The organism is Pseudomonas sp. 58(2021) (assembly GCF_017491585.1).
GTDB lineage: Bacteria > Pseudomonadota > Gammaproteobacteria > Pseudomonadales > Pseudomonadaceae > Aquipseudomonas > Aquipseudomonas fluorescens_BT.
Window position 1 is genome coordinate 1 of record NZ_JAFGYZ010000028.1, and the last position, 55,869, is coordinate 55,869.

Sequence of the window (55,869 nt, forward strand, 5' to 3'; positions counted from 1 at the left end):
GTGTGTCAGTGAAACATCTATTACTGACACACCGCATTCGCGAGCAAGCCCGCTCCCACATTTGGATTTGAGTGAGGCTGAGACCTCACTCAGTTCCGGAACGGTTTACACCGCAACTGCACGCGGCTCGGTGCGGCGCAATGCACGCACTTTCTGCAACGTATCGGCGCAGGTCTTCGCCGCTTCCTGACCCTTGTGCACGAAGTGCTCGAAGAAGAACTTCTGGTGTTCTTCGCCGGCATGGAAGTGGTGCGGGGTCAGGGACACCGAGAACACCGGCACTTCGGTTTCCAGCTGAACCTGCATCAGGCCGCTGACCACCGACTGGGCGACGAATTCGTGACGGTAGATCCCGCCATCCACCACCAGGGCGGCCGCGACGATACCGGCATAACGGCCGGTCTTGGCCAGCAGCTTGGCGTGCAGAGGCATTTCGAAGGCGCCGCCGACTTCGAAGAAGTCGATGTCCGATTCCTGATAGCCCTGAGCGATCATTTCAGCGAGGAAGCCTTTACGGCTCTGGTCGACGATTTCCTTGTGCCAGCAGGCCTGAATGAACGCGACGCGCTCGCCGTGGCTGTGTTTGCTTTTGCTGTCGATAGCGGTGGGTTGCATGTTCTGACTCCTGTTTGTGTGAAAAACAGGGCGTTATGAATCGAAAGGGATTCAAGGGTACGCACGCTCGCGCAAACACGGCGGACGGCCCTTTGGCGTCAATCCCGTTCTCTCTTCATCCGGACTGTGACCGTCGGCCCCGGAATCACACCGGGTCTGCTGACCTTGCCGCCGCTCACGGCTTTTGCCGTGCCCGTCACCAAGCGCTCGCGGGCTATGCGCATTGCGCGCAATTACCGCCGGTGGGGAATTGCACCCCGCCCTGAGAACGTTTCGCCGCCCTTTATCGGGCGGCGCAGCGTTTTTAACACAGATTGCCGGGCTGTGCATTGCGCCTTTGTGATGATTGCCATCGGATTTTTCGAAGCACGAAAACGACTTTTCCTTGCCCGAGGGTTGATTAATCTGCGCCATGCCCGCAGTAATTCGTCTTCGTAAAGGGATTTCCCCTGCTGACCAGAGGCCAGGTTCATGAGCGTTATCGATCTTCGCAGCGACACCGTCACTCAACCGACTCCCGCCATGCTCGACGCAATGACCCGCGCCGACACCGGCGATGATGTGTATGGCGAAGATCCGACGGTCAATCGTCTGGAGGCCGAACTGGCAAAACGGCTGGGTTTTGCTGCCGCGCTGTTCGTCCCCACCGGCACCATGAGCAACCTGCTGGGCTTGATGGCGCACTGCGAACGCGGTGACGAATACATCGTCGGTCAACAGGCGCACACCTATAAGTACGAGGGCGGTGGCGCAGCGGTGCTCGGTTCGATTCAGCCGCAGCCGCTGGAAGTGCAGGCCGATGGCTCGCTGGACCTGGATCAGGTGGCAGCCGCGATCAAGCCTGACGATTTCCACTTCGCCCGCACCCGCCTGCTGGCGCTGGAAAACACCATGCAAGGCAAAGTGCTGCCGCTGGACTATCTGGCCCGGGCCCGCCGGTTCACTCAGGACAATGGCCTGCAGCTGCATCTGGACGGTGCGCGGCTGTACAACGCGGCGGTCAAGCTCGGGGTCGATGCCCGGGAAATCACCCAATATTTCGATTCGGTCTCGGTGTGCCTGTCCAAAGGTCTCGGCGCGCCGGTCGGCTCGGTGCTGTGCGGTTCGTCGGCGTTGATTGCAAAGGCCCGGCGCCTGCGCAAAATGGTCGGTGGCGGCATGCGTCAGGCCGGATTGCTGGCGGCGGCGGGGCTGTATGCGCTGGATCACAACGTCGAGCGTCTGGCGGATGACCATGCCAACGCGCAGTTTCTTGCCGAAGGCCTGCGCGAGGCCGGTTTCAGTGTCGAGCCGGTGCAGACCAACATGGTTTACGTGCAGATGGGCGACCGTGCCGAGGCAATCAAGGCATTTGCCGCCGAACGCGGGATCAAGTTGAGCGCTGCCGCCCGGTTGCGGATGGTCACGCACATGGACGTCAATCGCTCGCAAATCGAGCAAGTGGTCGCGACATTCGTCGAGTTTTCGCGCAAGTGACAGCGTTAGCGGCCCAATTGACTGTTTCTATCGTATAAACACGCTGTACCCCGCGCGCAGGGCCGATATAATGCGGCCCTTTGCCGTCGTTTCGTCTGTTGACGTTTCGTACAGGCCTTTGGCCGCAGCCTCCGTGGAAGAACCTAATGAAAAGCGCAGAAATCCGTGAAGCCTTCCTTCGCTTCTTCGAAGAGCAAGGCCACACCCGTGTAGCCTCCAGCTCTTTGATTCCGGGCAACGACCCAACCCTGCTGTTCACCAACGCGGGGATGAACCAGTTCAAGGACTGCTTCCTGGGCCAGGAAAAGCGCGCCTACACCCGCGCCGTCTCCAGCCAGAAATGCGTGCGCGCCGGCGGCAAGCACAACGACCTGGAAAACGTCGGTTATACCGCCCGTCACCACACCTTCTTCGAAATGCTGGGCAACTTCAGCTTCGGTGATTACTTCAAGCGTGATGCCATCACCTACGCCTGGAACTTCCTGACCTCCGAGAAGTGGCTGAACCTGCCAAAGGAAAAACTGTGGGTCACCGTCTACGCCAGCGATGACGAGGCCTACGACATCTGGACCAAGGAAGTCGGTGTGCCGGCCGAGCGCATGGTGCGCATCGGCGACAACAAGGGCGCGCCTTACGCGTCCGACAACTTCTGGACCATGGGCGATACCGGTCCGTGCGGTCCTTGCACCGAGATCTTCTACGATCACGGCGCTGATATCTGGGGTGGCCCACCGGGCTCGCCGGAAGAAGACGGCGACCGTTACATCGAAATCTGGAACAACGTGTTCATGCAGTTCAACCGCACCGCCGATGGCGTGTTGCATCCGCTGCCAGCCCCGTCGGTGGACACCGGCATGGGTCTTGAGCGGATCAGTGCCGTGCTGCAGCACGTTCACTCGAACTATGAAATCGATCTGTTCCAGAGCCTGCTGGCCGCTTCGGCCAAGGCCATCGGTTGCAGCAACGACAATCAGGCGTCCCTGAAAGTCGTGGCTGACCACATTCGTTCCTGCGGCTTCCTGATTGCCGACGGCGTGCTGCCGTCCAACGAAGGCCGCGGTTATGTGCTGCGCCGGATCATTCGCCGCGCTTGCCGTCACGGCAACAAGCTGGGCGCCAAGGGTAGCTTCTTCTACCAGATCGTTGCCGCGCTCGTGGCCGAGATGGGCGAAGCCTTCCCTGAGCTGAAATCCCAGCAGGCGCACATCGAGCGCGTACTGAAAGCCGAAGAAGAGCAATTCGCAAAGACCCTGGAGCAGGGCCTGAAAATCCTTGAGCAGGATCTGGCCGAGCTCAAGGGCGACGTAGTCCCGGGCGACGTGGTGTTCAAACTCTACGACACCTACGGTTTCCCGATGGACCTGACCGCGGACATCGCTCGCGAGCGCAGCCTGACCATCGACGAAGCCGGGTTCGAGCGTGAGATGGAAGCCCAGCGCGTCCGTGCACGTTCCGCCAGCTCGTTCGGTCTGGACTACAACAGCCTGGTCAAGGTAGACGTCGACACCGAGTTCACCGGTTATCACGCCACCAGCGGTTCGGCGAAAGTCGTTGCTCTCTATAAAGATGGCCAGTCCGTGGACGTCTTGAGTGAAGGGCAGGAAGGCGTTGTGGTTCTGAACCAGACCCCGTTCTACGCCGAATCCGGCGGCCAGGTCGGCGATTGCGGTTACCTGCAGGCCGGCAACAGCCGTTTCGACGTGCGCGACACCACCAAGACCGGCGGCGCGTTCCTGCACCACGGTGTATTGGCGTCGGGCAGCCTGATCGTTGGCGCGCCAGTAGAAACTCACGTCGAAGCCGACGTGCGTCACGCCACTTCGCTGAACCACTCGGCCACTCACTTGCTGCACGCTGCATTGCGCAAAGTGCTGGGCGATCACGTTCAACAGAAAGGCTCGCTGGTCGACAGTCAGCGCCTGCGTTTCGACTTCAGCCACTTTGAAGCGATCAAGCCTGAGCAGATCAAGGCGCTGGAAGACATCGTCAACGCCGAGATCCGCAAGAACTCCGCGGTTGAAACCGAAGAAACCGACATCGAAACCGCCAAACAGAAAGGCGCGATGGCGCTGTTCGGCGAGAAGTACGGTGACAACGTGCGCGTGTTGAGCATGGGCGGTGATTTCTCCGTCGAGCTGTGCGGCGGTATCCACGCCAACCGTACCGGCGACATCGGCCTGCTGAAAATCATCAGCGAAGGCGGTGTGGCATCGGGCGTGCGTCGTATCGAAGCAGTCACCGGCGCTGCGGCGCTGGCTTACTTGAACGCTGCTGAAGAACAACTCAAGGAAGCGGCCAGCCTGGTCAAGGGCAGCCGCGACAACCTGATCGACAAGCTGTCGGCTGTGCTGGAGCGCAATCGTGCGCTTGAAAAGCAGCTCGAGCAGTTGCAGGCCAAGGCTGCCGCCGCTGCGGGCGACGATCTGTCGGCTTCGGCTGTGGACGTCAAGGGCGTGAAGGTGCTGGCCGTGCGTCTGGATGGTCAGGACGGCAAGGCGCTGCTGGCGCTGGTCGATCAGCTGAAAAACAAACTCGGCCGCGCAGTGATCCTGCTCGGCAGTGTCCATGAGGAAAAGGTCGTACTGGTTGCAGGCGTGACCAAGGACCTGACTGGCCAACTCAAAGCCGGTGATTTGATGAAGCAGGCTGCTGCGGCAGTGGGCGGGAAGGGCGGTGGTCGTCCGGACATGGCGCAGGGCGGCGGTGTCGACGCCGGCGCACTGGATGGCGCACTGGCGCTGACCGTTCCATTCGTCGAGCAGGGTTTATAAGACGGCCCGTCGGGTCCGCAGTCTAGTGGCGGGCCCGGCGGCTGTTCGAGTGATTATTGGGCGCCCTTCATGGGCAGAGGCGGCTTTGAAATGGCTTTGATCGTACAGAAATTTGGAGGCACCTCGGTCGGCACTGTCGAGAGAATCGAGCAGGTCGCCGACAAGGTTAAGAAATTCCGCGATGCCGGCGATGACCTGGTGGTTGTGCTGTCTGCAATGAGCGGCGAGACCAACCGTCTGATCGATCTGGCCAAGCAAATCAGTGGTGACGATCAACCGGTTCCGCGCGAGCTGGACGTGATCGTTTCCACCGGTGAGCAGGTGACGATCGCCCTGTTGGCCATGGCGCTGATCAAGCGCGGTGTGCCGGCGGTGTCGTACACCGGCAATCAGGTGCGGATCCTGACGGACAGTGCGCACAATAAAGCGCGTATCTTGCAGATTGATGACCAGAAGATTCGTGGTGACCTGAAAGCCGGTCGCGTGGTTGTGGTCGCCGGTTTCCAGGGCGTCGACGAGCACGGCAACATCACGACCCTGGGGCGTGGCGGTTCCGACACTACTGGCGTAGCGCTGGCCGCTGCGTTGAAGGCTGACGAATGCCAGATCTACACCGACGTCGATGGTGTCTACACCACTGACCCGCGTGTGGTGTCGGTCGCTCAGCGTCTGGACAAGATCACCTTCGAAGAGATGCTGGAAATGGCCAGTCTCGGCTCCAAGGTGCTGCAGATCCGCGCCGTGGAGTTCGCCGGCAAGTACAACGTTCCGCTGCGCGTACTGCACAGCTTCAAGGAGGGTCCGGGCACCCTCATTACTATTGATGAAGAGGAAACCATGGAACAGCCGATCATTTCCGGCATCGCTTTCAACCGCGATGAAGCCAAGCTGACCATCCGTGGCGTGCCAGACACCCCGGGCGTGGCGTTCAAGATTCTCGGCCCGATCAGTGCCGCGAACATCGAAGTCGACATGATCGTGCAGAACGTCGCGCACGATAACACCACCGACTTCACCTTCACCGTGCACCGCAACGACTACCAGTCCGCGCAGACCGTGCTGGAAAACACCGCTCGCGAGATCGGTGCCCGTGAAGTGGTCGGCGACACCAAGATCGCCAAAGTCTCGATCGTCGGCGTCGGCATGCGCTCTCACGCAGGCGTGGCCAGCCGTATGTTCGAATCCCTGGCGAAAGAAAGCATCAACATCCAGATGATCTCGACTTCGGAAATCAAGGTTTCCGTAGTGATCGAGGAGAAATACCTGGAACTGGCCGTGCGCGCCCTGCACACGGCTTTCGAACTGGATGCTCCGGCCCGTCAGGGCGAGTAATCCTGGTCAGTGAAGGGCGCGGTCTGACCGCGCCCTTTATTTTTTGAATGGCGCGAGCCCCTGAACTGTTCTTTTGCTCGCGCTGGTCAATACTCAGGCATGTAGGGCTACGATCGCTCCGGTTGTAGGTCGAGTGCCTTTTTTTTGCAGACTGTTGTCCCTGAAATGATTCGCGTGAGGAGAAAGGTATGCTGATTCTGACTCGTCGGTGCGCAGAAAGCCTGATTATCGGTGATGGCGAAATCACCGTGACCGTGCTCGGCGTCAAAGGAAATCAAGTGCGTATCGGCGTCAACGCCCCGAAAGAGGTGGCCGTGCACCGTGAGGAAATTTACCTGCGTATAAAGAAAGAGAAGGACGAAGAACCAAGCCATTAATTTTTATCGATTTTTATGTTTGCAAACGGGGAAGAAGGTGGTTAATATACGCCCCGTGTTGCGGAGAGCTGGCCGAGTGGCCGAAGGCGCTCCCCTGCTAAGGGAGTACACCTCACAAGGGTGTCGGGGGTTCGAATCCCCCGTTCTCCGCCATTATTTGCTTAGTACGTTGTAATCTGGCTTTTTCTGTAAGTTGTTGAAATTAATAGAAAAAGTGGTTGGAATAGAGATTAGACGGGCTATAATGCGGCGCAACAAATGCACTCGTAGCTCAGCTGGATAGAGTACTCGGCTACGAACCGAGCGGTCACAGGTTCGAATCCTGTCGAGTGCACCATTTAAGAGTTGGTTACAGCAATGTAAATGACTCGGCTTCAACCAGGTGTGATCTGGTCTAACAAACACAAATGCACTCGTAGCTCAGCTGGATAGAGTACTCGGCTACGAACCGAGCGGTCACAGGTTCGAATCCTGTCGAGTGCACCATTTAAGAGTTAGTTGCAGCAATGCAAATAACTTGGTTTCAGTCAGTTGTGGTCTGGCCTAAAAACACAAAATGCACTCGTAGCTCAGCTGGATAGAGTACTCGGCTACGAACCGAGCGGTCACAGGTTCGAATCCTGTCGAGTGCACCATATACCAAAAAGCCCGCGTTTAACGCGGGCTTTTTGCTGTCCGGGATTTGGCTTTTCCCGTCACACATCCTTTCTCATCAAAATCGACTTGAGCACTGCGGCCTCGCTTGAGGTCGTAACGATAGCTCGTTACCGAATTGCGAATGCTGATCTTGTCGGGTTTGCCCAAGGCGCTTTCAACATCCTGTTGGCTCATGCCGGCGATGATTCGTTGATTGATGATTGCTTCGCGTTTCTGTCGCGCGTCGATCAGGTCTCCGCATTTGTCCTGGGTGCGCCCGACGACGGCCATTTCTCGTTTTCTGATATTCATACCGGATATTTCTTCGTGTCGGGCTTCGGGTATCAGTGTCACGGTCGAGCCAGGCGAGTAGGGGCGAACTTCCTGCAGTGAAAGGTGCTCATCGTTCGCACAACTCAATGTCGTGAACGTGACGCGACCATCAGAAGCTTCGCAGCGATGAAGTGTCGTTGCGTTCCCGATGGCGGGCAGGCAGAGCAGGGTGGTCAGCATGAATCGAGATGTTTTCGATGGCATTCGGCGTCCTCCTTGACGATCCTTATCAAGCGTAGCCGGCAGTTTTTTCATCGCCGGTGTGTTTTCTTTTCAGGATGAGTCGTCGCAGTGTGGAGAATCAGGACAGCGCTCAGGTTTGTCTCGCAAGCGCTTGTTTCAGGCTGGATTTTTTAACGTTTAAAACCGTCAGGCGGTGTATCATTGCGCCCGTCAGCCCCGCCGGGGCTTATGGAAAACCTCCATGGACTTACCCAGTAGTTACTCAGTACCCCGTTTCACCAATCATGAATTGACTGATTGATCCTTCCGGCGTGCCCCGCTGCTGGGAGTGGAGTTCGCCTATGTCCGAAATCGAAGTAAAGAAAACACAGGAAAGCCTGCAGGATCGCCTGGCTCAGGTCGTTGAGCTGCTGCAGCGCCAGCGGGTCGTCGAAGACCTGACTCACCGCCAGGAAGGCCCGCATCATGACCGGGTCGAGAACCTGGTTCACCGGCAAAATCTCGTCGAGCTGCAGCGCAAGCTCGATGATCTGCACTCCGCCGACGTCGCCTATATTCTTGAAGCCCTGCCGCTGGACGACCGTCTGACGCTCTGGCAACTGGTCAAGGCTGATCGCGACGGCGACATTCTTCTTGAAGTATCCGATTCCGTCCGTGAAACGCTGATCGCGGACATGGATGACCACGAGCTCCTGGCTGCGGCCAAGGACATGGATGCCGACGAACTTGCTGACCTGGCCTCCGAGCTGCCGCGAGACGTCGTCCATGAGCTGATGGAGACTCTGGATCAGCAGCAACGCGAGCGTGTGCGTTCGGCTCTCTCCTACGACGAGGAGCAGGTCGGTGCGCTGATGGACTTCGAGATGGTGACCATTCGTGAGGACGTCAGTCTTGAAGTGGTTCTGCGTTACCTGCGTCGCCTGAAAGAGCTGCCGGGCCACACCGACAAACTGTTCGTGGTCGATTACGACGGTGTGCTCAAGGGTGTACTGCCGATCAAGCGTTTACTGGTCAACGATCCGGAGAAACAGGTTTCCGAGGTGATGGCCAGCGATCCGGTGAGTTTCCACCCGGATGAAGACGCCTACGACGCCGCGCAGGCGTTCGAGCGTTACGACTTGATCTCGGCCCCGGTGGTCGACAAGAACGGCAAGCTGATCGGCCGTCTGACCATCGACGAAATGGTCGACCTGATTCGTGAGGAGAGCGAAAGCGAAGTCCTCAACATGGCGGGTCTGCGTGAAGAGGAAGACATCTTCGCCTCTGTCTGGAAGTCCCTGCGCAACCGTTGGGCGTGGCTGGCGATCAACCTGATCACGGCATTCGTCGCATCCCGGGTGATCGGCCTGTTCGAGGGCTCGATCGAGAAGCTGGTGGCTCTGGCGGCGCTAATGCCGATCGTGGCAGGCATCGGCGGCAACTCCGGCAACCAGACGATCACCATGATCGTTCGCGCCATGGCGCTCGATCAGGTCAGCACCGGTAATACTTCGCGCCTGATGCGCAAAGAGCTGGCTGTGGCGTTGATCAACGGCCTGGTCTGGGGCGGAGTGATTGGTGTGGTGGCTTACATGCTCTATGGCAGCTGGTCACTGGGGGTAGTGATGACTGCCGCCATGACGTTGAACCTGCTGCTGGCAGCGTTGATGGGTGTGTTGATCCCGATGACCCTGGCCAAGATGGGCCGCGATCCGGCGATGGGCGCCAGTGTGATGATCACGGCCATGACCGACAGTGGTGGCTTCTTCATCTTCCTGGGGCTGGCGACGATTTTCCTGCTCTGATTGCCTGTATCGAAACAGCCCGCCAATTGGCGGGCTTTTTTTCGTCCCTGAAAAACTCAAATTGCGGGCAAAAAAAAGCCAGCATTCATGCTGGCTTGAGATGTTCGGCTTGACTCAGGATGCGTCTGCGGCCATTTCGGCGTCGTGGGCGATCAGAGACACCAGCGCGTTCTGCTGGCGATGGGAGAGTTGGCGGAAGCGTTGCAGCAACTCGCGTTCGTGCAGCGAAAGCTCCGGGCTGTCGAGGCGCATGCTCAGCTCTTCGCCCAGTGCGCCTTCCTGAATAAGACTCTGCTCAAGGCGCGCAATGATCTCGGAGTTCATGCTGCGATGATGATTGCGAGCCACCTCGGCAATGCGTTCACGCATTCCGTCTGGCAGACGTACGACGAACTTGTCAGCCGTACGGCTGGAATAAATTGCCTGTTTCAATGGGCGCATATATTTAACCGGTTAGTTCAGGGGAGCGGTTCTCGGGATTGGCCGCAGGATGAGTTGTAGGACATGCATCCGGGCCAAATGGTTCAACCTGAATTGTTAAGAGGCTCGCATCATGCCTCAAAATTGCCAGATCATTGGCGTCAATTCTGTGACAAATATTGATCCGGGTAAAGGCGTAATGCCAGCACCAATTATCAGAAATGCGGACTGGTTTGAAAAGAATGCATCGGCCCGTATCGCTGACCGCGTCCTGAAGTGCACGAACTGATGTCTGAAGACTTCGGACCGTGCATGCTATGCGGCTAAAATCCTTGTTCCTTACCTTGTACAGGATAGTGGCAAATGGCCGATTTACTAGGGGCAAATGCCCGTCGGAGGGCGTTTTCAGGATGGATGGCAGGCTGATTTATCTCATGGGGCCTTCCGGCTCCGGCAAGGACAGTCTGATTGAGGCTGCACGCGTGCCACTGCATGCGTTGAGCTGCGAAGTGATACGTCGGGTGATCACGCGTTCGGCTGAATCGGTGGGGGAAGATGCGATCGGTGTGGCGCCGCAAGAGTTCGGACGGCGGCAGCGTGCGGGTGAGTTTTCTCTGGCATGGGAGGCCAATGGTCTCGCCTACGGGATCCCGGTGGAAATGGACCAATGGTTGAAAGCCGGGAAGCATGTGCTGGTGAACGGCTCGCGTGCGAACCTTCGACAAGCGCTGGAAAGCTACCCCACACTGGTGCCAGTGTTGTTGACGGTTCGGGATGATGTCCTGCGCGAGCGCCTGCTTCGGCGCGGTCGGGAGACCCTTGAACAGATCGATGCACGGCTCGCCCGCAATGCGCTGTTCAAGGAAAGGCGTTCAATCGACAGGCCTGTGCACCTGATCGACAACTCGGGCGACCTGGCGGATGCCGTCGGTCATTTGCTGGAACTGGTCAGGCTCAGCGCAGTACCGGATCAAACTTGATTTTGCGCCCGGCAACCAGGGCCAGTACAAACAGGACAGCGAAAACGCCGCAGCCAATCAGGGGTAAAGAGATTTCTGTCTCTTCGAATAGCGAGAAATGCAGAACACCGCTCAAGAAAGCGAGGATCAACAACCCCAGGGCGGATTTGGACATGCGGTACTCCGGAAAATGATTCAAAACACCAGGCGTTCAGGCATCTGTGTCGTCGGTGCCTGATCTGGCTCGCTGACGTCTTGCGCGGCAAAACCATGCTGGTCGCTCAACACCGCCCATTGCGGCGCCTTCTGCACCTGCAGGTAATGGGGCATACGCTGAGCCACGTCCTCGTTGTGCTGGGGGATGAAATGAAAACCCACCAGAACCGTTAGGGCAACTGCGTTTGCGAGCAAGAGGAAGCGGTTCATGAGGCAATGCTCCATTTGTTCTTTTGCAAGAACCTGAAGCAGCCGTCGTGCCAATAGTCTAACCGCTGTTAAGTCCTTTAAAAACAAGCATTTGGAAGGGTTTCCAGAGAGGCGTTGGTTGCATTTTGCAATGATGGCCTTTTTGCGGTGATGCAAATTGCACGACAAAACGTCCCACGGCTTTGCGAGGCGCCTGCCTACACTTAAAAAGCCCTGTGGACGACATGACAAATCAGGGCCCGGCCGTTAACATGCACGCCGTCTGTCGCACCGGCAGTCCTGTGTCCCAGTAGCTCAATTGGATAGAGCATCCCCCTCCTAAGGGGAAGGTTGGCAGTTCGAACCTGCCCTGGGACACCATCTATTAAAAAGCCCCGCACAGAGTGATCTGGCGGGGCTTTTTGCTGCGTGGGAAAAAGACCTAAAACGTCTCGGCGCCACCCTCCGCTTTGCCAATCGATGTGCTGACCTGGGTGATATGACGACGCCCATTGACGGTATATCCGCGCTCCTGGCTCTCAGCTTCTGGCTTGCGCATCGTCAGTTTTGCGAAGAGCCCATTCTTTTCATCGTAGCTACCGAACCAGTTGATCAGTCTTGCGACATAACAATCATCACCAATGATCACGGGGAAGTCGGCGACAGGTTCGATCGCGTAGTAGCTCGCGCCGTAGCCGTAGTACTCCTCAGTGTCCTTGGCGGATTGGGGGATGGGGCAGAGCGGTTTTTTCTGCTGTCCCGTTGTCCCCGCATTTGCGTCCAAACCGGTCACAGCGTTGGCGAGCACCTTCTGCAGGGACGGTTCCAGTTCGTAGGCTTTATCGCTGTCCTCGATGTACTGAGTGTGTGGAACGGTCAGTTGGTAGTCATAGTGCACGCTGATCGTCGGCACCTGCCTGTTGATCTGCAGGGGATTGAGCAGGTAGACCTGATCTTCACCGTAGCTGCCGTTTTGATAGGCGAAATACATTCTTCCGCGAGTCCCGATCAGGTACACGGATTGATTGGCACCGCGGTCATTGGTATAGAAAAGGACGCTGTCGTTACTGGCCTGAGGGGCGATCTCGGCAGTTCTCCTGATAAATCTGCCGTCGGCCCGACGCCAGGTTTGCGTGTAATGAAACATCCCGGTGCCGCCGGCGTAGGTTTCCACGATGAGATCGCGCTGACCGTCGCCATCCAGATCCATCAGGGTGTACGAGGTTTGGCCGGACTCGGCGGCTCCCTTGATGTCGGATGCTTGCAGTGCTTTCCACTCGTCTTGCGTGACATCTTTGGGGATGGTTGTAGGGAGGAGCGGTTGCTCATCTTCATCCTGCTCGGCTGAAAACGAGCTGCCGACGTAGCCAAGCGTCAGAGAATTCAACGCCCGCTCCAGCGCAAACTCCGGATTCTCCTTGCTCATCTCCCGAACCCGCAGCTGCAGATCCTCCATGACCTGTTTATCGATCTCGTCCGGTTTGTAGGCCAGCGCGTCGATCCACTGTGCGTGCACGACCTGCAAACGATCCTGATAACGCTGGCTCAGACAACTCACGTCCTCGCCACATCGATCACGCTCCTTCAACCACTGACGCTGGGTCTTTTTCACTTCGGTTTGCGCCGGTGCAGCCTTCATCAACTTCCGGTAAGCCGCCCCCATCTGCGCATCGAGCTCATACAGCGGCTTCTGCGCGCAAATCGCCTTCTCCACAACACTCACAGCCTTTGTGCAGTCCATTCCGCTCGCCTGTGCCTGCTGGAAAAACAGCAGTGCGCAGGCCGACACGATGTAGCGTCCTTTGATGTACACGATGAAAACCTTGAAGTAGGAGGGTGGGAGCAGGCGCGCAGGGTAATCGCTGTACAACGAATCTTGAACCCCCGCTTCAAGAGAACCATTGATCCGGCCGATAACCCGTTCGGTGCCTTCAGAGTCGCACGAAATTGCTTGATAGCATTTGGCCGCCAGCTATCATCTGCGCGCCTGAAATGTGCCCTCGGTCCATTCTCTTCAATTGCCTGGAAATCCTCGATGCTGTCGTATCACCAAAAGAGTTTTCTGATCGTCGATGATTTCTCGGATTTCCGCAGTTCCGTTCGCTCGATGTTGCGCGAGTTGGGCGTCAAGGACGTGGACACCGCCGACACCGGTGAGCAGGCGCTGAAAATGTGTGCGCAGAAGTCCTACGATTTCATCCTTCAGGATTTTCACCTCGGTGACGGCAAGAAAAACGGCCAGCAGGTGCTGGAAGACCTGATGATGGAGAAGCTGATCAGTCACGAAGCGGTGTTCGTGATGGTCACTGCCGAAACCAGTCAGGCGATGGTGCTCAGTGCTCTTGAGCACGAGCCGGACGCATATCTGACCAAGCCGTTCAACCGGATCGGTCTGGCCCAGCGCCTGGAGCGTCTGGAGCAGCGCAAGACCCTGCTCAAGCCGATTCTGCAAGCCCTTGACCGTGGCAAGCCGGTGGAGGTGCTTAACGCCTGTATCGCCCTGTGCAAGCAGGACATCCGCTATTCGCCGCTGTGCCTGCGTTACCGCGCCGATGCCCTGCGCGACATGAATCAGAACGAAGCGCTGGAACGGCTGTATGACAGCATCATCGCTGACCGGCCGTTGCCGTGGGCTTTTGCCGGGCTGGGCAAGTTGTTGTTCAAGCGTGGTCAGGTGGCCCAGGCCAAAGGCGTGTATGAAAAAGCCCTGAAAGTATTCCCGATGATGCCGGCGCTGTACGACGGCATGGCCGATGTGTTGGTGGCCGAGGGTGATACCAAGGGAGCGCAGAAGGTGCTGGAAGAAGCGATTCGCCTGTCGCCGCTGGCGGTGCGCCGGCAGGCGCTGCTCGGCAAGCTGGCAATGACCAACGAAGATTTTGACACGGCCTCGAAGGCTTACCGTCAGGCGGTGGCGCAGGGTGCGCAGTCGCGATTCAAGGATCCGGAAAGTAACCTGGGTCTGGCCCACGCTCTGATCAGCAAGGGCAGCGAGAAGGGCCTCGATACTCGCACGCGGCTGGAGATCAACACCACCCTCAGTGCCGTGGCCAAGGAAAACCCGAGCGATCCGGGTCTGCAGATTCGCGCGCGTCTGATGAAGGCCACCAGTCTGCTGCTCAACGACGCCGAGACCGCCGAGAAGCTCACTGAGCAAGCACTGATGCGCCTCGACGGCATGGAGCAGTTCATGAGTCCCGAGGCCGCGTTGCTCGTTGCCAAGCAATTGCAGATGCTCGGCCAGGCCGAAGCGGGCACGTCGATGCTCAAGAGTTGCGCGGAAATCTACGGCGATGACCCGACGGTGATGAAAGACATCGCCAAGCTCACCGACGACCCGACTATTCTCAGTTCCAGCAACGCTGCCGCCGACCTCAACCGTCAGGGCGTGCGCGTGTACAAGACCGGCAACCTGGTGGAGGCCCGCGAGGTGTTCCGCAAGGCGCTGAAGATGCAACCGAAGAACATCAGCATCGCGCTGAACATGGCGCAGTCGCTGCTGCATGGCACCGATACCAGTGTGCCGTCGGCGGAGCTGGAAGAATGTCGGGCCTGCCTGAAAATGGTCGGCCTGATGCCCGACACCGACGCGCGTTATCCGCGTTATCAGAAGCTGAAAAGCAAGGCGTTTGGCGAATGAATGAAGACGATCAGGCACTGGATTTTTCTACGGTGATTGCCTCCACCGTGCACGATATGAAGAACTCCCTGGCCATGCTGATGCAGGCCCACAGCCGATGGCTGGCGCATCTGCCCGAGGACCAGCGCAAGGTGCCGGAGCAGGGCGTGATCGACTTCGAGTTCGCACACCTCAACGGCATGCTGGTGCAGTTGCTCGGGCTGTACAAGCTTGGGGTCAACCAGATGCCGTTGCAGCCGGCGTATCACGAGCTGGACGATTTCATCGAGGCGCAACTGGCGGCTCATCAAGAGGTTTTCGCCAGTCGCGGCATCATCGCCACTTACGAAGTCGATCCGCTGAGCCCTCTGGGTTTCTTCGACCGTGAGCTGATCGCCTCGGTGCTGGGCAACTGCATCAACAACGCGATCCGCCATGCCCGTGAATCGCTGTTGATCACGGTCAGCGACGAGGCCGGGCAACTGGTGTTGAGCATCAACGATGATGGCGATGGTTACCCGGTCGAGATGCTCGAGCGCCAGGCCGATTATGTGCAGGGCATCAATCACAGCAGTGGCAGTACCGGGCTGGGTCTGTACTTCGCCGGACGCATTGCCGCGCTGCACCAGCGCAACGGTGTCGGTGGTCGAACCGAGCTTCGCAATGGCGGGCCGTTGGGCGGTGGCGTGTTCAGTATTTACTTGCCCTGAAGCACAGATTCGCCGTACTGACGTCTTTTTGTTGGCCGCTGCTTGAAATTCCGAACAGGCGAAGCCTATTTTGTCCGGGTCGCCGTTCGCGGCTCGCACAATAACAAGGATTGCGTCATGACAACCGATGGCCAGCGTTCACTCGCGCAGCGATTGACGGGCATTGATGAGATTGAATGTGTCACGCCGGATTTGAACGGCGTACCACGAGGCAAGGTAATGACCGCCGAGGGCTTCCTCGAAGGGCGGCGTTTGCAGATGGCCCGGGGGGTGCTGCTGCAATGCATCATGGGCGGTTATCCCGCTGCGCGGTTCTACGGCAGTGATGACGGCGACCTGGCGCTGGTGGCCGATCCGGCGCAGATCCATCCCCTGCCGTGGAGTCAGGAGCCGCGCGCTCTGGCCATCTGTGATGCCGACGAGCTGAGCGGCGAGAGCTCCAACCTGTCGACCCGTGGCCAGCTCAAGAAAGTCATCGCCCGTTATGCGGCCCGTGGCCTGGCTCCGGTGGTGGCGACCGAGCTTGAGTTCTTCGTGTTCGCACCGAACACCGATCCGAACCAGCCGTTCCAGCCGCCAGTCGGTCTCGACGGTCGTCGCGAGGACGGTCACTCGGCTTTCAGCGTCAGCTCCAACAACGGTCTGCGACCGTTCTTCAGTGAAGTCTACAAATGCATGGCGGCCCTCGGCCTGCCTCGCGATACCTTCATGCACGAAATGGGCGTCAGCCAGTTCGAGATCAACTTGCTGCACGGTGATCCGCTGTTGCTGGCCGACCAGACCTTCCTGTTCAAGCACCTGCTCAAGGAAGTTGCGCTCAAGCACGGCCTGACCGTGGTCTGCATGGCCAAGCCGCTGGCGCACACGCCGGGCAGTTCGATGCACATTCACCAGAGCATCGTCGAGATTGGCAGTGGCAAGAATGTGTTCAGCGACGCCGACGGTCAGCCGACCGCGATGTTCCGCCATTTCATCGGCGGGCAGCAGGCGGGCATGGCTGACTTCACGGCGCTGTTTGCACCGAACGTGAATTCCTACCAGCGCCTGTGCCATCCATTCGCCTCGCCGAACAACGCTTGCTGGTCTCACGACAACCGTGCGGCGGGTCTGCGGATACCGGCCAGTTCGCCGGTCGCCCGTCGGGTCGAGAACCGTTTGCCGGGTGCCGATGCCAACCCTTATCTGGCGATTGCCGCGAGTCTGGCGGCCGGTCTGCACGGTATCGAGCATGAGCTGGAACCGAGCGCGCCGATTCAGGGTGAATTCGAAGTGCCGGACAATCTTTCGCTGCCGTGCACCCTGCACGCGGCGCTCGAGCGTTTGAAGCGCAGCCAGTTGGCCCGGGAACTGTTCGGCAACGAGTTCATCGAAGGCTACATCGCTTCGAAGACCATGGAGCTGACCAGTTTCTTTGATGAGATCACTCCCTGGGAACGGCGCGTTCTGGCAGCCCAGGCCTGACGAAATGTCGTCATCGGGCTATCGTTCGATAGCCCGACACTCACCGCAAGGAGCCGCTCGGAACGCCGATGCGCCAAATCTGGAAATCCTTTCGAGCGCTGTATTTCGCCTCGCTGATGATGTTGATCGGCTCGGGCCTTCTTTCTACTTATCTGGCCTTGCGCCTGGCAGCCGACCATGTCGACGGACTGTGGGTCGGTGCGCTGATGGCGGCCAACTATTTCGGTCTGGTGCTGGGTGGCAAGATCGGTCACCGCCTGATCGCCCGGGTCGGACATATTCGTGCGTACTCCGCGTGTGCGGGGATCGTCGGCGCGGCGGTGCTCGGTCATGGTCTGGTGGACTGGCTGCCGGCCTGGCTGGTGCTGCGGACGATCGTCGGCCTCGGCATGATGTGCCAGTACATGGTGATCGAGAGCTGGCTGAACGAGCAGGCCGACGCGAACCAGCGCGGGGTGGTGTTCAGCGGCTACATGATTGCTTCGTATCTGGGGCTGGTGCTTGGTCAGCTGATTCTGGTCATGCACCCGGGGCTGGGTCTGGAACTGCTGATGCTGGTCGCCCTGTGTTTTGCCCTGTGTCTGGTGCCGGTGGCACTGACCCGGCGGATTCACCCGGCGCCGTTGCACCCGGCACCGATGGAGCCGCGCTTCTTCATCAAGCGTGTGCCGCAGTCATTGAGTACGGTGCTCGGTGCCGGTCTGATCATCGGCTCGTTCTACGGTCTGGCACCGCTGTATGCGTCGCAGCAGGGGCTATCGACCGAGCAGGTCGGTCTGTTCATGGGCACGTGCATTTTTGCCGGGTTGTTGGTGCAGTGGCCACTGGGCTGGCTCTCTGATCGTTATGACCGGGCCTTGCTGATTCGCTGCTTTGCCGGGTTTCTGGCGGTGGCTGCTCTGCCGTTGGCGATCATGCCGCAGGTGCCACTGGAGATCTTGTTCGTCGTCGGCTTCCTGTGCTCGCTGGTGCAGTTCTGCCTGTACCCGCTGGCCGTGGCGTTTTCCAACGACCATGTCGAAGGGGATCGACGCGTGTCGCTGACGGCGATGCTGCTGGTGACCTACGGGGTTGGCGCCAGTATCGGGCCGTTGCTCGCCGGGGTGCTGATGAAAATGTTCGGTAGTCAGAGCCTGTATGCGTTCTTCACCTTTTTCGCGCTGGTGCTGGTATGGCGCATCCGGCCGAAAGCCGTGACCAATCTGCATCAGGTCGACGACGCACCGCTGCATCATGTGGCGATGCCGGACAGTATGTCCAGTTCGCCGCTGGTGGCGGCGCTCGATCCACGGGTCGACGAGCAAGTGGTGCAGGAGCAGATGCAGACTACGGTTGCGCCGGAGCCAGCACCTGAGCCCGTCACCGAGCCTCAATCGCCTGTGGCGCCCGAGACCGGCAACGACAGCCCGGCCCCGGACATCAGTGGTGCCAGGCCTTGATGCTGAAAAAACATCGGGCATAAAAAAACGGGCAGTCGCTGCAAGCGACTGCCCGTTTTTTTATGGCGCGTACGAATCAGAGATCGTCTTTGTCGAAGCGCCGTGCTTCACGTTGTAACTGATAGACGAAACGCTCGACGTTGCGCGCTGCCGGGCCGCTGATGTTGTGAAAGCGCAGGCCGGCGAAGGTGATGTTGAGTTTTTCTTCGAAGTGCAGGTAACGCAGCTCGACCGAGGTCGGTTGGTTGCCGAACAGCGGCGCGGCGATCAGGCGATCGTAGACCTGGCCCAGTTGCAGGCGGTCGGTGATGTCGCCTTCGAAGCGCAGCTTGCAGCCGGTGGCAGAGATATCCAGCAGTTTGCCGCCGATTGGTGCCTTGAGCTTTTCGCCACCCAGTTCGACGCTAACCAGATCGGTCAGCTTCAGGGCTGCGCGGAAGGCATTGCGGCGCTGGTGATAAACCACTTCGGTGGGCAGGTCGCCGGTGTAGAAGCGATCGCCACTGGATTCTTCGATGTTCAGCGTGCCGTTGCATTCCCAGGCAATGCGCACGCCGTCATGAAAGCCTTCGACCTTGAACGGCTCGCCGGCGAGCAGGAAGCGCTCGCCATCGCGCGGGATCATTTCGTCCAGGGCAATGCTGGCGTTTTCCCGGTCGACCTTGATCAGGTAGCTCTGGAAGCGCTGGCTGCGTTCGTGGAAGGTAATGATCAGCGGATCGTGGCTCTCTTGCAGCTGGCGCAGATTGCTGGAGATCTCCAGGGGCGTGGTAAGCACCTTTGGGGGCTGCGGAGCGTCATCATTGGACACGTTAAATCAATCTCCAGACAAAATTTGACTACGGCTGGCCAGTATTTTGCCAGCATGTATCGCGCGTTGATAGGGCGCAAGAATAGAAGAAAGAATCACGCCTGACTGAGCGCGCGCGGTTTCTGCAGTTTGGAGAAGGTGCCGCTGGCGTCGTAGAGCGCAGGAGGCTCGCCGCCGGTAAGGATTTTCAGCTGATTGGCCGTGGCGGCCTGCTGCATCACGATCGATTGGCCGTTTCTGGCGTTGGCCGCCTGGCACTGGGCGATCAGGTCGGTCAGTACATCGCTCTGGCTCAGCAATTGCTCGCCGATGCTCGACTGGCTGGCCAGTTGTTCGAGACCCTGGCGGTCGAGCGACAGGTTGAGACTGGCGAGGATTTCGCTGCGTTTGCGGCCATGCTGTTCGAGCAGAATGATCAATGCCTGTTTGCGTGCCAGAATTTCTTCCAGCAGTGGCATGTCGCGACCGTGCAAGGCGAGGGACTCGGTATGCAGTAACTCCAGCAGTTGTTGAGCTGGAGCAAAGTCGTCGGTGATCAGTTGCAATAAATTAGTGTCGTGCATGGCTGGCCTTGGGTTTTAAGCGTCCAAAAGCCTGGCGCAGGCCGAGGCCTAGCGCTGGGCTTCGAAGTTGAGCAGTTTGCTGGCTACACGGTTGCTGTCGACTTTATAGCTGCCATCGGCAATCGCTGCTTTCAACTCGGCCACGCGGGCTTTGTCGACTGCAGGCTGATCGCGCAGCTTGTCAGTGACCTTCTGCAACTGTTGAGCCTCATTGCTGAGGTGTACCGATTCCCCGCTTTTTGCGGTACTGGCCTGTTCGGCCGGGGTATTCAGCGGCGCGGAAGTGCCGGTTTCGGCGGTTTCCTTGGGCGCGCTGGTACGTGTACTGCCCGTAAGTGACGAGGAGCTGTTCAAACGGCTGAAATCGATGACCATGTTAAAAACCTCTGGGAATTTGGACGCTTGCCATGTTCTCGGCCATCCCCTGGAAAACTTTAGGCTCTTTTACCAATGAGCCTGCATGCGCCGCGCAGATCCTGCTGCGGCACAGTTTAGGGAACAGCCGGGGTCGGCGCCAGTTTTCTCCTTGCCTGTTTTACATGGCCACTTCCACCTGGCCCGGCGCCGTGACCTGCGCCTTGATGACCCGCTGGGAGTTGAGGTTTTTCACGCGAATCTGTTCTTTCAGGCCGCCGTTGGACAGGGCTTCTCCGGGCATGCGCACGGCGAGCGTGCCGCTGCGGGCGGTAATCACCACCTGATCGCCTTTGCGAACGACTTCTGCCTGTTCCATGTGCACCAGAGTCAGCACCTGGTCGGCGACCGTTGGTCGGGTCAATTTTTGCCCGATGGCTTCATCTACCGACGTCAGGAAACCCTGATTGATCTGGCTGACGTCATGCTCGCGCAGCGTCACGTCCTGAGGCTCGATTATCCCCGCGCGCTTGAGGGGGCGAGTGGTGGTCACGACCTCGCGAAACAGGCGGACTTGAGCGGGCACGAACACTGTCCAGGGCGAGGCGCCTTCACAGCGGACCTTGACGGTCACACGACCCAAAGGACGCCCCGGACTCTCCAGGGAGGCTGTCAATTCCTTGTCGCACATAGGCATGCGCATGCGCGGATCGAGCTGCTTGACCTCGATTTCGTAACGGCCTTCCGTTTGACTGGTAGCCAGATAGTCTTCTACGGTGAATTCAAGAAAGCCCTGAGTGACGCCGATAAGCATGTCAGGCAAGGTAACCGCATCAGCACTGGCAGGGCTGCCCGCAAAAAACAGGCAAACGGCGGACGCCGCGCAAAGTCCTCTGCGGATAGGGGATGTCAGGCGTCGGAAAAATGTCGTTTGAATGTTCATACGAGTTAAAAAGCAAGCGCCGTGCCGTTTAGCAATGAATGTGCGTCGCAACAACACTTGGCGTTGGTGTAGGAGTCTGGGCATGGCTGGTGTAATGGATTCGGTGAACCAGCGCACGCAACTGGTAGGGCAGAATCGCCTGGAGCTGCTGTTGTTCCGTCTCGACGGCCAGCAGCTCTACGGGATCAACGTGTTCAAGGTTCGGGAAGTGCTGCAATGCCCGCAACTGACGCTGATGCCCAAGTCCAGTCCTGTCGTGTGCGGGGTGGCGAATATCCGGGGGGCGACCATTCCGATCCTTGATCTGGCAATGGCGACCGGCTCCGGGGCGTTGAAAGACAAGAACAGTCCGTTCGTGATCATCACGGAATACAACACCAAGACCCAGGGTTTCCTGGTGCGCTCGGTGGAACGTATCGTCAACATGAACTGGGAAGAGATCCATCCGCCACCCAAGGGGACCGGTCGCGATCATTACCTGACCGCTGTGACTCGGGTGGACAATCAGTTAGTCGAAATCATCGACGTCGAAAAGGTGCTGGCGGAAGTCGCACCGACACCGGAAGCGATTTCGGTCGGCGTGGTGGATGTCGAGACCCAGAGCAAGGCGCTGTCTCTGCGGGTACTGACGGTCGATGACTCGTCGGTGGCGCGCAAGCAGGTGACGCGTTGCCTGCAGACGGTCGGTGTCGAAGTGGTGGCGTTGAACGACGGCAAGCAGGCGCTGGATTACCTGCGCAAGCTGGTCGATGAGGGCAAGAAGCCGGAAGAAGAGTTCCTGATGATGATTTCCGACATCGAAATGCCGGAGATGGACGGGTACACCCTGACGGCGGAAATCCGCGGCGATCCTCGCATGCAAAAGCTTCATATCATCCTGCATACTTCGTTGTCGGGTGTGTTCAACCAGGCGATGGTCAAGAAGGTCGGTGCCGATGACTTCCTGGCCAAATTCCGTCCTGATGACCTGGCATCCCGGGTAGTCGACCGGATCAAAGCAGCAGATATCAGCTAGGGGCCTTTTGCCCCTGGCGTTCAACACGATTTAAGAGGCGGCATCATTTGTCTACGGGTAATTTGGATTTCGAACAGTTCCGGGTCTTCCTGGAAAAAGCCTGTGGCATTTTGCTCGGTGAGAACAAGCAGTACCTGGTGTCGAGCCGTCTCAACAAACTGATGGAGCAGCAAGGCATCAAGTCCCTGGGTGAGCTGGTACAGCGCATCCAGACCCAGCCGCGCAGCGGTTTGCGCGAGCAGGTGGTCGATGCCATGACGACCAACGAAACCCTGTGGTTTCGCGACACCTATCCGTTTGAAGTCTTGAAGAACAAGGTGCTGCCCGAGGCAATCAAGGCGGCTCCCAACCAGCGTCTGCGGATCTGGTCGGCGGCCTGCTCGTCGGGTCAGGAACCCTATTCGCTGTCGATGTCGATCGACGAGTTCGAGCGGACCAACATCGGTCAGTTGAAGATGGGCGTGCAGATCGTCGCCACCGATCTGTCCGGCAGCATGCTGACCAACTGCAAGACCGGCGAGTACGACAGCCTGGCGATCGGTCGCGGCTTGTCCGCCGATCGTCTGCAGCGCTACTTCGACCCGAAAGGGCCCGGACGCTGGGTGATCAAGGCGCCGATCAAGAACCGGGTGGAATTCCGCTCGTTCAACCTGCTCGACAGCTACGCAAGCCTGGGCAAGTTCGACATCGTGTTCTGCCGTAACGTGCTGATCTACTTCTCCGCCGAGGTGAAGAAAGACATCCTGTTGCGCATTCACAGCACGCTGAAGCCGGGCGGCTATCTGTTCCTTGGCGCTTCCGAAGCGCTGAACGGTTTGCCGGATCATTACCAGATGGTCCAGTGCAGCCCGGGAATCATCTACCAGGCGAAGTGATCGAGACCGGCAACACAAGAAACGGGAGTCCTCAGGGCTTCCGTTTTTTTATGCCTGAAGGTTTTGCCGGTGGCGGCAGGCGGCAGAAAAGCGGCAGCCGGCGGAAACCGGTTGCCGCTTTTCTGGCATTGCCGCGTCGTCTGTTCAGTGCAAAGCCCCGTAATCCGGGGCTTTCTAAAGCTGGCACGACGCTTGCTATAACCCTGTTACGAAAAATCCGGTCACCTGAAGGTTCCCGACATGAGCATCAGCTTCGATAAAGCGCTCGGCATTCACGAAAAGGCTCTGGGCTTCCGCGCCCAGCGTGCCGAAGTGCTGGCCAACAACATCGCCAACGCCGACACCCCGAACTACAAGGCTCGGGATCTGGACTTCTCCAAAGTGCTCGAAGCACAGAGCCAGAAGAACGCCAATGGCACCATCGCCCTGAACATGACCAACAGCCGTCACATTGAGGCTGAGGGCCTGGGCAATGGCGACGAGTCGCTGATGTATCGCACGCCGATGCAGCCGTCGATCGACCAGAACACCGTGGATGCCCAACTGGAACAGTCGAACTACGCGCAAAACGCCGTCGGCTTCCAGGCCAGCTTCACGCTGCTCAACAGCAAATTCAAAGGGCTGGTGTCAGCCCTGCGCGGAGAGTAATCCATGTCCCTGTCCAGCGTTTTCAACATTGCCGGCAGCGGCATGAGCGCCCAGACCACGCGTTTGAACACCGTGGCCTCGAACATCGCCAACGCCGAGACCGTCTCGTCGAGCATCGACCAGACCTACCGTGCCCGTCACCCGGTATTCGCCACCATGTTCCAGGGTGGTCAGAGCGGCGGCAGCAATTCGCTGTTCCAGAACCAGGACGCGGCAGGTCAAGGCGTGCAGGTCCTGGGCGTGGTCGAAGACCAGAGCAACCTCGAAGCGCGCTACGAGCCGAATCATCCGGCAGCCGACGCCAAGGGCTACGTCTACTACCCGAACGTCAACGTGGTGGAAGAAATGGCTGACATGATTTCCGCGAGCCGGTCGTTCCAGACCAACGCCGAAATGATGAACACCGCCAAAACCATGATGCAGAAGGTACTGACCCTCGGTCAGTAATAAGGGGCGACTGCCATGAGCGTTACCGATACCACCAGCAGCCTGACGATGAAGGACATACTGGCCAACTCTTCGAAGAAGACCAGTAGCACCACCACCGGCGGCATTGCTTCGGCCACCAACAGTGCGACCGGCGGCCAGGCCCTGGGCAAGGATGCGTTTCTGCAACTGCTGGTGACCCAGCTGAAGAACCAGAACCCGCTCGACCCGCAGGACAACAGTGCATTCGTTGCGCAGTTGGCGCAGTTCAGCAGCCTCGAGGGCATCACTACCCTCAACAGTACCGTCAGTTCGCTGGCCGGCAACTACAACTCCTCGCAAGCGTTGCAGGCGTCGTCGCTGGTCGGCCGCAATGTGATCGTGCAGACCAACACGGTTCAACTGGACGATCCGAGCAAAGGCATGACCGGTTCGGTCACCGTCCCGTCGTCGATTGCCGGCGGCACCGTCACCATCACCGACAGCAGTGGCGCGACGATTCGCACCATCGATCTGGGCAGTCGCGCCGCAGGTGCCGCGAGCTTCACATGGGACGGCAAGGACAAGGACGGCAACCTGGTGAAAACCGGTAACTACACCGTCAAGGCCAACGCCTCGATCAATGGCACCGCGACCGACCTGGCGACCTACCTGCCAGCCACGGTCACCAGCGTGACCATCAGCCAGACCGGCGGTGAGCTGATGCTCAACCTGTCCGGCAAGGGCACCGTTGCTCTGTCCAAAGTACAAACCATTGGTATATAGAGCCGACTAACCGGCACAAAGGAGTGGAATATGTCTTTCAATATCGGCCTTAGCGGTCTCTATGCAGCCAACAAGCAACTGGACGTGACCGGCAACAACATCGCCAACGTCGCGACCGCCGGTTTCAAATCCTCCCGCGCGGAATTCGAAGACGTATATTCGTCGACTCGTCTGGGCAGCGGCAGCAAGGTCATCGGTAACGGTGTGCGCCTGGCCAACGTTTCCCAGCAGTTCACCCAGGGTGACATCAACAACACCGGCAACGTGCTGGACATGGGCATCAACGGCTCCGGCTTCTTCACCATGAGCAACAACGGCTCGATTTCCTACACCCGTGCCGGTACGTTCAAAGTTGATAACAACGGTTACATCACCAACACCGACTACACCTCGCGCCTGCAAGGTTACGGTGTGGATTCCAACGGCAAGATCCTCAACGGCGTACTGACCGACCTCAAGATCGACACCTCGAACCTGGCGCCGAAGTCCACTTCGCTGGTGACATCGACGATCAACCTGGACTCGTCCGCGCCGAAGATCATTGATACCGGCGCCAGTGCTGTCGTGTTCGATCCGACCAAGATCGAGACTTACACCAAGCAATTCAGCACCCCGATCTATGACAGCCAGGGCAACTCGCACGTCATGGATCAGTACGTGGTGAAAACCGGTGACAACATCTGGAAGGTATACACCCTGGTGGACGGTCGTAACCCGGATGCTACCGGCAGCGATCCGAAAACCACCCCGCCAGTCGCATCCACCATGACGTTTGACTCGAGTGGCAAGCTGACTCAGATCAGCACGCCTGACCCGGCGAACCCGGGGACCCCGATCATCAGCAGTGACCTGGTCCTGAGAAACTGGAAGCCGGGCACCGTGACCAACGGCACCTTTACGCCGAACGGCGCGGCCGCCAACCCGAATGGCGTGACCATTTCCATGGCCAAGACCACTCAGTACAACGCTGACACCGCCCGTTCGATCCCGACTCAGGATGGCTACGCCACCGGCCAGATCACCAACCTGACCATCGACGGTACCGGCACGCTGTTCGCCAACTTCAGCAACAACCAGAGCAAGGCCATCGGCCAGGTCGCACTGGCCAGTTTCACCAACGAGCAGGGCCTTCAGGCGATCGGCGGCACCAGTTGGAAAGAAACCTACGCTTCGGGTATCCCGGGCTACGACGCGCCGAAAACCGGTACGTTGGGTGAGGTGGTATCCAACTCGCTGGAAGAGTCGAACGTCAACCTGACCAACGAGCTGGTGGACCTGATCAAGGGCCAGAGCAACTATCAGGCGAACGCCAAGACCATTTCCACCCAGAGCACCATCATGCAGACCATCATTCAGATGACCTGATTCCGGTTTCTGGCTGTACAAGGAGCCCCTCTTTGAGGGGCTTTTTTGTGTCCGGGTATCGGGTGGCTATCGGTATCACTTGAACGGGCGACTCGGTCGTTCCTCGTTCTCCCTGGCAGGGCCGGGCTGGGGCTTTTTCTTGCGGGCAAAAGAAAACCCCCGACAAACCGGAGGTCTGTCGGGGGGGTCTCGAATCGGGCGTTTCGCAACGCCCGATTCAGCTCAGCTTACTGGCAAGCTTCGCAATCCGGCTCGTCGATGGCGCACGCCTTCGGCACTGGAGCAGGGCCGGCAGGCGCTGCCAGGACCGAATCGTCACCGTGGTTGCCGCCGCTGGAAACAGCGTTCAGCTTGCCGGTGTTGATGGTCGACTTCTCGGTGCTGGTCGCGGCCAGGGCACGGAGGTAGTAGGTGGTTTTCAGACCACGGTACCAGGCCATGCGGTAGGTCACGTCCAGTTTCTTGCCCGATGCGCCGGCGATGTACAGGTTCAGCGACTGGGCCTGGTCGATCCACTTCTGACGACGGCTGGCGGCGTCAACGATCCACTTGGTGTCCACTTCGAACGCGGTCGCGTAGAGCTCTTTGAGTTCCTGCGGGATGCGCTCGATCTGCTGAACCGAACCGTCGTAGTACTTCAGGTCGTTGATCATGACCGAGTCCCACAGACCGCGAGCCTTCAGGTCGCGAACCAGGTACGGGTTGATCACGGTGAATTCGCCCGACAGGTTCGATTTCACATACAGGTTCTGGTAGGTCGGTTCGATCGACTGCGAGACGCCGGTGATGTTGGCGATGGTCGCGGTCGGTGCGATGGCCATGATGTTCGAGTTACGGATGCCTTTCTGAACACGGGCGCGAACCGGTGCCCAGTCCAGGGACTCGGTCAGGTCGACGTCGATGTACTTCTGGCCACGTGCTTCGATCAGGATCTGTTGCGAATCCAGCGGCAGAACGCCTTTGGACCACAGCGAACCCTGGAACGTCTCGTACGAGCCGCGCTCGTCAGCCAGGTCGCAGGAAGCCTGGATCGCGTAGTAGCTGACCGCTTCCATCGACTTGTCGGCGAACTCGACAGCAGCGTCGGAACCGTAAGGGATGTGCTGCAGGTACAGCGCGTCCTGGAAGCCCATGATGCCCAGGCCGACCGGACGGTGGCGGAAGTTGGAGTTCTTCGCCTGCGGTACCGAGTAGTAGTTGATGTCGATCACGTTGTCGAGCATGCGCACGGCGACGTCGATGGTGCGCTTGAGCTTGGCGGTGTCCAGCTTGCCGTCGACGATGTGGTTCGGCAGGTTGATCGAGCCCAGGTTGCAGACCGCGATCTCGTCCTTGTTGGTGTTCAGGGTGATCTCGGTGCACAGGTTCGAGCTGTGAACGACGCCGACGTGCTGCTGCGGGCTGCGCAGGTTGCACGGGTCCTTGAAGGTCAGCCATGGGTGGCCGGTTTCGAACAGCATCGACAGCATCTTGCGCCACAGGTCTTTGGCCTGGATGGTCTTGAACAGCTTGATCTTGCCCGGGTACTCGGTCAGGGCTTCGTAGTACTCGTAGCGCTCTTCGAAGGCCTTGCCGGTCAGGTCGTGCAGGTCCGGTACTTCGGATGGCGAGAACAGGGTCCACTTGCCGTCATCGAAGACACGCTTCATGAACAGGTCAGGGATCCAGTTGGCGGTGTTCATGTCGTGGGTACGACGACGATCATCACCGGTGTTCTTGCGCAGCTCGATGAACTCTTCGATGTCCATGTGCCAGGTTTCCAGGTAGGCACACACAGCGCCTTTGCGCTTGCCACCCTGGTTGACGGCGACGGCGGTGTCGTTCACCACTTTCAGGAACGGAACCACGCCTTGCGACTTGCCGTTGGTGCCCTTGATGTACGAACCCAGTGCACGAACCGGAGTCCAGTCGTTGCCCAGGCCACCGGCGAATTTCGACAGCATGGCGTTGTCGTGGATCGCGTGGTAGATGCCCGACAGGTCATCCGGCACGGTGGTCAGGTAGCAGCTCGACAGCTGTGGACGCAGGGTACCGGCGTTGAACAGGGTCGGAGTCGATGCCATGTAGTCGAAGGACGACAGCAGGTTGTAGAACTCGATCGCACGGTCTTCTTTCTGCTTCTCTTCGATCGCCAGGCCCATGGCCACGCGCATGAAGAAGATCTGCGGCAGTTCGAAGCGCACGCCATCCTTGTGGATGAAGTAACGGTCGTACAGGGTCTGCAGGCCCAGGTAGGTGAATTGCTGGTCGCGCTCGTGGTTGATCGCCTTGCCCAGTTTTTCCAGGTCGAAGGAGGCCAGCACAGGGTTCAGCAGTTCGAACTCGATACCTTTGGCAACGTAGGCCGGCAGCGCCTTGGCGTAGAGGTCGGCCATCTCGTGGTGAGTGGCGCTCTCGGCCACGCCCAGGAAGCCCAGGCCTTCGGCGCGCAGGGTGTCCATCAGCAGGCGGGCGGTCACGAACGAGTAGTTCGGCTCGCGCTCGACCAGGGTACGCGCGGTCATTACCAGCGCAGTGTTGACGTCGTTCAGGGCCACGCCGTCGTACAGGTTCTTCAGGGTTTCGCGCTGGATCAGGTCGCCGTCGACTTCGGCCAGGCCTTCGCAGGCTTCGGTGACGATGGTGTTAAGGCGGCCCATGTCCAGTGGCGCGAGGCTGCCGTCGGCGCGGGTGATGCGGATCGACGGGTGCGCCTGAACCGGAGCATCGGCGGTGGTGCGGGTGGCGCGCTCTTTGGAGCGGGCATCGCGGTAGATCACGTAGTCGCGAGCCACTTTCTGCTCGCCGGCACGCATCAGGGCCAGTTCGACCTGATCCTGGATTTCTTCGATGTGGATGGTGCCGCCCGACGGCATGCGACGCTTGAAGGTCGCGGTGACCTGTTCGGTCAGGCGGGCAACGGTGTCGTGGATTCGCGACGAAGCGGCAGCGGTGCCGCCCTCAACTGCGAGAAACGCTTTGGTGATAGCGACGGTGATCTTGTCATCGGTGTAAGGAACGACAGTGCCATTACGCTTGATCACGCGCAGTTGACCAGGCGCGGTGGCAGCCAGATCCGAATTCGAATCGGCGGCCTGCGGCAAGGTGCCCTGCGGGTTCTCGCGAGTTGTGTCGGTTTGCATGGGGGGTGATCTCCACATTCTCTATGTTTGTTTGGGCACCATCATGGTGCTCACCGTTCTGGTCCGAAGCACTACAGCCGACGGGGGTCGGGCATAACAACTTCGGACCAGTAGGAAAAAGGCTAATGACGCCGCATCCTTGCCGAAGTTTTTGGCCGCGAGCCAAGGCTCGAGCCGAATGACTTCCAGGGTGACAGTAATGACTGCAACACCCGTACCGTTCCGGTCGTTGCCAACCTGAAAAACGGTGCCATCCGCAAGTGCGGTTTGGGCTTTGAAAAACTTGCTTGGTTCAACCGGAAACTGGCAATAAAGCACTTGAGTTTCAGGTCCGAAATGTGGTTGGGCTCTAGAACGGAAAACCCTATATGTAGGGGGTCTCTTTACGCCGTGCTACAAGATAATGCGTTTTGAGGGGGCTTGCAACGTACGAGCTGTGGATAAACCTGTGCGTAAATTGTGTAAGAAACCAGGAATTCCCGTGTAGGCCGCTAACCTGCTGAGCTAGACCGTTTGTCACTGTTTTTCAGTCGGGAAAAACGCTTCAGCGGATTTTTAAGGGCGCGAACCCTATCACAAAAATCCGCCTTGTCCGAACGCATTTACCGACTTGTGTTCTGGCTGTACGCCGTTTATACAATCGGCCCGTGCGCACGCATTCTTATCCTCCTTAAAGATGACAAAAAGACGGGAGGATCCTTCCTTTATAAGCAGCATCGGCAAGCAGAGGTCACTCGTGGAGCATGAAGCCTGGCAGGTATTGATAGTCGAGGACGACCAGCGTCTGGCCGAACTGACCCGTGAATATCTGCAAGCCAACGGATTGCGCGTGGAGATCGAAGGCAACGGTGCACTGGCGGCGGCGCGGATCATCAAGGAGCAGCCGGATCTGGTGATCCTCGACCTGATGCTCCCCGGCGAAGACGGCCTGAGCATCTGCCGCAAGGTGCGCGACCAGTACGACGGACCGATCCTCATGCTGACCGCGCGCACCGACGATGCCGACCAGATCCTCGGCCTCGACATCGGCGCCGATGATTACGTGTGCAAACCGGTGCGTCCACGGCTGTTGCTGGCGCGTATCCAGGCGTTGTTGCGACGCAGTGACGCACCGGAGCCGGCGTCGGGCAAACCTCGTCGTCTGCAGTTCGGCCCTTTGGTGGTCGACAACGCCTTGCGCGAAGCCTGGCTGAGCGACAGCGGCATCGAGTTGACCAGCGCCGAATTCGACCTGTTGTGGCTGCTGGTATCCAACGCCGGAAGGATTCTGTCGCGGGAAGAAATCTTCACCGCGCTGCGCGGCATCGGTTACGACGGCCAGGACCGCTCGATCGATGTGCGCATCTCGCGCATCCGCCCGAAGATCGGCGACGACCCCGATCACCCGCGCCTGATCAAGACCGTGCGCAGCAAAGGCTATCTGTTCGTGCCTGAAGCCTGCGTAGAACTGCCACTGTGAACTCGATCTTCCTGCGCATCTACGGCGGCATGTGCGCGGCGCTGATTCTGGTGGCGGTGCTCGGCGTACTGGCGCTGCACCTGCTCAATCAGGTGCGCAGCGAGCAATACCGCGAGCGCCTGGCCCACGGCACGTTTTCCCTGATGGCGGACAACCTGCAGCCGATGAACGAGACCGAGCGTCACCGTGCCTTGCTGGTCTGGGAGCGGCTGCTGGGAATTCCGCTGGCATTGAAAACCTTCGCCCAGACCGATCTCGATCTCACCCAGCGCACCCGCGTGCAGCGCGGCCAGGCACTGGTCGAACAGACCGGGCCGCACGCGGCTAAGGTCTACCGGATGGTCAGCGACAAGGAGCAGCTTGTGCTGGTGGGCGAGGTGCAGCAGATCAGCGAGCAACTGGCCCGGGCGACGATCTACCTGCTGGCCGATGAGCTGGTGCGGGTGCCAGTGGGTGAACAACCCAGACGCCTGGCGCAATTAAAGGAAGAGAAAGGGTTCGGCTTCGACCTGCGACTGGTCACCGTGGACGAGGCCGACATGGACGAAGACCAGAGCCGTCGTGTATCGGAGGGCGATACGGTGATGGCGCTGGGCAAGGGCGGTGATTCGATCCGGGTGTTCGCCGGGATGGTCGGCACGCCGTGGGTGCTGGAAATCGGCCCGCTCTATCAGATGAATCCGTACCCGCCGCAATGGCTGGTGCTGATTGCGGCATTGGGTCTGACCCTGATCGGTCTCATCGTCTATTTACTGGTGCGTCAGCTCGAACGGCGCTTGCGTGGTCTCGAAGCGGCGGCCACGCGCATCGCCAAGGGCAGCCTGGAAACTCGCGTGCCGGCGCGCGGTGCCGACTCGGTGGGAAAACTGGCGGCCGCGTTCAACGGCATGGCCGAGCATCTGCAGCAATTGCTGGCGATCCAGCGTGAGCTGGTGCGCGCGGTGTCCCATGAGTTGCGCACGCCGGTGGCGCGCCTGCGGTTCGGTCTGGAAATGATCGGCTCGGCCACCACCCCGCAGGCCCTGGAGAAATACCGTGAAGGCATGGACCACGATATCGAGGACCTCGATAAGCTGGTGGACGAAATGCTCACCTATGCGCGGCTGGAGCAGGGCTCGCCGGCCTTGACGTTCCAGCGTCTGGACCTCGATGCGCTGGTCAATCAGGTGATCGAGGAACTGGCGCCGTTACGTGCGGATGTCATCGTGCAGCGCGGTCTGTGCCTGTCGGCGGCCGATTGTGATGGCGCCTGGGTCGAGGCCGAACCGCGTTTCCTGCACCGTGCCTTGCAGAATCTGGTGAGCAACGCCATGCGCCATGCGCGCTCGAAGGTCACGGTGAGTTATCAGGTCGGACAGATGCGTTGCCGGGTGGATGTCGAGGACGACGGTCCCGGTGTGCCGGAAAGTGCCTGGGAGAAAATCTTCACGCCGTTTCTGCGGCTGGACGACAGCCGTACCCGGGCGTCCGGTGGGCACGGGTTGGGGCTGTCGATCGTGCGGCGGATCATCCACTGGCATGACGGCCGGGCGCTGATCGGCAAGAGCAAGAGTCTGGGCGGGGCGTGTTTCAGCCTGAGCTGGCCGCGAAATCAGGAGCGACGCTGAAGCGGCTCAAGCCTGGATGCTGACCAGACTCAACAACTGCCCGTCGTGTACCCCGAACTGTGCGTCCAGTTCGGTCCCGTTGCGCCATTCGCTGGACAGGTCCGTCAGCAGTCGCAGCCGTACTTGACCCTGTTCGGTCCATTCGAGCATTTCGGCGTGCTCGAAATAGAAACGCTTCTGGACGATCGGGTACAGCGCCTTGAAGAGGCTTTCCTTCACCGAAAACGTCAGGGTCACCCACAGCGCCAGTTGATCGCGGGCGCCGGCGGCCATGCGCTGCATTTCTGGCGGGGTGAGAATTTCTCCGGCCAGCCGCTCGGCCCGTTCGGCGTTGAGCAGGTTTTCCAGGTCCATGCCCAGCCCGCGCCAGTGTTGCTTGTTGGCGACAATCGCCGCCGCCCGGCCGGTGCTGTGGGTGATCGAGCCGCAGATGTGTGCCGGCCACACCGGTGCGCGATCCTCGCCAATCGCCGGAACATTGCTTGAACCTTCCAGTTGTTGCAGCGCGGCCCGGGCGCAAATCCGCCCCGCCAGAAACTCCGCCTGACGCTTGGCCACCGAACGCTGGATACTCGGCGGCGGTTCGATGGCACTGCGGCGGAAGTCATCGCCGAGCAGTTGCGACGGGTCGAAGTGGGTGCTCAGCAGCACGGTGTCCGGCAGCACGATCGGCAATGGCCAGTGGGCATCGAGCGGGGTGCAGCAAGCGGGGAGGAGAGGGCTGGAATTCATGGCGGGCATTTTGCCGGGTTGCTTTGAGGCTGGATAGTGCGCAGGCGTGGAACGTTCCCGCGCAGGGCGCGGGAACGAGTGGGCTCAGCCAAAGATTTTCTTGAAGAAGGCCTGCATGTCCGCCCAGGACTTTTCATCCGCGGCCTTGTTGTAACCGATATCCGGGCCACCGTGATCGCCATGGCTCAGGCGATCCGCGTCGGGGTTGGTGAAACCATGCTTGGCGCCGTCGAGGCTGACGAATTGATAGTCGGCGCCGGCCTTGTCCATTTCAGACTTGAACGCGGTGACGTTGTCGGCAGTCACCATGCTGTCCAGTGCGCCGTGCTCGACGAGGATCTTCGACTTCACGCTGCCCGGTGTCGCCGGGGTCTTGGTGGCCAGTGCGCCGTGGAAACTCACTACGCCGGCCAATGGCACCCCCTGGCGCGCCGCATTCAACACCACGCCTCCACCGAAGCAGTAACCGATGGCGGCCAGCTTGCCGGTGTCGGTCTGTGGCTGCTTCTTCAGCAGGTCGAGGCCGGCCTCGAAGCGTTTGCTGGCAGCATCGGCGTTCTGCGTGGCCGCCTGCATGAACGCCATCGCGTCCTTCGGGTGCTCGGTGTTCTTGCCGTCACCGTACATGTCGATAGCCAGCGCGCTGTAGCCGAGGCCGGCGAGATCCCGGGCGCGGCGCTTGGCGTAGTCATTCAGCCCCCACCATTCATGGACCACTACCACGCCGGGACGAGGGCCCTTGATCGCGTCGTCATAGGCGTAATAACCGATCAGTTTCGTGCCATCGGCGCTCTGATAAGGTATTTCCTGAGTCTTGATCGCCGCCGCGCTGAGGCTGCTGAAGGCGAGCAGGGTGAGGGCAAGGAACAGGCGCATGATCGGGTCTCCTGACAGTAAAAGGTCAAGACAGCCTAGTTCATTTGATTGCGCCCGGGTTCAGGGTGCGTTCAGGGCAGGTACAGGCCGGGTTCAGTAATCTTTAGCCACGTGCGAGGGATGAAATGAACAGAACCCTCAAAAGCGGCAGTACACCGTTGTCGCAGGTATGCTGTTGCAGATGCTGATTGGCCCGGGAGAGTGTCATGAAACTGTTGGTCGTCGAAGATGAAGCGCTGTTGCGCCATCACCTGCAAACCCGCCTGACGGAAAGCGGTCACGTGGTCGAGTCCGTGGCCAATGCCGAAGAGGCGCTGTATCAGACCGGGCAATTCAATTTTGACCTGGCGGTGATCGACCTTGGCCTGCCGGGCATGGGCGGGCTCGATCTGATCCGCCAGCTGCGCCAGGACGGCAAAAGCTTTCCGATCCTGATCCTCACCGCCCGTGGCAACTGGCAGGACAAGGTCGAAGGCCTGGCTGCCGGTGCCGACGATTACCTGGTCAAGCCGTTTCAGTTCGAAGAGCTGGAAGCGCGGCTCAACGCGCTGTTGCGTCGTTCCAGCGGCTTTACCCAGTCGACCATTGTCGCCGGTCCGTTGTTGCTCGACCTCAATCGCAAGCAGGCGACCCTCGATGAGCAGCCATTGGCCCTGACCGCCTACGAATACCGGATTCTGGAATACCTGATGCGCCATCACCAGCAAGTGGTGCCCAAGGATCGCCTGATGGAGCAGCTCTACCCGGACGACGACGAGCGTGATCCGAACGTGATCGAAGTGCTGGTCGGGCGTCTGCGGCGCAAGCTTGAAGGCACGGCCGGGTTCAAGCCGATCGACACGGTGCGCGGGCTCGGCTATCTGTTCAATGAGCGCTGCACTTGATCCGTTCGCTTCGCGTTCGCTTGATGCTGGCCGCCACGACGTTGGCGGTGTTGTTCATGCTCGCCCTGCTTCCGGCGATGCAAGGGGCGTTCAGTCTGGCGCTGCAGGATTCCATCGAGCAGCGCCTGGCATCGGACGTCACCACACTGATTTCCGCGGCACGGATTGAAAACGGTCGGCTGGTGATGCCGATGCAGTTGCCGGACGAGCGATTCAACCTCGCCGACTTCCGTCTGCTCGGCTACATCTACGACCGCGAAGGTCATCTGGTCTGGCGCTCGAAAGCGACCCAGGAAGAGCAGATCAACTACAAGCCGCGTTACGACGGGATGGGCAGCGAGTTTGCGCGGATTCGCGAAGCCAGCGGTCAGGAGTTCTTCGTCTACGACGTCGAGGTCAAACTGCTCGGTGGCAAGAATGCGGCGTTCAGCATCGTCGCGCTGCAACCGGTGCGTGAGTACGAAACCACCCTCGAAGGTCTGCGGGAAAACCTCTACCTCGGTTTCGGCGCGGCGCTGCTGGTCTTGCTTTCGTTGCTGTGGATCGGCCTGACCTGGGGCCTCAAGGCGTTGCGCCGGCTCAGCCAGGAACTGGACGAAATCGAAAGCGGCACCCGCGAAAGCCTCACCGAACAGCACCCCCGTGAGCTGTTGCGTCTGACCGGCTCGCTCAACCGCTTGCTGCACAGCGAGCGCCAGCAACGCAGCCGTTACCGCGACTCCCTCGACGATCTGGCCCACAGCCTGAAAACCCCGCTGGCGGTCTTGCAGGGGGTCAGTGAAGACATGGCCCAGCGTCCCGAAGATCGCGATCAGGCCTGGGTGCTGCAAACCCAGATCGAACGCATGAGTCAGCAAATCAGCTACCAGTTGCAGCGCGCGAGCCTGCGCAAAAGTGGTCTGGTGCGCCATCAGGTACGCTTGCGCCCGGTACTCAAAAGCCTGTGCGATACCCTGGACAAGGTCTACCGCGATAAACACGTACGGGTGGCGTTCGACCTGCCGGAGCACTGCTATGTGCCGATCGAGCAGGGCGCCTTGCTGGAGATGATGGGCAACCTGCTGGAAAATGCCTATCGCCTGTGCCTGGGCGAAGTGCGCATCAGCGTGCGCGAAACCCTGGCCGGGATCGAGTTGTGCATCGAAGACGACGGCCCCGGTGTTCCGGAGCATCAGCGTGCGCGGATCCTTGAGCGGGGAGAGCGTCTGGATCGCCAGCACCCGGGGCAGGGGATCGGCCTGGCGGTGGTCAAGGACATCATCGAGAGCTACAACGCGAAACTGACATTGGGCGATTCGCCGATGGGCGGGGCGGCGTTCAGGATTCATTTTCCGGCGATGTGACCGCCTACTGTTCCTGCGCCCGATAAGCCCCCGGTGTCAGCCCCGTCCATTTCTTGAACGCCCGATGAAACGCCGACGGTTCGGAAAACCCGAGCTGTTCGGCGATCTGTTGCAACGACAGATCGGCCCGCCCCAGGTGATAAATCGCGATGTCCCGCCGCAGTTGATCCTTCAATTCCTGAAAACTGGTGCCTTCCTCGCGCAAATGTCGGCGCAGGGTTTGCGGACTGATGTGCAGGTGCGTGGCCACCGCTTCCAGGTCCGGCCAGCGCGCGCTGTCATGGCTGAGCAGGCGGCGCAATCGGCTGCTCAGGCTGTTGCCGTCATCCGGTCGGGACAGCAGGTCGGCGGGGGAGCGTTCGAGGAAATGCTTGAGGGTGCGTTCGTCCTGCAGCAGCGGCATATGCAGATAGCGACTGTGAAACACCAGGCTGCTCTGGGAGGCGGAAAACGCCAGCGGGCAGGAGAACAGCAAATCGTATTCAGCCCCGTGCGCCGGTTTCGGGTAGCTGAAACCGGCCTGTTCCAGGCGAATCCGCTGGCCGATCAGCCAGCTGCCGAGGCGGTGCCAAATCACCAGCAGGCTCTCGCTGAGAAAGTGATCCGGGTCCCACCATTGCGCATCGTCGAGGCTCAGGCGTACCCATTCGTCTTCATGGGTCAGCGTCAGGCGCGGGGCATCGGGGAATAGGCTATAAAACAATAAGCCGCGTTGCAGAGCCTTTTCCAGGCTGCGGCAATGAATGATGGCGTGGCACATCATGGCGAAGCTGCCGGGTTTGCTCGGCGCGTTGCCGAAGCCCAGGTATTCGTCGTCCAGGGCCAGCCACAGGTTCTGGATCAGTTGAGTGAATTGCTCCGGGGCGATCCGCGCGCGCGGTTCGTCGAGCAGTTCGGGGCTGATGCCCAGTTGCTGCAGCAGGTCCGAATAGTCGTAACCCGAGCGCCGCGCGCCACCGAGGGCGGCGCGGGCAAAGTGACTGGCGATGGTGCGTTCGCGCATGGGCGGCAGATCCTTCCTCTGGCCGACCGATGGTAGCGGCTGCCTTTGATCGGTAACAAGGCGGATTTCCGCCAAATTGTAGGACGACGTCGGGCGAGTTGGCGGAAATCCGCCACACTTGAGTAACCGAACGGTGACACAGAAAAACCCGTATCCCCTGATATCAAAAGGCTTGCAGCGATTTGCACCAAAGTGGCACGACGTTTGCGATAAGAGCAACAGAAGCGTGCGCCGAGCCGGTCCGGAACAGCGCCGTTCGACACAACAAATCCCTCCAGTGCAGGAGGGTTCGCAATTCAAGTGTCGCGTACAACAGATGGATGTTGCCGCGCGGGACTCTTGAGGAACTTTGCAATGACGACTCGTCAGCCACTGTACAAATCCCTGTATTTCCAGGTGATCGTCGCAATTTGTATCGGTATCGCGCTCGGTCACTACTACCCGCAGTTCGGTGTGGCCGTAAAGCCGCTGGGTGACGGGTTCATCAAACTGATCAAAATGATCATCGCCCCGATCATCTTCTGCACCGTGGTCAGCGGCATCGCCGGCATGCAGAACATGAAATCGGTCGGCAAGACCGGCGGTTACGCACTCCTGTACTTCGAAATCGTTTCGACCATTGCCCTGCTGGTCGGCCTGATCGTGGTCAACATCGTGCAACCGGGCAACGGCATGCACATCGACGTCAGCACCCTCGACGCCTCGAAAGTCGCCACCTATGTGCAGCAAGGTGCTGACCAGAGCGTCGTCGGCTTCCTGCTCAACGTGATCCCGACCACCATCGTCGGCGCGTTCGCCACCGGTGACATCCTGCAAGTGCTGATGTTCTCGGTGATCTTCGGTTTCGCCCTGCACCGCCTGGGTGCCTACGGCAAGCCGATCCTGGACTTCATCGATCGCTTCGCCCACGTGATGTTCAACATCATCAACATGATCATGAAGCTCGCGCCAATCGGTGCCTTCGGTGCGATGGCCTTCACCATCGGCGCCTACGGTGTCGGCTCGCTGGTGCAGCTGGGTCAACTGATGGCGTGCTTCTACATTACTTGCCTGGCGTTCATCCTGATCGTGCTCGGCGGTATCGCCCGCATGCACGGCTTCAGCGTGCTGAAGATGATCCGCTACATCCGTGAAGAACTGCTGATCGTGCTGGGTACTTCCTCCTCGGAATCGGTACTGCCACGCATGCTGATCAAGATGGAGCGTCTGGGCGCGAAGAAGTCGGTGGTAGGTCTGGTGATCCCGACCGGCTACTCGTTCAACCTCGACGGCACTGCGATCTACCTGACCATGGCGGCCGTGTTCATCGCTCAGGCGACCGACACCCACATGGACATCACTCACCAGATCACTCTGCTGGTGGTGTTGCTGCTGTCCTCCAAAGGCGCCGCCGGTGTGACCGGTTCGGGCTTCATCGTGCTGGCCGCCACCCTGTCGGCGGTAGGTCACCTGCCGGTGGCCGGTCTGGCGCTGATCCTGGGTATCGACCGCTTCATGTCCGAAGCCCGCGCCCTGACCAACCTGGTCGGCAACGCCGTTGCCACCATCGTTGTGGCCAAGTGGGTCAAGGAACTGGACACCGACGTGCTGCAATCCGAGCTGGCCTCGGGCGGTCGCGGTATCGTTGACCAGCGTCACGAAGATGACCTGGGCGTGGCCGAAGGCCCGACCCCGAGCAATGTGAAGTAAGCATTGCTTGAATGGAAAAACCCGCTTCGGCGGGTTTTTTCTTGCCTGCGTTTTGAGCGCAACGGTCAGTGCAACTGATGCATCCGGTAATTGCCCCATCGCCGACGGCTGCCTAGGCTGCATGCATCGTTGATGGAGATCGCCCATGTCTGCACCGCTGGCCTCACTGAAAATTCTGGATTTCTCGACCCTGCTGCCGGGACCGTTCGCCTCACTGCTGCTGGCGGACATGGGCGCCGAAGTGCTGCGCATCGAATCGCCGACCCGACTCGACCTGGTGCGGGTCTTGCCGCCCCACGATCACGGCGTCTCGGCCAGTCACGCCTACCTGAATCGCAACAAGCGCAGCCTGGCACTGGACCTCAAACAGCCCGAGGCGCTGGAGCTGGTCAAGCGGTTGCTGTCGGACTACGACATCGTGCTGGAGCAGTTTCGTCCCGGCGTGATGGAGCGGCTGGGGCTGGGTTACGAGGCGCTGAAGGCGATCAATCCGAAGCTGATTTATGTCTCGATCACCGGTTACGGCCAGACCGGGCCGTTCAAGGATCGCGCCGGCCACGACATCAACTATCTGGCGCTGGCCGGGCTCTCCAGCTACACCGGGCGCGCCGACAGCGGGCCGTTGCCGCTGGGCATGCAGGTGGCGGATATCGCGGGTGGCTCGCTGCACGGGGTGATCGGTCTGCTGGCAGCGGTAATCTCTCGCCAACAGACCGGGCAGGGCACGCACCTGGACGTGAGCATGACCGACTGTGCGTTCAGCCTGAACGCCATGGCCGGCGCCGGGTATCTGGCCTGCGGCGAGGAACCGGGCCGGGAGGATCAGATGCTCAATGGCGGCAGTTTCTATGACTATTACCGTTCCCGGGACGGGCGCTGGATGTCGGTGGGCAGTCTGGAGCCGGCCTTCATGCAGCCATTGTGTGCGGCGCTGGGCCGGCCGGAACTGGCGGCGCAGGGTTTGTCACCCAAGCCCGAGCAACAGCGTGCGCTCAAGGACGCCTTGAAGATCGAGTTCGAGAAGCATGACTTTGCCGAGCTGTGCGAGCTGTTCGCCGGGATCGACGCCTGTGTCGAACCGGTGTTGAACCTGAGCGAGGCGGTGCAGCATCCGCAATTGCAGGCCCGGGGACTGGTGACGCAGGTGCCTCGTGGCGATGGCTCTGTGCAGGCGCAGATGGCGTGTCCGCTGAAGTTTTCCCAAGCGTTGCCGGCGCCTCGATATGTCGGTGCGGCGCTGGGGCAGCATACGGATCAGGTGTTGGGGGAGTTGGGTTTTAGTCCTGAGCGGATTGCCGAACTGCGTGCCGCGAAAGTGGTTGTATAGATCGTTCCCACGCTCTGCGTGGGAACGAGGTGGGGCTTACTCGACCCGCGTTTCGCCACTGAACACCAACGTGTTGCGACAGCGTCGGCACAAATACCGCCGCCCCTGTCTGACGAGACTATGGCGCTGCGCCGAAAACGGAAAATCGCTGTCCGCACACGGGCATTTGTAGATGTAGCGGGTCACGCTTCGGCGTTTGATTTCATAGGTGTGGCAGCGGTCCGGCGGCAGCTCGTAAACGCCGCGCATGATCAGTTGCCACTCCTCGCCGTGGGGCTGGATGCGATCGCCGAACAGTTGATGGGCGATCAGGTGCGCGACTTCATGGGCCACGGTCTGCTTGAGGAAGTGTTCGGCGTTTTCCCGGTACAGCTGCGGATTGAAGCGCAGCAGGTTCTCGTGCAGATGCGCGACCCCGGCTTTTTGCCCGCGCAGCTTGAGGCTCACCACGGGGCGTTTGAAAGGACGTTTGAAAAAGGATTCAGCGAGTTGGAAACAGTCTTCGACGCGGGTATTGAGTTGCTCGGGCATGCTTGATGGATCTCCAGAGGTTTGGAGTATGCCGCAACCGTCCATTCTTGCGAATCACCCGTCTGCCGAATGGTCGCGACGTCTGTTTCAGGCATGAGAAGGCCGCCTTGCGGCGGCCTGTGTTGGCGGATCTTGTTCTTCTCGGAAGGAGCCGGTTGCTAATTGGTGTAGACGGGCCCCACGCCCAGTCCCCAGACAATCACGGTAAACGCCATGATGGCCACCAGCACCACCAGACCCACCGCCAGCACCGAACTGGAGAACAGGAAACCCTCATCGGACGGAATGTTCATGAAGGTCGGCAGCCCCACGTACAACAGGTACACCGTGTAGCAGATGGCCGCCGTGCCGACGATCATCCCCAGCCACATGTGCGGATAGAGCGCCGCCAGGCCGCCGACGAACAACGGCGTCGCGGTGTAGGTGGCAAACGCGACGCAACGGGCCAGGCTCGGGTTGGCGTCATAGGTGCGGGCCATCCAGTGCACGAAGGCACCCATGACCGCGACCCCGCCGAGCATTGCCAGGTACGACATGACCGTCATCCAGATTGCGCTTTCGACGGTGAGCATGACCGGCGCGCGGTTGCCGATCACCCAGCCGACCTGGGTGGTGCCGATAAACGCCGAAACAGCGGGGATCGCCGCCAGAATCAGCGTGTGCGTCAGGTACATGTGGCTGATGCTTTCTTCCTGGTCGCCACGGATTTCCTTCCATTCCTGATCGGGGTGGGTAAAAAGTCCCACTACGTGATGGATCATGCCAGTCACTCCTCTCGTTATTGCCATCGCCCCCCAGCGGAGCGCCTACGGGCCAATGTGGCCGAGCAAATACAGGTCTTCAGATTGTGTGCGACCTTATGTCGCAGTATAGAAAGGTCTTAACCGCACAGGTATTAGGGTCTTAGAGCAAATCGCGCTGTAAACCGGCGGGGTAATCGCGTCGGGGTCTGTGCAAGCGGGCATTCGAGGGGGCGACAACCTGTGGCCACAAGCCAGGTGTTTTTGCGTAAAATGCCCGCCTTTCGTCACACCTCACGGATTTCGCGTCATGGGCACTCTTACGGTCAACCAGAACAAACTGCAAAAGCGCCTGCGCCGCCTGGCCGGCGAAGCGGTCGCCGACTTCAACATGATCGAAGACGGCGACAAGGTCATGGTCTGCCTGTCCGGGGGCAAGGACAGCTACACCATGCTCGACGTGCTGATGCACCTGCAGAAGGTTGCGCCGATCAAGTTCGATATCGTCGCCGTGAACATGGACCAGAAGCAGCCGGGTTTCCCCGAACACGTGCTGCCGGCCTACCTCAAAGAGCTGGGCATCGAGTACCACATCGTCGAGAAGGATACCTACTCGGTGGTCAAGGAGCTGGTGCCGGAAGGCAAGACCACCTGCTCGCTGTGCTCGCGCCTGCGTCGCGGCACGCTGTACACCTTCGCCGACGAAATCGGTGCGACCAAAATGGCCCTCGGTCATCACCGCGACGACATCGTCGAGACGTTTTTCCTCAACATGTTCTTCAACGGCAGCCTCAAGGCCATGCCGCCCAAGCTGCGCGCCGATGACGGGCGCAACGTGGTGATCCGTCCACTGGCCTACTGCAACGAGAAAGACATCCAGGCCTACTCGGACTTCAAGCAATTCCCGATCATTCCGTGCAACCTCTGCGGTTCTCAGGAAAATCTGCAACGTCAGGTGGTCAAGGAAATGCTCCAGGACTGGGAGCGCAAGACCCCGGGCCGTACCGAGAGCATTTTCCGCAGCCTGCAGAACGTGATCCCGTCGCAACTGGCTGACCGTAACCTGTTCGATTTCGCCAGCCTGAAGATCGACGAGACGGCGGCTTCGCGATTCGTCAACGTGGTGAACCTGTAAGCGATCTGATCGCTCGAAAGAAACGGCGCTCGCGGGCGCCGTTTTCAATTCATTTTTTAGGAGAGGGCATGCGCGACTACAAGTGGCTGCACGAATACTGTCTGAACCGCTTCGGTTCGGCGGCTGAACTGGAAGCCCATCTGCCCGTTCCCAAGACCCCGGCGCAATTGCGCAAGATCAGCGACGACCGTTACCTCTCGACCATGGCCCTGCGGGTGTTTCGCGCCGGCCTCAAGCACAGTCTGGTGGACGCCAAGTGGCCAGCCTTTGAAGAAGTGTTCTTCAAGTTCGACCCGGAAAAGGTCGTGCTGATGAGCGCCGAACACCTTGAGCGGTTGATGCAGGATGCGCGGATCATCCGTCACCTGGGCAAGCTCAAAAGCGTGCCGCGCAATGCGCAGTTCATTCTGGACGTCGAGAAAGAGAAGGGCAGCTTCGGCGCGTTGCTGGCCGACTGGCCGGTGACCGACATCGTCGGTTTGTGGACGTACCTGAAAAAGCACGGCCATCAATTGGGCGGGCTGTCGGCGCCACGCTTCTTGCGCATGGTAGGCAAGGATACGTTTGTGCCGAGCTACGACGTGGTCGCGGCGCTGAATGCGCAAAAGATTGTCGACAAGGTGCCGAGCAGTCTGCGGGATCTGGCGACGGTGCAGAATGCGTTCAACCAGTGGCATGAAGAGAGCGGTGGACGGCCGATGAGCCAGATCTCGATGATGCTGGCCTATACCGTCAATCATTGAGACTGAGTCGCCCGCATCGCTAGCAGGCTAGCTCCCACAGAAGATTTGTGAATAACGCCGATCCAGTGTGGGAGCCAGCCTGCTGGCGATGGCGTTGTGTCAGGCGGCGGAGACTTCGCCTTCGCCGGCCAGCTTGCGATTCAACTGATACCGCCACCGCACATACAGCAGCGCCGAGCAGAACACCGCCAGACTGGCGATCATCTCCAGCACGCCAAACAGCTGGCGGCTCGGGTCATACGCCGCCAGCGCGCCCTTGATGAAATACAGATTCACCACAAAGCACATCCACGAATGCCCGCGTGCGCTGCCCATGATCATGCCCGGTGCGAGCACAATCCACGGGATCAGTTCGATCAGCAGAATCACCCACGGCCGCGCGCCATGCAGGTCGGCGAACACCAGGTAATAAGCGGCGAGCAATCCGGCCAGGCCGAAAAAACACAGCAGACTGATCACCCGCATCGCCCGTACCCGTGGCTCCAGCCATTCGACGGCGGGCAGGACTTTCGGCTTTCTGGCCATCTCAGTTCCCCAGCTTCTGGGCCGTCTTGGCCAGGCGCGCGCCGAGGGCGCGGCACAGCGCCACTTCGTGCTGATCGAGACCGCTTTTGCCGTCGGCTCCGGCGTGATGGCTGGCGCCGTACGGCGTGCCGCCACCCTGGGTTTCCAGCAGCGCCGATTCGCTGTAGGGCAGGCCGGTGATCAGCATGCCGTGGTGCAACAGCGGCAGCATCATCGACAGCAGCGTGGTTTCCTGACCGCCGTGCAGGCTGGCGGTGGAGGTGAACACCCCGGCCGGTTTGCCGACCAGTGCGCCGGTCAGCCACAGGTTGCTGGTGCCGTCGAGGAAATACTTGAGCGGCGCGGCCATGTTGCCGAAACGGGTCGGGCTGCCGAGGGCCAGGCCGGCGCAGTTCTTCAGGTCATCCAATGTGGCGTACAGCGCGCCTTCATCAGGAATGTCCGGCGATACGGCTTCGCACTCGGTGGAGATCGCCGGCACGGTGCGCAGACGCGCTTCGAGGCCGGCTTGCTCGACACCGCGGGCAATCTGCCGGGCCATCTCGTTGGTCGAGCCGCTGCGGCTGTAGTACAGAACCAGAATGTACGGCGCACTCACGGCAGCAGCTCCAGGATCTGCTCCGGTGGACGGCCGATGACGGCTTTGTCGCCGGCTTCGAGAATCGGTCGCTCCATCAACTTCGGATGCGCCGCGATGGCGTCGATCAATTGTTTCTCGGTGAGACTGGCATCGGCCAGGTTCAGGGTCTTGTATTCGTCTTCGCCGGTGCGCAGCAGTTGTCGGGCGCTGATTCCCAGCTTGCCGAGCAAGGCCTTGATCTGCGCGGCGCCCAGCGGGGTTTCGAGGTAGCGCACCACGTTCGGCGTCAGGCCACGGGCTTCGAGCAGTTCGAGCGCACCGCGGGATTTCGAGCAGCGCGGGTTGTGATAAAGCGTCAGATCGGTCATGGGCGGGTCGCTTCTTGCGTAGAGTGGCGGCTATTCTAACTGTGCAGCGCGCAATCCAGAACCTTGGGAGGCGATGGGTCGCAGGCGCATTCAATTTTTCACAAGGAACACGACATGACACGGGCACTGGCAGCGGCATTGACGATCATCGGGGCGTTGATGCTGGGGGGCTGCGGTAACGACTACGGCATCGATCAGAACGGGCAGAAAGTCGCCTCCGAGCGCCTGGACAAGCAATGGGTGGTACTCAATTACTGGGCCGAATGGTGCGGTCCGTGCCGCACGGAAATCCCGGAACTCAATCATCTGGCCGAAGAGCTCAAGGGCAAGAAGATCGGTGTGTTCGGGGTCAATTTCGACAACGTGCAGGGTGAAGAGCTGAAGAGCGCCAGCGAAAAACTGGGCATCAAGTTCACCGTGCTGGCGCAGGATCCGGCGGAACTGTTCGAGCTGCCGCGCAGTGAAGCCTTGCCGGTGACCTACATCATCGACAACAAGGGCAAGGTGCGGGAACAGCTGATGGGCGAGCAGACGGCGGCGGGGGTGATGGCGAAGCTTGAGGCGTTGCAGGCGACCAACTGAGGGATCGTTCCTAACGCCGCCCCGGACGCTCCGCGTCCGCTGTGACGCAGAGCGTGGGAACGATCATTCAGTGCAGCAGGCTCAGCCTTCTTCCAGCCACCAGCGCAACGGCTTGCCTTCAGCCGGCCAGAAACGCATCTGTTCGATGGGCGAAATGTCCCAGCGCTCCACTTTCTCCAGAGCCTGGAGGAAGCGTTGCTCTTGCTCCATCAGCGCCGGAGCACACAGTTTGCGGGTCTTGCCGATCTTGCCGAAGCTGAGCTTGTCGCCATCGAGGGTGTAGGGCGCAAACCAGTGGTTGCAGCCTCCGTTGCCGTATGCCCGGCCGTCATCGCCGAGGGTCACGGTCAGGTGGCTGTAGTCCATCAGCGGCCGTTCACCGATCCATTCCAGAATGTAGCTGCGGTCCTGTTGCAGTTGCACAGGCTCCGCGGCGCAGCCCATCAGGCCGGCGCCGACAGCGGCGGTCAGGGCCAGGTGTTTCATCATGCAGGCTCCTGGCATTTCGGGCACAGGTGCTTGTCACCGACGGCTTTCCAGCCCAATTCGGCGATGCGTGCCGTGGCGGCCGGTTTCTCTGCCGGTTTGCCGAGCTTGGCGTCTACTGCGAATTCGAAGCTCAGTTCCTTGGCGCAACTGTCACAGTTGACCTGCCAGGTATGGATCGCCAGCTCGCCGAACACCGGGCCGGTGGTCATCGCGGTCCATTGTCCCGGCGGGTTGATCAGGTGACGCACGGTGTCGACGGTCAGGCGCATGGACAAGTCCTTGCTGCCCTTGAGGGTCACGACCAGCACGTCACCGATACGGATCGAGCCACCGTTGCCAGTGACCTGATAACGGCCCGGCACGAGGGCGCGGCATTCGGTGAGGGTGTGTTGCGGGTTCATCAGGGTGTAGCGGAAATCGTGTTCGACCATGGGTCCTCCAAATATGCGCGACATGCTAGCACGGGCTTGATTGCAGAATGATGCGGGCGTGTGACCTTCGATCAGGTTCAAATCGACAGCACAGTCGTGGCAAACTGCCGCCTTCATCTCTAAGGAACGGAACATGGCGCTGATCGAATGTTATGAATGCAAGCGGAGCATCAGTTCCGAAGCCAGGACGTGCATTCATTGCGGGGCTCCGATAGCGGAGGGACAGGCACAGGCTGCACGACCGGCCAGCGCCGCATCGATGATTTCCTTCGGCAGTCTGCCCCGCAACAAGGCTGTCCCCGAAGCCTTCGTCGCTACGCCTGCCGCGCAGCCTGAACCGAAAGTGCTGCCGGCCGCCGCCGGACGCAGGCGCCGTGCGCAGGCAGCCCGGCCGGTTGAGCCGGCGTGGGATCAGCAGGGCGTGCGCCCGGTGGAAGGCTGGCTGAAGATCATGGCGTTTCTGATGCCGATGGTTTTTGTCTGGTTCCTGCTGCGCCGGGGTCACTCTTTCCAACAGCGACTGATCGGCTTCGGCTGGCTCGGTCTGTTGATTCTGTGTGTGGCGATTTCTCCAGAGTCGCCACCTGCCTGACGCCTGATCGTTCAGCCTTGGACCTGGTTCTGCGGTGATCCCGCCGCCCAGGTCGCGATGTTGTGCAGGGTGGTCGCGGCAATCGCCCCCAGCGCCTCGCGGGTCAGGAATGCCTGGTGCGCCGTGACGATCACGTTGGGAAAGGTCAGTAATCGCGCCAGCACATCGTCCTGCAACGGCAGGTCGGAACGGTCTTCGAAAAACAGCTGCGCCTCTTCTTCGTAGACATCCAGCCCCAGATAACCCAGCTGACCGTCCTTCAGGGCATCGATCAGTGCCGGTGTGTCCACCAGACCGCCGCGGCCGGTGTTGATCAGCATCGCCCCCGGCCGCATGTGCGCCAGCGAATCACGATTGATCAGGTGTTTGCTCTGTTCGTTGAGCGGGCAGTGCAGGCTGATGATCTGCGATTGTTCGAGCAGTTGCGCCAGGCTCAGGTAGCGTGCGCCCAGTGCTTCGACCGCCGGGTTCGGATACGGATCGAAGGCCAGCAGCTCACAGCCGAAACCGTGCATGATTTTGGCGAAGGTCGCGCCGATCTGGCCGGTGCCGACAATCCCGACGGTTTTGCCCACCAGATCGAAACCGGTGAGGCCGTGCAGGCTGAAATCGCCTTCGCGGGTGCGGTTGTAGGCGCGGTGCAGGCGCCTGTTGAGCGCGAGAATCAATGCCACGGCATGCTCGGCCACCGCGTGGGGCGAGTAGGCCGGAACACGCACGACCACCAGCCCCAGGCGTTTGGCCGCGTTCAGGTCGACATGGTTGTAACCGGCCGAGCGCAGGGCGATCAGTCGGGTGCCGCCGGCCGCCAGGCGCTCCAGCACGGGAGCGCTGAGGTCGTCATTGATGAAGGCGCAGACCACCTCGTGCCGCTCGGCCAGTGGTGCCGTGTCGAGACTGAGCCGGGCCGGCTGAAAATGCAGTTCGATGCCGGCCGGGCAATCGGCTGCAAGGAAACTGTCGCGGTCGTAGGTCTGGCTGCTGAAAACGATCGTGCGCATGCAATCCTCCTGAAGCATCGACGCGGGCGCAAATCACCCGCGACCACTTTAGCCGTGTCGGCACGGGTCGGCATTGCCGTGGATCAGGCGCTGATCTTCGCCTGCGCCGCCAGACGATTGATCGCCCGCTCCAGTTCATCAAGGGCGGTGGCAGCCTTGGGGTCTTCCTGTTTGAGCAGGGTTTCGCTGCGCTGGCAGGCTGCGCGCAATTGTGGAACGCCACAGTAGCGGGTCGCGCCGTGCAAGCGATGGACCCGTTCGAGCAGACCGTTCTGGTCCTGGTTGTCACGGGCTGTGCGAATGGCTTCGCGGTCGGCCTCGAGCGAGGCCAGCAGCATCGCGAGCATGTCCGCCGCCAGATCGGCCTTGCCGGCAGCCAGACGCAAGCCTTCTTCATGATCGAGTACCGGCAGGTCCTGATGCCCCGTCGCGTTTTCACCACCACGGTCCGGTGCCTGATTGCGCAGCGCAAGGCCGGTCCACTTCAGCACCACTTGGGCCAGTTGCCGCTCACTGATCGGCTTGGTCAGGTAGTCGTCCATGCCGCTTTGCAGCAGTGCACGTTTTTCGTTGGCCATGGCGTGGGCGGTGAGGGCGACGATCGGCAGCGGCGTGCAATGGCGCTCGCTTTCCCACTGGCGGATGGTCTCGGTGCTTTGACGTCCGTCCATGCCAGGCATCTGCACGTCCATCAGCACCAGGTCGAAGGATTCGTTCTGTACGGCCTTGACCGCCGCATACCCGCTTTCCACGGCCAGCACCTTGGCGCCCATGTCTTCAAGCAGCGTCTGTACCAGCAGCAGGTTGGCCGGGTTGTCGTCGACACACAGCACTTTCGGTGCACGGCTCGACAGCGGTTCACCGGGCTCGCTGCGTATTTGTCGCGGGTTGACCATGTCCGACAATGCCCGGCGCAACTTGCGGGTACAGGCCGGTTTGGACTGGAGCTGGCTGTGGGGGTTGGGCACCGAAAGATGGAACAGCGTCAGTTCGGTGGTCGGGCACAGCACCAGTACCCGGCAACCGAGGTGTTCGAGATCCCAGATGTGCTGGTTGAGTCGTTCCGGCGGCATGTCGTTGCTGGTGATGCCGAGCACCGCAAGGTCGATGGCCTGATCGGTCTGATGGGCGCCGGTGATGCCATTGGTCAGGCTTTCCAGGGTATTGAACGGGGTGACGTCCAGACCGCAGTCTTCCAGTTGATGCTGCAATGCCTGACGCGCCAGTTCGTGGTTTTCCAGTACCGCGACCCGGCGCCCGAGCAATGGTGCGACGGGCAGGTCTTCGGCATCGTCGCGGGTCTTGGGCAGGCTCAGGCTGATCCAGAATTCCGAGCCTTCGCCCGGGGTGCTGTCGACGCCGATTTCGCCGCCCATCTGTTCGATCAGGCGCTTGGAAATCACCAGCCCCAGACCGGTGCCGCCAGGCTGGCGCGACAGCGAATTGTCGGCCTGGCTGAACGCCTGGAACAACGCCCGCACGTCCTGGTTCGACAGACCGATGCCGGTGTCCTGAATGCTGATGCGCAGTTGCACGCTGTCTTCGTGTTCTTCTTCGAGCATGGCGCGGGCGACGATGGTGCCCTCGCGGGTGAACTTGATGGCGTTGCTCACCAGATTGGTGAGGATCTGCTTGAGTCGCAGCGGGTCGCCGACCAGCGACAGCGGCGTGTCGCGGTACACCAGACTCACCAGTTCCAGCTGCTTGGCATGGGCAGCGGGGGCGAGGATGGTCAGGGTGTCCTGCAACAGGTCGCGCAGATTGAACGGGATGTGATCAAGCACCAGTTTGCCGGCCTCGATCTTCGAGAAGTCGAGGATTTCGTTGATGATCCCCAGCAGGCTGTCGGCGGACTTTTCGATGGTACCCAGGTAGTCGAGCTGGCGCGGGGTCAGCTCGCTTTTCTGCAGCAAGTGGGTGAAGCCGAGAATGCCGTTGAGCGGTGTGCGGATCTCATGGCTCATGTTGGCGAGGAACTCGGACTTGATCCTGCTCGCTTCCAGGGCTTCCTTGCGGGCCAGGTCCAGTTCGATGTTCTGGATCTCGATGGTCTCAAGGTTCTGGCGCACGTCTTCGGTGGCCTGGTCGACGCTGTGCTGCAGTTCTTCCCGGGCGTTCTGCAGGGTGCCGGCCATGCGGTTGATGCCGGACGCCAGTTCATCCAGCTCCTGACTGCCGAGGGGTGGCAGGCGGGTTTCCAGATGACCGTCCTTGAGCTGCGCGACCGCTTGTTTGATCTGGCTGATCGGGCGGTTGATCGTGCGCCCCATGCGCAGGGCCAGCAATGCGGCGCCGGCCAGTCCTGCGGCAATCAGCAACAGGCTGGCGAACAGGCTGCGGTAACCGCGCAGCAACATGCCGTTGTGCGAGAGTTCCAGCTCGACCCAGCCGAGCAACCGTTCGGACTCGTCAGGGATCATCTCGCCGGCCAGATTGCGGTGCTTGCCGAATACCGGCAGCAGATAGCGAGTGGCATCGTTGCCGCTGCGACGCAGCAAATGCGTGCTGTCGCCGCTCGGCGCCTGATTGAGCATGGTCGGGCCGGCGTGGGCCAGTGGCGAACGGTCCGGGCCGAGGAAGGTCACCGCACGGACATCCGGTTGTTCAAGCGACTGGGTGGCGATGCGTTCGAGCAGCTCGGCATCGCCGTGGCCCATGGCTCGCGCCACCAATGGGGCCAGTTGTTCGGCGATCATTTCGCCGCGCTGCATGAGTTGGGCCTGCAGGTCCGATTGCTGCGTCCAGGTGAAATAGCCGCCCAGCACCAGTGCCATCAGGCTGGTCGGCAACAGGGTCAGCAACAATACGCGACCTTTGATCCCCAGTTTCTTGAGCACGCCTTTCTCCTGCATCCCGCCGATCGTTGACTCACACGTGCTTCCAGCACGCGACATGGGCGCAGTGTAGCGATTTGCTTGCGGGCATTCCCGGGAAAAATGATGTCGTGGTTCGTCCTTCCTGACATCGGTCATTTGTCCGACGGGTCAACCTGGGGTTGCCCGGCAGCGGGCAATCTTGAATAATCGCTCAACTGAGAATTATTTGCAGATAGTCATGACTCCTGTCTCTGTTGGCCAGCCACGCATTCTTTCCATCGAAGACGATCCCGTGCTCGGTGCCTATGTTCACGAACAACTGGGACGCAGCGGTTTTCAGGTCACCTGGTGCCAGAACGGCAGCGAAGGCCTGAGCATCGCCCGTCGCCAGCCGTTCGATGTGGTGTTGATGGACATTCTGCTGCCGGGCCTCGACGGTCTGAACGTGCTGACTCAACTGCGCCAGAGCCATTCGACGCCGGTGCTGCTGATGTCGGCGCTGGGGGCCGAGGCCGATCGCATCAGCGGATTTCGCCTCGGTGCCGACGACTACCTGCCCAAACCCTTCAGCATGGCCGAGCTGCATGTGCGGATCGAAGCGATCCTGCGCCGGGTCGCCCTCGACCGTCGTCCGGCGGCCGTCGCCCCGGTGGTGCCGGTCGGCGGGCTGCGTTTTGACGACGAGCAGTGCGACGTTTTCTACCTCGACCAGCCCGCCGGCCTGACCCGCAGCGAATTCCGTCTGCTGGAAACCCTCAATCGCAATGATGAAGAGGTGCTGAGCAAGGCTTTCCTTTATCAGCACGTTCTCCAGCGTGGCTACGCGGCTCACGACCGCAGCCTCGACATGCACATCAGCCAGATCCGGCGCAAACTCAAATCGATCGGCTACACCGAACGGGAAGTGCGTACGGTGTGGGGCAAGGGCTACGTGCTGAGCGCCGTCGATGAAGGTGTCTGACCTGCCGGGACGGCATTCACTGTTCTGGAAACTGGCGTGTCTGCTGGTGGCGTTCTGTCTGCTGATGATCTGGCTGAGCTGGTCCTGGGGCCGGTACATGGAGGAGCGCAACCAGTTCCTCTCCGACGAGGCGCGGGGCACGCTGACGCGTTATGCCGCCGAAGCCGAGCGCGCCTGGCAGCAGGGCGAGCGCGATGGCATCGATAGCTGGTTGCAAAGCATGGAGCTGCGCGAAGCCGGCTGGGTCGGGGTGATCGGTGGCAATCTGCAGTCGCTGGGCAGCCAGCCGTTGAACGCTCAAGAGCTTCAGCGCCTGACCTTCCTGCGGGGTCTTGAGTGGCCGATTCACAAAAAGGGCCGGCCGTGGCTGCGGGTTCCATTTCCCACTGACCCGACCGCCGGCAGTCTGGTCATCGAGTTGCCGGAGCGATTTCTGCCGGGCAAATACCGGGTGTTCTGGCGGGTCATCACCAACGGTGTGATTCCCGGTCTGTTCACCCTGCTGCTGTGCGTCGGCCTGTATCGCCTGCTGGTGGTGCCGCTGAACAATCTGCGCGAGCAGGCCAATGCGTGGCGCGCCGATCAACTGAATGTGCGGTTGTCGAGCGGCATCACCGAGCGCCAGGATGAGCTTGGCGAACTGGCCCGTGCTTTCGACTCGATGTCCGAACGCCTGCAATCCACCGTGGCCCTGCAACAGCAACTGTTGCGCGACCTGTCCCACGAGCTGCGCACACCCCTGAGCCGGTTGCGAGTCGCCAGCGAAAGCGAGCAGCAGTTGCAATCGTTGCGCGAACGTATCGGTCGTGAAGTTGACGTGATGCAGCGACTGGTGGAGGACACCCTGCAACTGGCCTGGCTCGACACCGAACGCGCACCGTTGCCGGACGAAGCGATCCAGATCCAGGCACTGTGGGAAATGCTCACCGAAAACGCCTGCTACGAAAGCTGCTGTCCGGTGGGGCAGTTGCAGTGTGGGGTAGAAGCTTGCTGCTGGGTGCGCGGCAATCTCAACACCCTGGCCCAGGCCTTGGAAAACATCCTGCGCAACGCCATTCGTCATTCGCCACCGGGCGGTATCGTGCGGCTCGACGGGCGACGGGACGGCGATTACTGGCACTTGTGGCTGGAGGACCAGGGTGGCGGTGTGGCGGAAGCGGATCTGGAGCGGATCTTCTCGCCGTTCATCCGACTCGACGGCTCGCGGCCGGGGGACGGTGGATTTGGTCTGGGGCTGAGCATCGCGAGGAACGCGGTGCAACGCCAGGGCGGAACCCTGTGGGCCGAGAACGGCCCTTCGGGATTGCGCTTGAATCTGCGCTTGGTGGCGGATGACAGTGCTGTCAGTCCCGACGCGTTTGCTGGTACGCCGGTGCCCGCTGTGGACATGGGGCGCCCGCAGATTGTGTGAGCGGCACAACAGTCGCACCACTGGCGCGACTTTTACTTCTTATTCCAAGAAACCATAAGCACCACACTTTGCGTGATATGGCCTGCGCAGGTTTGCCGGTATGATAGGCGCCCCCGCTGTCCGGATTGCGAAAAACGCCATGACCTTGCAGTACCCAACCATCGCCGATTGCGTCGGCAACACGCCGCTGGTGCGTTTGCAGCGCCTGCCCGGTGTCACCAGCAACACCCTATTGCTCAAGCTCGAAGGGAACAATCCTGCGGGTTCGGTGAAGGATCGTCCGGCGCTGTCGATGATCACCCGTGCCGAGTTGCGCGGGCAGATCCACGCCGGCGATACGCTGATCGAAGCGACCTCGGGCAACACGGGGATCGCGCTGGCCATGGCTGCCGCGATCAAGGGTTACAAGATGATCCTGATCATGCCGGACAACTCCAGCGCCGAGCGCAAGGCGGCGATGACCGCTTATGGCGCGCAGCTGATTCTGGTCAGCCAGGAAGAGGGCATGGAAGGTGCTCGCGATCTGGCTCAGCGAATGGAAGCCGAAGGCCGTGGCAAGGTGCTGGATCAGTTCGCCAACGGGGACAATCCCGAAGCGCACTACACCACTACCGGCCCGGAAATCTGGCGTCAGACCCAGGGCTCCATCACCCATTTCGTCAGCTCCATGGGGACCACCGGGACCATCATGGGCGTGTCGCGCTACCTGAAAGAGCAGAACGACAACGTGCAGATCATCGGCCTGCAACCGATGGAAGGCTCGGCCATTCCCGGCATTCGCCGCTGGCCGCAGGAATACCTGCCGAAGATCTATCAGGCCGACCGCGTCGACCGCATCGTCGACATGGCGCAAAGCGAAGCCGAGGACGTCACCCGGCGTCTGGCCCGCGAAGAAGGCATCTTTTGTGGCGTGTCCTCGGGCGGTGCAGTGGCAGCAATGCTGCGCCTGTCCAAAGAAGTTGAAAACGCGGTGATCGTCGCGATCATTTGCGACCGTGGCGACCGTTACCTGTCGACCGGCATTTTCGACGCGCCCAACTGATGGCCAAGCATGAGAGAGGCCTGCGCTTCCAGCCCACCGGCGGCAGCAAGGCCCCGCAAATCCCGACCGGCAAAAAGCAGCGCCTGAGCATCGAGCGCCTGGCCAATGACGGTCGCGGCATCGCGTTTTTTGAAGGCAAAACCTGGTTCGTCCTCGGCGCTCTCGCCGGCGAAGAGGTCGAAGCGCGGGTGCTCGGCGCCCACGGCAAAGTGGTCGAGGCGCGTACCGAACGCGTGTTCAGCGCCAGTGAATTGCGTCGTCCCGCACCGTGCCAGCACGCCGGCCGCTGTGGCGGTTGCAGTGTCCAGCATCTGCCCCACAACGAACAGCTTGCCCTGAAACAGCGCATGCTCGCCGAGCAGTTGTCGCGAGTCGCCGGTGTTGAACCCGAGGAATGGGCCGCACCCTTGACCGGTCCGGAATTCGGCTACCGTCGTCGCGCCCGGATCGCCGTGCGCTGGGACAGCAAAGCCAGGAAGCTCGAAGTGGGTTTCCGTGCCGCCGGCAGCCAGGACATCGTCGCGATCAACGAATGCCCGGTGCTGGTACAGCCCTTGCAACCGATCATGACCCGCTTGCCGGAGATGCTCCGTCGCCTGAGCAAACCGCAGGCGCTGGGGCATGTGGAATTGTTCAGTGGCTCGTCCCTGGCCGTTCTGCTGCGTCACATGGCGCCGTTGTCCGAGGCCGACCTGACGATCCTCAAGGATTTCTGCGTGTTCCATGAAGCGCAGTTGTGGCTGCACGGCGAAAACGGGCCGCAACCGGTTGATGCCACGCAGTCGCTGGGCTATCGCCTGGAACAGTGGGATCTGGAGTTGGCCTGGCGACCGGGGGATTTCATCCAGGTCAATGCCGGCGTCAACGAAGGCATGGTTGCCCAGGCGCTGCAGTGGTTGAAACCAACCGCCGATGAGCGCGTGCTCGATCTGTTCTGTGGTCTGGGCAACTTTGCCCTGCCGCTGGCCAAAATCGTGCGCGAAGTGGTGGCGGTCGAGGGCGTGCAGACGATGGTCGATCGCGCCGCAGCCAATGCCGCTAGTAACAATTTGCATAACACAAAGTTTTTTCAAGCCGATTTATCCCAGCCTTTGACGGATGCCGAGTGGATCGGAAACGGCTTTTCTGCGGTACTCTTGGACCCACCGCGTGACGGTGCTTTCGAGGTGGTGCGCAAGCTCGCGACACTGGGTGCCGAGCGGTTGGTGTATGTGTCGTGCAACCCTGCAACTCTGGCGCGCGATACGGTCGAATTGATCAAGCAGGGCTACCGGTTAAAACGTGCCGGGATTCTCGATATGTTTCCTCAGACGGCACATGTCGAGGCCATGGCGTTATTTGAAGCGAGCCAGGATGGCTCGTCTGATCCGACTGATCGGCCCGTGCAGCACTTGTCTTAGCCCCACGAGTGCGAACGGGCAATCAAGGTCAGTGATTTGACGCATTGAGTCTGCGTCGTAGGGAAGGTAAAGCAAGATGGTACAGGTGAGAGCACACCAGCCGATCAACACCGACGGCAGTATCAATCTCGAGGCTTGGCTCGATCATGCGGTCAGTGTCGATCTGGCACTGGATCGCGAAGCCTTGAAGGAGGC

Annotated in this window: 54 protein-coding genes, 5 tRNA genes and 1 riboswitch (1 of these 60 only partly in view); of the genes, 36 read left to right on the top strand and 23 right to left on the bottom strand. The window is 60.3% G+C overall.

The window, feature by feature from the left end; translation table 11 throughout:
- Positions 1-105 precede the first annotated feature (105 nt).
- Positions 106-615: a 6,7-dimethyl-8-ribityllumazine synthase gene (locus J5M72_RS25195; protein ID WP_169431532.1), complete on the bottom strand. Its 510-nt coding sequence runs from the start codon at positions 613-615 to the stop codon at positions 106-108.
- 102 nt (positions 616-717) lie between these two features.
- Positions 718-889, bottom strand: a riboswitch (FMN riboswitch).
- A gap of 197 nt (positions 890-1,086) precedes the next feature.
- Here J5M72_RS25195 and ltaE point away from each other — a divergent pair.
- From ltaE to J5M72_RS25235, 8 genes are all read left to right on the top strand, one after another.
- The gene (gene ltaE / locus J5M72_RS25200; RefSeq protein WP_207867599.1) at positions 1,087-2,091 is read left to right on the top strand and encodes a low-specificity L-threonine aldolase; all 1,005 of its coding nucleotides are present in this window, start codon (positions 1,087-1,089) and stop codon (positions 2,089-2,091) included.
- Between the two features lie 146 nt (positions 2,092-2,237).
- The gene (alaS, locus tag J5M72_RS25205) at positions 2,238-4,862 is read left to right on the top strand and encodes an alanine--tRNA ligase (protein WP_039772080.1); all 2,625 of its coding nucleotides are present in this window, start codon (positions 2,238-2,240) and stop codon (positions 4,860-4,862) included.
- A gap of 90 nt (positions 4,863-4,952) precedes the next feature.
- Positions 4,953-6,194 carry an aspartate kinase gene (locus J5M72_RS25210; RefSeq protein WP_169431529.1) on the top strand — a complete coding sequence of 414 codons (1,242 nt, stop codon included), beginning with the start codon at positions 4,953-4,955 and terminating at the stop codon, positions 6,192-6,194.
- A gap of 188 nt (positions 6,195-6,382) precedes the next feature.
- Entirely contained in the window at positions 6,383-6,571 is a 189-nt protein-coding gene (gene csrA / locus J5M72_RS25215) for a carbon storage regulator CsrA (protein WP_002554426.1), read from the top strand.
- Positions 6,572-6,633: 62 nt separating this feature from the next.
- A tRNA-Ser gene (locus J5M72_RS25220) sits at positions 6,634-6,724 on the top strand.
- Between the two features lie 107 nt (positions 6,725-6,831).
- Positions 6,832-6,908: transfer RNA gene (locus J5M72_RS25225), tRNA-Arg, on the top strand.
- A gap of 72 nt (positions 6,909-6,980) precedes the next feature.
- Positions 6,981-7,057: transfer RNA gene (locus J5M72_RS25230), tRNA-Arg, on the top strand.
- Positions 7,058-7,129: 72 nt separating this feature from the next.
- Positions 7,130-7,206, top strand: a tRNA-Arg gene (locus J5M72_RS25235).
- Between the two features lie 19 nt (positions 7,207-7,225).
- Here the strand turns inward: J5M72_RS25235 and J5M72_RS25240 are convergent.
- Entirely contained in the window at positions 7,226-7,744 is a 519-nt protein-coding gene (locus J5M72_RS25240; protein ID WP_169431528.1) for a cell envelope protein SmpA, read from the bottom strand.
- A 320-nt stretch (positions 7,745-8,064) separates the two neighbouring features.
- Between J5M72_RS25240 and mgtE the strand changes: the two genes are divergently transcribed.
- Positions 8,065-9,507: a magnesium transporter gene (gene mgtE / locus J5M72_RS25245; protein ID WP_011335525.1), complete on the top strand. Its 1,443-nt coding sequence runs from the start codon at positions 8,065-8,067 to the stop codon at positions 9,505-9,507.
- Positions 9,508-9,621: 114 nt separating this feature from the next.
- Here mgtE and J5M72_RS25250 read toward each other — a convergent pair whose 3' ends face one another.
- Complete coding sequence (locus tag J5M72_RS25250) at positions 9,622-9,948, bottom strand: Arc family DNA-binding protein (RefSeq protein ID WP_003178899.1); 327 nt, start codon at positions 9,946-9,948, stop codon at positions 9,622-9,624.
- Positions 9,949-10,337: 389 nt separating this feature from the next.
- Between J5M72_RS25250 and phnN the strand changes: the two genes are divergently transcribed.
- Entirely contained in the window at positions 10,338-10,907 is a 570-nt protein-coding gene (phnN, locus tag J5M72_RS25255) for a phosphonate metabolism protein/1,5-bisphosphokinase (PRPP-forming) PhnN (protein ID WP_207867600.1), read from the top strand.
- Here phnN and J5M72_RS25260 read toward each other — a convergent pair.
- Positions 10,882-11,061 carry a PA3371 family protein gene (locus tag J5M72_RS25260; protein ID WP_169431526.1) on the bottom strand — a complete coding sequence of 60 codons (180 nt, stop codon included), beginning with the start codon at positions 11,059-11,061 and terminating at the stop codon, positions 10,882-10,884. The two genes, phnN and J5M72_RS25260, sit on opposite strands and share 26 nt — an antisense overlap.
- 20 nt (positions 11,062-11,081) lie before the next feature.
- A complete protein-coding gene (locus J5M72_RS25265; RefSeq protein WP_207867602.1) occupies positions 11,082-11,312 on the bottom strand; it encodes a hypothetical protein in 231 nt (76 codons plus the stop codon).
- Between the two features lie 283 nt (positions 11,313-11,595).
- Between J5M72_RS25265 and J5M72_RS25270 the strand changes: the two genes are divergently transcribed.
- A tRNA-Arg gene (locus J5M72_RS25270) sits at positions 11,596-11,672 on the top strand.
- Positions 11,673-11,733: 61 nt separating this feature from the next.
- Here J5M72_RS25270 and J5M72_RS25275 read toward each other — a convergent pair.
- Complete coding sequence (locus J5M72_RS25275; protein ID WP_207867604.1) at positions 11,734-13,104, bottom strand: lysozyme inhibitor LprI family protein; 1,371 nt, start codon at positions 13,102-13,104, stop codon at positions 11,734-11,736.
- A gap of 222 nt (positions 13,105-13,326) precedes the next feature.
- Between J5M72_RS25275 and J5M72_RS25280 the strand changes: the two genes are divergently transcribed.
- The 4 genes from J5M72_RS25280 to J5M72_RS25295 all read left to right on the top strand — a co-directional run bounded on the left by J5M72_RS25280 (position 13,327) and on the right by J5M72_RS25295 (position 18,520).
- Positions 13,327-14,931, top strand: coding sequence for a tetratricopeptide repeat-containing response regulator (locus J5M72_RS25280; RefSeq protein ID WP_207867606.1), 1,605 nt, complete (start codon positions 13,327-13,329; stop codon positions 14,929-14,931).
- Positions 14,928-15,620: a HAMP domain-containing sensor histidine kinase gene (locus tag J5M72_RS25285; RefSeq protein ID WP_169431503.1), complete on the top strand. Its 693-nt coding sequence runs from the start codon at positions 14,928-14,930 to the stop codon at positions 15,618-15,620. Before J5M72_RS25280 ends, J5M72_RS25285 begins: the two co-directional genes overlap by 4 nt.
- A 219-nt stretch (positions 15,621-15,839) precedes the next feature.
- On the top strand, positions 15,840-17,081 hold the full coding sequence (locus tag J5M72_RS25290; protein ID WP_169432684.1) for a glutamine synthetase family protein: 1,242 nt from the start codon (positions 15,840-15,842) through the stop codon (positions 17,079-17,081).
- Positions 17,082-17,149: 68 nt separating this feature from the next.
- Entirely contained in the window at positions 17,150-18,520 is a 1,371-nt protein-coding gene (locus tag J5M72_RS25295; RefSeq protein ID WP_207867608.1) for an MFS transporter, read from the top strand.
- 76 nt (positions 18,521-18,596) lie between these two features.
- Here the strand turns inward: J5M72_RS25295 and J5M72_RS25300 are convergent, their stop codons facing one another.
- The 4 genes from J5M72_RS25300 to flgA form a co-directional block, all read right to left on the bottom strand.
- A complete protein-coding gene (locus J5M72_RS25300) occupies positions 18,597-19,331 on the bottom strand; it encodes a flagellar brake protein (protein WP_169431501.1) in 735 nt (244 codons plus the stop codon).
- Between the two features lie 95 nt (positions 19,332-19,426).
- Positions 19,427-19,894 (bottom strand): flagellar protein FlgN, encoded by a 468-nt coding sequence (locus J5M72_RS25305; protein WP_169431500.1) that lies wholly within the window; start codon positions 19,892-19,894, stop codon positions 19,427-19,429.
- Between the two features lie 48 nt (positions 19,895-19,942).
- Positions 19,943-20,269 carry a flagellar biosynthesis anti-sigma factor FlgM gene (gene flgM, locus J5M72_RS25310; protein ID WP_085711005.1) on the bottom strand — a complete coding sequence of 109 codons (327 nt, stop codon included), beginning with the start codon at positions 20,267-20,269 and terminating at the stop codon, positions 19,943-19,945.
- A 160-nt stretch (positions 20,270-20,429) separates the two neighbouring features.
- Positions 20,430-21,191: a flagellar basal body P-ring formation chaperone FlgA gene (flgA, locus tag J5M72_RS25315; protein WP_207867610.1), complete on the bottom strand. Its 762-nt coding sequence runs from the start codon at positions 21,189-21,191 to the stop codon at positions 20,430-20,432.
- Positions 21,192-21,273: 82 nt separating this feature from the next.
- On the opposite strand from flgA, the gene J5M72_RS25320 reads away from it, so the two are divergent.
- The 6 genes from J5M72_RS25320 (at position 21,274) to flgE (ending at position 26,285) form a co-directional block, all read left to right on the top strand.
- On the top strand, positions 21,274-22,206 hold the full coding sequence (locus J5M72_RS25320; RefSeq protein ID WP_065258844.1) for a chemotaxis protein CheV: 933 nt from the start codon (positions 21,274-21,276) through the stop codon (positions 22,204-22,206).
- 47 nt (positions 22,207-22,253) lie between these two features.
- Positions 22,254-23,081: a protein-glutamate O-methyltransferase CheR gene (cheR, locus tag J5M72_RS25325; protein ID WP_007960327.1), complete on the top strand. Its 828-nt coding sequence runs from the start codon at positions 22,254-22,256 to the stop codon at positions 23,079-23,081.
- Between the two features lie 240 nt (positions 23,082-23,321).
- Positions 23,322-23,729, top strand: a complete 408-nt coding sequence (gene flgB, locus J5M72_RS25330) for a flagellar basal body rod protein FlgB (RefSeq protein WP_169431499.1) — start codon at positions 23,322-23,324, stop codon at positions 23,727-23,729.
- 3 nt (positions 23,730-23,732) lie between these two features.
- Positions 23,733-24,176, top strand: a complete 444-nt coding sequence (flgC, locus tag J5M72_RS25335) for a flagellar basal body rod protein FlgC (RefSeq protein ID WP_054593596.1) — start codon at positions 23,733-23,735, stop codon at positions 24,174-24,176.
- 15 nt (positions 24,177-24,191) lie between these two features.
- Positions 24,192-24,920, top strand: coding sequence for a flagellar hook assembly protein FlgD (gene flgD / locus J5M72_RS25340; protein WP_207867612.1), 729 nt, complete (start codon positions 24,192-24,194; stop codon positions 24,918-24,920).
- A 30-nt stretch (positions 24,921-24,950) separates the two neighbouring features.
- Positions 24,951-26,285 carry a flagellar hook protein FlgE gene (gene flgE, locus J5M72_RS25345; protein ID WP_169431497.1) on the top strand — a complete coding sequence of 445 codons (1,335 nt, stop codon included), beginning with the start codon at positions 24,951-24,953 and terminating at the stop codon, positions 26,283-26,285.
- A gap of 227 nt (positions 26,286-26,512) precedes the next feature.
- Here the strand turns inward: flgE and J5M72_RS25350 are convergent, their stop codons facing one another.
- Positions 26,513-29,407 carry a ribonucleoside-diphosphate reductase subunit alpha gene (locus J5M72_RS25350; protein WP_085730400.1) on the bottom strand — a complete coding sequence of 965 codons (2,895 nt, stop codon included), beginning with the start codon at positions 29,405-29,407 and terminating at the stop codon, positions 26,513-26,515.
- Positions 29,408-30,143: 736 nt separating this feature from the next.
- On the opposite strand from J5M72_RS25350, the gene J5M72_RS25355 reads away from it, so the two are divergent.
- Both J5M72_RS25355 and J5M72_RS25360 read left to right on the top strand, forming a co-directional pair.
- Positions 30,144-30,866, top strand: coding sequence for a response regulator (locus J5M72_RS25355; RefSeq protein ID WP_207867614.1), 723 nt, complete (start codon positions 30,144-30,146; stop codon positions 30,864-30,866).
- Entirely contained in the window at positions 30,863-32,473 is a 1,611-nt protein-coding gene (locus tag J5M72_RS25360) for an ATP-binding protein (RefSeq protein ID WP_169431495.1), read from the top strand. Before J5M72_RS25355 ends, J5M72_RS25360 begins: the two co-directional genes overlap by 4 nt.
- Positions 32,474-32,479: 6 nt before the next feature.
- Here the strand turns inward: J5M72_RS25360 and J5M72_RS25365 are convergent, their stop codons facing one another.
- Together J5M72_RS25365 and J5M72_RS25370 are read right to left on the bottom strand one after the other, a co-directional pair.
- Positions 32,480-33,205 (bottom strand): 4'-phosphopantetheinyl transferase superfamily protein, encoded by a 726-nt coding sequence (locus J5M72_RS25365; RefSeq protein WP_207867616.1) that lies wholly within the window; start codon positions 33,203-33,205, stop codon positions 32,480-32,482.
- Between the two features lie 84 nt (positions 33,206-33,289).
- Positions 33,290-34,081 (bottom strand): dienelactone hydrolase family protein, encoded by a 792-nt coding sequence (locus J5M72_RS25370; RefSeq protein WP_169431493.1) that lies wholly within the window; start codon positions 34,079-34,081, stop codon positions 33,290-33,292.
- A gap of 206 nt (positions 34,082-34,287) precedes the next feature.
- Between J5M72_RS25370 and J5M72_RS25375 the strand changes: the two genes are divergently transcribed.
- Positions 34,288-34,965 carry a response regulator transcription factor gene (locus J5M72_RS25375; RefSeq protein ID WP_169431492.1) on the top strand — a complete coding sequence of 226 codons (678 nt, stop codon included), beginning with the start codon at positions 34,288-34,290 and terminating at the stop codon, positions 34,963-34,965.
- Positions 34,962-36,308, top strand: coding sequence for an ATP-binding protein (locus J5M72_RS25380; protein ID WP_207867618.1), 1,347 nt, complete (start codon positions 34,962-34,964; stop codon positions 36,306-36,308). The genes J5M72_RS25375 and J5M72_RS25380 overlap by 4 nt, the downstream gene beginning before the upstream one ends.
- A gap of 4 nt (positions 36,309-36,312) precedes the next feature.
- Here J5M72_RS25380 and J5M72_RS25385 read toward each other — a convergent pair whose 3' ends face one another.
- Positions 36,313-37,311, bottom strand: coding sequence for an AraC family transcriptional regulator (locus tag J5M72_RS25385; protein ID WP_207867620.1), 999 nt, complete (start codon positions 37,309-37,311; stop codon positions 36,313-36,315).
- Positions 37,312-37,665: 354 nt separating this feature from the next.
- Between J5M72_RS25385 and J5M72_RS25390 the strand changes: the two genes are divergently transcribed.
- A complete protein-coding gene (locus J5M72_RS25390) occupies positions 37,666-39,000 on the top strand; it encodes a dicarboxylate/amino acid:cation symporter (RefSeq protein WP_207867622.1) in 1,335 nt (444 codons plus the stop codon).
- A gap of 145 nt (positions 39,001-39,145) precedes the next feature.
- Positions 39,146-40,327 carry a CaiB/BaiF CoA-transferase family protein gene (locus tag J5M72_RS25395; protein WP_207867624.1) on the top strand — a complete coding sequence of 394 codons (1,182 nt, stop codon included), beginning with the start codon at positions 39,146-39,148 and terminating at the stop codon, positions 40,325-40,327.
- Between the two features lie 36 nt (positions 40,328-40,363).
- Here J5M72_RS25395 and J5M72_RS25400 read toward each other — a convergent pair whose 3' ends face one another.
- The gene (locus J5M72_RS25400) at positions 40,364-40,858 is read right to left on the bottom strand and encodes a SprT family zinc-dependent metalloprotease (protein ID WP_207867626.1); all 495 of its coding nucleotides are present in this window, start codon (positions 40,856-40,858) and stop codon (positions 40,364-40,366) included.
- Between the two features lie 158 nt (positions 40,859-41,016).
- Entirely contained in the window at positions 41,017-41,619 is a 603-nt protein-coding gene (locus J5M72_RS25405; RefSeq protein WP_007917515.1) for a Yip1 family protein, read from the bottom strand.
- Positions 41,620-41,908: 289 nt separating this feature from the next.
- On the opposite strand from J5M72_RS25405, the gene ttcA reads away from it, so the two are divergent.
- Positions 41,909-42,733: a tRNA 2-thiocytidine(32) synthetase TtcA gene (gene ttcA, locus J5M72_RS25410; RefSeq protein ID WP_207867628.1), complete on the top strand. Its 825-nt coding sequence runs from the start codon at positions 41,909-41,911 to the stop codon at positions 42,731-42,733.
- A gap of 68 nt (positions 42,734-42,801) precedes the next feature.
- Positions 42,802-43,476 (top strand): DNA-3-methyladenine glycosylase I, encoded by a 675-nt coding sequence (locus J5M72_RS25415; protein WP_085683575.1) that lies wholly within the window; start codon positions 42,802-42,804, stop codon positions 43,474-43,476.
- Between the two features lie 99 nt (positions 43,477-43,575).
- Here the strand turns inward: J5M72_RS25415 and J5M72_RS25420 are convergent, their stop codons facing one another.
- From J5M72_RS25420 to arsC, 3 genes are read right to left on the bottom strand one after another with little or no spacing between them, the layout of a single operon-like run.
- Entirely contained in the window at positions 43,576-44,001 is a 426-nt protein-coding gene (locus J5M72_RS25420; RefSeq protein ID WP_207867630.1) for a DUF2069 domain-containing protein, read from the bottom strand.
- A gap of 1 nt (position 44,002) precedes the next feature.
- On the bottom strand, positions 44,003-44,599 hold the full coding sequence (gene wrbA, locus J5M72_RS25425) for an NAD(P)H:quinone oxidoreductase (RefSeq protein WP_085683574.1): 597 nt from the start codon (positions 44,597-44,599) through the stop codon (positions 44,003-44,005).
- On the bottom strand, positions 44,596-44,949 hold the full coding sequence (gene arsC / locus J5M72_RS25430; protein ID WP_207867632.1) for an arsenate reductase (glutaredoxin): 354 nt from the start codon (positions 44,947-44,949) through the stop codon (positions 44,596-44,598). The genes wrbA and arsC overlap by 4 nt, the downstream gene beginning before the upstream one ends.
- Before the next feature lie 114 nt (positions 44,950-45,063).
- Here arsC and J5M72_RS25435 point away from each other — a divergent pair, with 114 nt between their 5' ends.
- Positions 45,064-45,531, top strand: coding sequence for a TlpA disulfide reductase family protein (locus J5M72_RS25435; protein WP_039772883.1), 468 nt, complete (start codon positions 45,064-45,066; stop codon positions 45,529-45,531).
- A gap of 81 nt (positions 45,532-45,612) precedes the next feature.
- On the opposite strand, the gene J5M72_RS25440 is transcribed toward J5M72_RS25435, so the two are convergent.
- Positions 45,613-46,017: an META domain-containing protein gene (locus tag J5M72_RS25440; RefSeq protein WP_207867664.1), complete on the bottom strand. Its 405-nt coding sequence runs from the start codon at positions 46,015-46,017 to the stop codon at positions 45,613-45,615.
- Positions 46,017-46,451, bottom strand: a complete 435-nt coding sequence (locus J5M72_RS25445) for a hypothetical protein (RefSeq protein ID WP_007957770.1) — start codon at positions 46,449-46,451, stop codon at positions 46,017-46,019. Before J5M72_RS25445 ends, J5M72_RS25440 begins: the two co-directional genes overlap by 1 nt.
- 133 nt (positions 46,452-46,584) lie before the next feature.
- Between J5M72_RS25445 and J5M72_RS25450 the strand changes: the two genes are divergently transcribed.
- Positions 46,585-47,043: a hypothetical protein gene (locus tag J5M72_RS25450; RefSeq protein WP_207867634.1), complete on the top strand. Its 459-nt coding sequence runs from the start codon at positions 46,585-46,587 to the stop codon at positions 47,041-47,043.
- Between the two features lie 11 nt (positions 47,044-47,054).
- Here the strand turns inward: J5M72_RS25450 and J5M72_RS25455 are convergent, their stop codons facing one another.
- Both J5M72_RS25455 and J5M72_RS25460 read right to left on the bottom strand, forming a co-directional pair.
- Positions 47,055-48,044, bottom strand: a complete 990-nt coding sequence (locus J5M72_RS25455) for a 2-hydroxyacid dehydrogenase (RefSeq protein WP_207867636.1) — start codon at positions 48,042-48,044, stop codon at positions 47,055-47,057.
- A gap of 83 nt (positions 48,045-48,127) precedes the next feature.
- Complete coding sequence (locus tag J5M72_RS25460; RefSeq protein WP_169431482.1) at positions 48,128-50,881, bottom strand: response regulator; 2,754 nt, start codon at positions 50,879-50,881, stop codon at positions 48,128-48,130.
- 217 nt (positions 50,882-51,098) lie between these two features.
- Between J5M72_RS25460 and J5M72_RS25465 the strand changes: the two genes are divergently transcribed.
- The 5 genes from J5M72_RS25465 to relA all read left to right on the top strand — a co-directional run.
- Positions 51,099-51,821, top strand: coding sequence for a response regulator transcription factor (locus J5M72_RS25465; protein WP_207867638.1), 723 nt, complete (start codon positions 51,099-51,101; stop codon positions 51,819-51,821).
- Positions 51,808-53,232 (top strand): sensor histidine kinase, encoded by a 1,425-nt coding sequence (locus J5M72_RS25470; protein ID WP_207867640.1) that lies wholly within the window; start codon positions 51,808-51,810, stop codon positions 53,230-53,232. Before J5M72_RS25465 ends, J5M72_RS25470 begins: the two co-directional genes overlap by 14 nt.
- A 139-nt stretch (positions 53,233-53,371) precedes the next feature.
- A complete protein-coding gene (cysM, locus tag J5M72_RS25475; protein WP_169432681.1) occupies positions 53,372-54,274 on the top strand; it encodes a cysteine synthase CysM in 903 nt (300 codons plus the stop codon).
- A complete protein-coding gene (gene rlmD / locus J5M72_RS25480; RefSeq protein ID WP_169431479.1) occupies positions 54,274-55,674 on the top strand; it encodes a 23S rRNA (uracil(1939)-C(5))-methyltransferase RlmD in 1,401 nt (466 codons plus the stop codon). Before cysM ends, rlmD begins: the two co-directional genes overlap by 1 nt.
- 76 nt (positions 55,675-55,750) lie before the next feature.
- Positions 55,751-55,869 carry the beginning of a GTP diphosphokinase gene (gene relA / locus J5M72_RS25485; RefSeq protein ID WP_085710978.1) on the top strand. 2,125 nt of this gene lie beyond the right edge of the window, so only the first 119 of its 2,244 coding nucleotides appear in the window; the start codon lies at positions 55,751-55,753; its stop codon lies beyond the right edge, outside the window.

Excerpts from the sequence above, each read along its gene's own strand:
- flgA (WP_207867610.1), bottom strand. The coding sequence starts at position 21,191 with ATGAACATTCAAACGACATTTTTCCGACGCCTGACATCCCCTATCCGC.
- J5M72_RS25420 (WP_207867630.1), bottom strand. The coding sequence starts at position 44,001 with ATGGCCAGAAAGCCGAAAGTCCTGCCCGCCGTCGAATGGCTGGAGCCA.
- J5M72_RS25440 (WP_207867664.1), bottom strand. The coding sequence starts at position 46,017 with ATGAAACACCTGGCCCTGACCGCCGCTGTCGGCGCCGGCCTGATGGGC.
- J5M72_RS25295 (WP_207867608.1), top strand. The coding sequence starts at position 17,150 with ATGCGCCAAATCTGGAAATCCTTTCGAGCGCTGTATTTCGCCTCGCTG.
- flgB (WP_169431499.1), top strand. The coding sequence starts at position 23,322 with ATGAGCATCAGCTTCGATAAAGCGCTCGGCATTCACGAAAAGGCTCTG.
- J5M72_RS25400 (WP_207867626.1), bottom strand. The coding sequence starts at position 40,858 with ATGCCCGAGCAACTCAATACCCGCGTCGAAGACTGTTTCCAACTCGCT.
- ttcA (WP_207867628.1), top strand. The coding sequence starts at position 41,909 with ATGGGCACTCTTACGGTCAACCAGAACAAACTGCAAAAGCGCCTGCGC.
- J5M72_RS25320 (WP_065258844.1), top strand. The coding sequence starts at position 21,274 with ATGGCTGGTGTAATGGATTCGGTGAACCAGCGCACGCAACTGGTAGGG.
- J5M72_RS25305 (WP_169431500.1), bottom strand. The coding sequence starts at position 19,894 with ATGCACGACACTAATTTATTGCAACTGATCACCGACGACTTTGCTCCA.
- J5M72_RS25210 (WP_169431529.1), top strand. The coding sequence starts at position 4,953 with ATGGCTTTGATCGTACAGAAATTTGGAGGCACCTCGGTCGGCACTGTC.
- J5M72_RS25365 (WP_207867616.1), bottom strand. The coding sequence starts at position 33,205 with ATGAATTCCAGCCCTCTCCTCCCCGCTTGCTGCACCCCGCTCGATGCC.
- flgD (WP_207867612.1), top strand. The coding sequence starts at position 24,192 with ATGAGCGTTACCGATACCACCAGCAGCCTGACGATGAAGGACATACTG.
- J5M72_RS25370 (WP_169431493.1), bottom strand. The coding sequence starts at position 34,081 with ATGCGCCTGTTCCTTGCCCTCACCCTGCTCGCCTTCAGCAGCCTCAGC.
- J5M72_RS25415 (WP_085683575.1), top strand. The coding sequence starts at position 42,802 with ATGCGCGACTACAAGTGGCTGCACGAATACTGTCTGAACCGCTTCGGT.
- phnN (WP_207867600.1), top strand. The coding sequence starts at position 10,338 with ATGGATGGCAGGCTGATTTATCTCATGGGGCCTTCCGGCTCCGGCAAG.
- J5M72_RS25195 (WP_169431532.1), bottom strand. The coding sequence starts at position 615 with ATGCAACCCACCGCTATCGACAGCAAAAGCAAACACAGCCACGGCGAG.
- arsC (WP_207867632.1), bottom strand. The coding sequence starts at position 44,949 with ATGACCGATCTGACGCTTTATCACAACCCGCGCTGCTCGAAATCCCGC.
- flgE (WP_169431497.1), top strand. The coding sequence starts at position 24,951 with ATGTCTTTCAATATCGGCCTTAGCGGTCTCTATGCAGCCAACAAGCAA.
- ltaE (WP_207867599.1), top strand. The coding sequence starts at position 1,087 with ATGAGCGTTATCGATCTTCGCAGCGACACCGTCACTCAACCGACTCCC.
- J5M72_RS25455 (WP_207867636.1), bottom strand. The coding sequence starts at position 48,044 with ATGCGCACGATCGTTTTCAGCAGCCAGACCTACGACCGCGACAGTTTC.
- rlmD (WP_169431479.1), top strand. The coding sequence starts at position 54,274 with ATGGCCAAGCATGAGAGAGGCCTGCGCTTCCAGCCCACCGGCGGCAGC.
- J5M72_RS25445 (WP_007957770.1), bottom strand. The coding sequence starts at position 46,451 with ATGGTCGAACACGATTTCCGCTACACCCTGATGAACCCGCAACACACC.
- alaS (WP_039772080.1), top strand. The coding sequence starts at position 2,238 with ATGAAAAGCGCAGAAATCCGTGAAGCCTTCCTTCGCTTCTTCGAAGAG.
- J5M72_RS25470 (WP_207867640.1), top strand. The coding sequence starts at position 51,808 with ATGAAGGTGTCTGACCTGCCGGGACGGCATTCACTGTTCTGGAAACTG.
- J5M72_RS25385 (WP_207867620.1), bottom strand. The coding sequence starts at position 37,311 with ATGCGCGAACGCACCATCGCCAGTCACTTTGCCCGCGCCGCCCTCGGT.
- flgM (WP_085711005.1), bottom strand. The coding sequence starts at position 20,269 with ATGGTCATCGATTTCAGCCGTTTGAACAGCTCCTCGTCACTTACGGGC.
- J5M72_RS25395 (WP_207867624.1), top strand. The coding sequence starts at position 39,146 with ATGTCTGCACCGCTGGCCTCACTGAAAATTCTGGATTTCTCGACCCTG.
- J5M72_RS25260 (WP_169431526.1), bottom strand. The coding sequence starts at position 11,061 with ATGTCCAAATCCGCCCTGGGGTTGTTGATCCTCGCTTTCTTGAGCGGT.
- J5M72_RS25240 (WP_169431528.1), bottom strand. The coding sequence starts at position 7,744 with ATGCCATCGAAAACATCTCGATTCATGCTGACCACCCTGCTCTGCCTG.
- J5M72_RS25265 (WP_207867602.1), bottom strand. The coding sequence starts at position 11,312 with ATGAACCGCTTCCTCTTGCTCGCAAACGCAGTTGCCCTAACGGTTCTG.
- flgC (WP_054593596.1), top strand. The coding sequence starts at position 23,733 with ATGTCCCTGTCCAGCGTTTTCAACATTGCCGGCAGCGGCATGAGCGCC.
- J5M72_RS25350 (WP_085730400.1), bottom strand. The coding sequence starts at position 29,407 with ATGCAAACCGACACAACTCGCGAGAACCCGCAGGGCACCTTGCCGCAG.
- J5M72_RS25285 (WP_169431503.1), top strand. The coding sequence starts at position 14,928 with ATGAATGAAGACGATCAGGCACTGGATTTTTCTACGGTGATTGCCTCC.
- J5M72_RS25390 (WP_207867622.1), top strand. The coding sequence starts at position 37,666 with ATGACGACTCGTCAGCCACTGTACAAATCCCTGTATTTCCAGGTGATC.
- csrA (WP_002554426.1), top strand. The coding sequence starts at position 6,383 with ATGCTGATTCTGACTCGTCGGTGCGCAGAAAGCCTGATTATCGGTGAT.
- mgtE (WP_011335525.1), top strand. The coding sequence starts at position 8,065 with ATGTCCGAAATCGAAGTAAAGAAAACACAGGAAAGCCTGCAGGATCGC.
- J5M72_RS25465 (WP_207867638.1), top strand. The coding sequence starts at position 51,099 with ATGACTCCTGTCTCTGTTGGCCAGCCACGCATTCTTTCCATCGAAGAC.
- J5M72_RS25280 (WP_207867606.1), top strand. The coding sequence starts at position 13,327 with ATGCTGTCGTATCACCAAAAGAGTTTTCTGATCGTCGATGATTTCTCG.
- J5M72_RS25405 (WP_007917515.1), bottom strand. The coding sequence starts at position 41,619 with ATGATCCATCACGTAGTGGGACTTTTTACCCACCCCGATCAGGAATGG.
- cysM (WP_169432681.1), top strand. The coding sequence starts at position 53,372 with ATGACCTTGCAGTACCCAACCATCGCCGATTGCGTCGGCAACACGCCG.
- J5M72_RS25375 (WP_169431492.1), top strand. The coding sequence starts at position 34,288 with ATGAAACTGTTGGTCGTCGAAGATGAAGCGCTGTTGCGCCATCACCTG.
- J5M72_RS25290 (WP_169432684.1), top strand. The coding sequence starts at position 15,840 with ATGACCGCCGAGGGCTTCCTCGAAGGGCGGCGTTTGCAGATGGCCCGG.
- J5M72_RS25450 (WP_207867634.1), top strand. The coding sequence starts at position 46,585 with ATGGCGCTGATCGAATGTTATGAATGCAAGCGGAGCATCAGTTCCGAA.
- J5M72_RS25250 (WP_003178899.1), bottom strand. The coding sequence starts at position 9,948 with ATGCGCCCATTGAAACAGGCAATTTATTCCAGCCGTACGGCTGACAAG.
- J5M72_RS25435 (WP_039772883.1), top strand. The coding sequence starts at position 45,064 with ATGACACGGGCACTGGCAGCGGCATTGACGATCATCGGGGCGTTGATG.